At 41.1% G+C, this 57,671-nt stretch carries 43 protein-coding genes and 3 tRNA genes (1 of these 46 only partly in view); 24 read left to right on the top strand and 22 right to left on the bottom strand.

The window, feature by feature from the left end:
• Positions 1–2,591, bottom strand: partial view of a bifunctional acetaldehyde-CoA/alcohol dehydrogenase gene (adhE, locus tag AAEY98_RS14020; protein WP_101088386.1) — the 5' portion only. It extends 7 nt beyond the left edge of the window; only the first 2,591 of its 2,598 coding nucleotides appear in the window; it begins with the start codon at positions 2,589–2,591; the stop codon falls past the left edge of the window.
• Between the two features lie 726 nt (positions 2,592–3,317).
• On the opposite strand from adhE, the gene AAEY98_RS14015 reads away from it, so the two are divergent.
• The 5 genes from AAEY98_RS14015 to AAEY98_RS13995 all read left to right on the top strand — a co-directional run bounded on the left by AAEY98_RS14015 (position 3,318) and on the right by AAEY98_RS13995 (position 9,497).
• Positions 3,318–4,007, top strand: a complete 690-nt coding sequence (locus AAEY98_RS14015; RefSeq protein ID WP_351017678.1) for an HAD family hydrolase — start codon at positions 3,318–3,320, stop codon at positions 4,005–4,007.
• A 14-nt stretch (positions 4,008–4,021) separates the two neighbouring features.
• On the top strand, positions 4,022–4,984 hold the full coding sequence (locus AAEY98_RS14010; protein ID WP_101088384.1) for a sugar-binding transcriptional regulator: 963 nt from the start codon (positions 4,022–4,024) through the stop codon (positions 4,982–4,984).
• Positions 4,985–5,184: 200 nt separating this feature from the next.
• Positions 5,185–6,900, top strand: coding sequence for a purine-cytosine permease family protein (locus AAEY98_RS14005; RefSeq protein WP_162023036.1), 1,716 nt, complete (start codon positions 5,185–5,187; stop codon positions 6,898–6,900).
• Positions 6,901–7,050: 150 nt separating this feature from the next.
• Positions 7,051–8,571, top strand: a complete 1,521-nt coding sequence (locus AAEY98_RS14000) for a mannitol dehydrogenase family protein (RefSeq protein ID WP_351017674.1) — start codon at positions 7,051–7,053, stop codon at positions 8,569–8,571.
• A 5-nt stretch (positions 8,572–8,576) separates the two neighbouring features.
• Entirely contained in the window at positions 8,577–9,497 is a 921-nt protein-coding gene (locus AAEY98_RS13995) for a carbohydrate kinase family protein (protein ID WP_351010942.1), read from the top strand.
• Between the two features lie 131 nt (positions 9,498–9,628).
• Here AAEY98_RS13995 and AAEY98_RS13990 read toward each other — a convergent pair whose 3' ends face one another.
• The 9 genes from AAEY98_RS13990 to AAEY98_RS13950 all read right to left on the bottom strand — a co-directional run bounded on the left by AAEY98_RS13990 (position 9,629) and on the right by AAEY98_RS13950 (position 17,054).
• The gene (locus tag AAEY98_RS13990; protein WP_182744333.1) at positions 9,629–11,005 is read right to left on the bottom strand and encodes an anti-phage deoxyguanosine triphosphatase; all 1,377 of its coding nucleotides are present in this window, start codon (positions 11,003–11,005) and stop codon (positions 9,629–9,631) included.
• Between the two features lie 9 nt (positions 11,006–11,014).
• Positions 11,015–11,602, bottom strand: a complete 588-nt coding sequence (yfbR, locus tag AAEY98_RS13985; protein ID WP_351017671.1) for a 5'-deoxynucleotidase — start codon at positions 11,600–11,602, stop codon at positions 11,015–11,017.
• A 112-nt stretch (positions 11,603–11,714) separates the two neighbouring features.
• Complete coding sequence (locus AAEY98_RS13980; protein ID WP_101088378.1) at positions 11,715–12,929, bottom strand: pyridoxal phosphate-dependent aminotransferase; 1,215 nt, start codon at positions 12,927–12,929, stop codon at positions 11,715–11,717.
• A gap of 280 nt (positions 12,930–13,209) precedes the next feature.
• Positions 13,210–13,770 (bottom strand): elongation factor P, encoded by a 561-nt coding sequence (gene efp / locus AAEY98_RS13975; protein WP_011637369.1) that lies wholly within the window; start codon positions 13,768–13,770, stop codon positions 13,210–13,212.
• A 49-nt stretch (positions 13,771–13,819) separates the two neighbouring features.
• Positions 13,820–15,007: an elongation factor P maturation arginine rhamnosyltransferase EarP gene (gene earP, locus AAEY98_RS13970; protein WP_351017668.1), complete on the bottom strand. Its 1,188-nt coding sequence runs from the start codon at positions 15,005–15,007 to the stop codon at positions 13,820–13,822.
• 93 nt (positions 15,008–15,100) lie between these two features.
• Positions 15,101–15,628 carry a flavodoxin FldA gene (gene fldA, locus AAEY98_RS13965; RefSeq protein ID WP_101088376.1) on the bottom strand — a complete coding sequence of 176 codons (528 nt, stop codon included), beginning with the start codon at positions 15,626–15,628 and terminating at the stop codon, positions 15,101–15,103.
• Positions 15,629–15,679: 51 nt separating this feature from the next.
• Positions 15,680–15,952 carry a LexA regulated protein gene (gene ybfE / locus AAEY98_RS13960; RefSeq protein ID WP_011637372.1) on the bottom strand — a complete coding sequence of 91 codons (273 nt, stop codon included), beginning with the start codon at positions 15,950–15,952 and terminating at the stop codon, positions 15,680–15,682.
• Positions 15,953–15,960: 8 nt separating this feature from the next.
• Complete coding sequence (locus tag AAEY98_RS13955) at positions 15,961–16,182, bottom strand: DUF2788 domain-containing protein (RefSeq protein ID WP_059744892.1); 222 nt, start codon at positions 16,180–16,182, stop codon at positions 15,961–15,963.
• Between the two features lie 98 nt (positions 16,183–16,280).
• Positions 16,281–17,054, bottom strand: a complete 774-nt coding sequence (locus AAEY98_RS13950; RefSeq protein ID WP_335692325.1) for an alpha/beta fold hydrolase — start codon at positions 17,052–17,054, stop codon at positions 16,281–16,283.
• A gap of 299 nt (positions 17,055–17,353) precedes the next feature.
• On the opposite strand from AAEY98_RS13950, the gene seqA reads away from it, so the two are divergent.
• The 3 genes from seqA (at position 17,354) to AAEY98_RS13935 (ending at position 20,237) form a co-directional block, all read left to right on the top strand.
• Complete coding sequence (gene seqA, locus AAEY98_RS13945) at positions 17,354–17,980, top strand: replication initiation negative regulator SeqA (protein ID WP_101088374.1); 627 nt, start codon at positions 17,354–17,356, stop codon at positions 17,978–17,980.
• 53 nt (positions 17,981–18,033) lie between these two features.
• A complete protein-coding gene (gene pgm, locus AAEY98_RS13940) occupies positions 18,034–19,677 on the top strand; it encodes a phosphoglucomutase (alpha-D-glucose-1,6-bisphosphate-dependent) (RefSeq protein WP_101088373.1) in 1,644 nt (547 codons plus the stop codon).
• A gap of 140 nt (positions 19,678–19,817) precedes the next feature.
• Positions 19,818–20,237: a hypothetical protein gene (locus tag AAEY98_RS13935; protein ID WP_351017664.1), complete on the top strand. Its 420-nt coding sequence runs from the start codon at positions 19,818–19,820 to the stop codon at positions 20,235–20,237.
• Between the two features lie 117 nt (positions 20,238–20,354).
• On the opposite strand, the gene katG is transcribed toward AAEY98_RS13935, so the two are convergent.
• The 4 genes from katG to dacB form a co-directional block, all read right to left on the bottom strand.
• Positions 20,355–22,541, bottom strand: a complete 2,187-nt coding sequence (katG, locus tag AAEY98_RS13930; RefSeq protein ID WP_101088371.1) for a catalase/peroxidase HPI — start codon at positions 22,539–22,541, stop codon at positions 20,355–20,357.
• 243 nt (positions 22,542–22,784) lie between these two features.
• The gene (locus AAEY98_RS13925) at positions 22,785–24,332 is read right to left on the bottom strand and encodes a putative bifunctional diguanylate cyclase/phosphodiesterase (protein ID WP_351017660.1); all 1,548 of its coding nucleotides are present in this window, start codon (positions 24,330–24,332) and stop codon (positions 22,785–22,787) included.
• Between the two features lie 390 nt (positions 24,333–24,722).
• Positions 24,723–26,135 (bottom strand): TonB-dependent receptor, encoded by a 1,413-nt coding sequence (locus AAEY98_RS13920; protein ID WP_335692329.1) that lies wholly within the window; start codon positions 26,133–26,135, stop codon positions 24,723–24,725.
• Positions 26,136–26,420: 285 nt separating this feature from the next.
• Positions 26,421–27,992, bottom strand: coding sequence for a D-alanyl-D-alanine carboxypeptidase/D-alanyl-D-alanine endopeptidase (dacB, locus tag AAEY98_RS13915; RefSeq protein WP_351017657.1), 1,572 nt, complete (start codon positions 27,990–27,992; stop codon positions 26,421–26,423).
• Positions 27,993–28,709: 717 nt separating this feature from the next.
• Between dacB and pssA the strand changes: the two genes are divergently transcribed.
• From pssA to AAEY98_RS13890, 5 genes are all read left to right on the top strand, one after another.
• Positions 28,710–30,050 carry a CDP-diacylglycerol--serine O-phosphatidyltransferase gene (gene pssA, locus AAEY98_RS13910; RefSeq protein WP_351017654.1) on the top strand — a complete coding sequence of 447 codons (1,341 nt, stop codon included), beginning with the start codon at positions 28,710–28,712 and terminating at the stop codon, positions 30,048–30,050.
• Between the two features lie 71 nt (positions 30,051–30,121).
• Entirely contained in the window at positions 30,122–30,925 is an 804-nt protein-coding gene (locus tag AAEY98_RS13905) for a tRNA-uridine aminocarboxypropyltransferase (RefSeq protein WP_192114856.1), read from the top strand.
• A gap of 150 nt (positions 30,926–31,075) precedes the next feature.
• Positions 31,076–31,429 (top strand): hypothetical protein, encoded by a 354-nt coding sequence (locus AAEY98_RS13900; protein ID WP_351017651.1) that lies wholly within the window; start codon positions 31,076–31,078, stop codon positions 31,427–31,429.
• Between the two features lie 135 nt (positions 31,430–31,564).
• Positions 31,565–33,574 carry a RecQ family ATP-dependent DNA helicase gene (locus AAEY98_RS13895; protein ID WP_351017648.1) on the top strand — a complete coding sequence of 670 codons (2,010 nt, stop codon included), beginning with the start codon at positions 31,565–31,567 and terminating at the stop codon, positions 33,572–33,574.
• Positions 33,571–33,846, top strand: a complete 276-nt coding sequence (locus AAEY98_RS13890) for a hypothetical protein (RefSeq protein WP_011637386.1) — start codon at positions 33,571–33,573, stop codon at positions 33,844–33,846. Before AAEY98_RS13895 ends, AAEY98_RS13890 begins: the two co-directional genes overlap by 4 nt.
• Positions 33,847–34,171: 325 nt before the next feature.
• Here the strand turns inward: AAEY98_RS13890 and eco are convergent, their stop codons facing one another.
• Entirely contained in the window at positions 34,172–34,738 is a 567-nt protein-coding gene (eco, locus tag AAEY98_RS13885; RefSeq protein ID WP_351017645.1) for a serine protease inhibitor ecotin, read from the bottom strand.
• 398 nt (positions 34,739–35,136) lie between these two features.
• On the opposite strand from eco, the gene AAEY98_RS13880 reads away from it, so the two are divergent.
• Complete coding sequence (locus AAEY98_RS13880; RefSeq protein ID WP_101088363.1) at positions 35,137–36,159, top strand: GGDEF domain-containing protein; 1,023 nt, start codon at positions 35,137–35,139, stop codon at positions 36,157–36,159.
• A gap of 214 nt (positions 36,160–36,373) precedes the next feature.
• Here AAEY98_RS13880 and AAEY98_RS13875 read toward each other — a convergent pair whose 3' ends face one another.
• From AAEY98_RS13875 to AAEY98_RS13865, 3 genes are all read right to left on the bottom strand, one after another.
• Positions 36,374–39,076, bottom strand: coding sequence for a bifunctional acetate--CoA ligase family protein/GNAT family N-acetyltransferase (locus tag AAEY98_RS13875; RefSeq protein WP_101088362.1), 2,703 nt, complete (start codon positions 39,074–39,076; stop codon positions 36,374–36,376).
• Positions 39,077–39,352: 276 nt separating this feature from the next.
• Positions 39,353–42,538 carry an efflux RND transporter permease subunit gene (locus AAEY98_RS13870; protein WP_101088361.1) on the bottom strand — a complete coding sequence of 1,062 codons (3,186 nt, stop codon included), beginning with the start codon at positions 42,536–42,538 and terminating at the stop codon, positions 39,353–39,355.
• A gap of 5 nt (positions 42,539–42,543) precedes the next feature.
• Entirely contained in the window at positions 42,544–43,731 is a 1,188-nt protein-coding gene (locus AAEY98_RS13865) for an efflux RND transporter periplasmic adaptor subunit (RefSeq protein WP_351017642.1), read from the bottom strand.
• Between the two features lie 179 nt (positions 43,732–43,910).
• Between AAEY98_RS13865 and AAEY98_RS13860 the strand changes: the two genes are divergently transcribed.
• Complete coding sequence (locus tag AAEY98_RS13860) at positions 43,911–44,471, top strand: GNAT family N-acetyltransferase (protein ID WP_351017639.1); 561 nt, start codon at positions 43,911–43,913, stop codon at positions 44,469–44,471.
• Between the two features lie 63 nt (positions 44,472–44,534).
• On the opposite strand, the gene trxB is transcribed toward AAEY98_RS13860, so the two are convergent.
• Positions 44,535–45,488, bottom strand: coding sequence for a thioredoxin-disulfide reductase (trxB, locus tag AAEY98_RS13855; protein WP_101088358.1), 954 nt, complete (start codon positions 45,486–45,488; stop codon positions 44,535–44,537).
• 202 nt (positions 45,489–45,690) lie between these two features.
• A complete protein-coding gene (gene msrA, locus AAEY98_RS13850; protein WP_101088353.1) occupies positions 45,691–46,170 on the bottom strand; it encodes a peptide-methionine (S)-S-oxide reductase MsrA in 480 nt (159 codons plus the stop codon).
• A gap of 221 nt (positions 46,171–46,391) precedes the next feature.
• Between msrA and astE the strand changes: the two genes are divergently transcribed.
• From astE to nadA, 5 genes are all read left to right on the top strand, one after another.
• Positions 46,392–47,420 (top strand): succinylglutamate desuccinylase, encoded by a 1,029-nt coding sequence (gene astE, locus AAEY98_RS13845; protein WP_351017636.1) that lies wholly within the window; start codon positions 46,392–46,394, stop codon positions 47,418–47,420.
• Between the two features lie 156 nt (positions 47,421–47,576).
• Positions 47,577–48,755 (top strand): thiamine pyrophosphate-dependent dehydrogenase E1 component subunit alpha, encoded by a 1,179-nt coding sequence (locus AAEY98_RS13840; protein ID WP_162023054.1) that lies wholly within the window; start codon positions 47,577–47,579, stop codon positions 48,753–48,755.
• Between the two features lie 3 nt (positions 48,756–48,758).
• Complete coding sequence (locus AAEY98_RS13835) at positions 48,759–49,736, top strand: alpha-ketoacid dehydrogenase subunit beta (protein ID WP_101088350.1); 978 nt, start codon at positions 48,759–48,761, stop codon at positions 49,734–49,736.
• 9 nt (positions 49,737–49,745) lie between these two features.
• A complete protein-coding gene (locus AAEY98_RS13830; RefSeq protein ID WP_101088349.1) occupies positions 49,746–51,365 on the top strand; it encodes a dihydrolipoyllysine-residue acetyltransferase in 1,620 nt (539 codons plus the stop codon).
• 112 nt (positions 51,366–51,477) lie between these two features.
• On the top strand, positions 51,478–52,545 hold the full coding sequence (gene nadA / locus AAEY98_RS13825) for a quinolinate synthase NadA (RefSeq protein ID WP_162023056.1): 1,068 nt from the start codon (positions 51,478–51,480) through the stop codon (positions 52,543–52,545).
• Between the two features lie 568 nt (positions 52,546–53,113).
• Here nadA and gap read toward each other — a convergent pair.
• On the bottom strand, positions 53,114–54,124 hold the full coding sequence (gene gap, locus AAEY98_RS13820; RefSeq protein WP_101088347.1) for a type I glyceraldehyde-3-phosphate dehydrogenase: 1,011 nt from the start codon (positions 54,122–54,124) through the stop codon (positions 53,114–53,116).
• A gap of 230 nt (positions 54,125–54,354) precedes the next feature.
• Positions 54,355–55,185: a DUF2989 domain-containing protein gene (locus AAEY98_RS13815; RefSeq protein WP_351017633.1), complete on the bottom strand. Its 831-nt coding sequence runs from the start codon at positions 55,183–55,185 to the stop codon at positions 54,355–54,357.
• Positions 55,186–55,385: 200 nt separating this feature from the next.
• On the opposite strand from AAEY98_RS13815, the gene AAEY98_RS13810 reads away from it, so the two are divergent.
• The 4 genes from AAEY98_RS13810 (at position 55,386) to AAEY98_RS13795 (ending at position 57,477) form a co-directional block, all read left to right on the top strand.
• On the top strand, positions 55,386–56,822 hold the full coding sequence (locus AAEY98_RS13810; protein WP_011637403.1) for a glyceraldehyde-3-phosphate dehydrogenase: 1,437 nt from the start codon (positions 55,386–55,388) through the stop codon (positions 56,820–56,822).
• A 328-nt stretch (positions 56,823–57,150) separates the two neighbouring features.
• Positions 57,151–57,226 (top strand) — tRNA-Gly (locus AAEY98_RS13805).
• A gap of 42 nt (positions 57,227–57,268) precedes the next feature.
• Positions 57,269–57,342, top strand: a tRNA-Cys gene (locus AAEY98_RS13800).
• Between the two features lie 49 nt (positions 57,343–57,391).
• Positions 57,392–57,477, top strand: a tRNA-Leu gene (locus AAEY98_RS13795).
• Positions 57,478–57,671 lie beyond the last annotated feature (194 nt).

Raw genomic sequence — 57,671 nt, 5'->3', positions numbered from 1 at the left:
TTATAAGCTCGGCCATAGAAGCTGTCTAATAACACTTGTTTTAGCTCTTTAATCAACGGGTAACGTGGATTGGCGCCAGTACACTGATCATCAAATGCATCTTCAGCCAGTTCATCCAGTTTGGCGATAAAATCTGCTTCATTAACGCCAGCATCTTGAATTGATGCAGGAATACCAATAGTTGTTTTTAGCTGTTCGATTTTCTCAATCAGTTTTTCAACTTTTTGAGCATCCGTTTTACCGCCTAGCTTTAAATAATCTGCAATGGCCGCATAACGACATAAGGCTTTAGGGCGGTCGTATTGACTAAATGCTGCTTGCTTGGTGGGCATATCTGTCGCGTTAAAGCGGATCACGTTAGAGATTAATAATGCATTAGCCAAACCATGAGCTAAGTGAAACTCAGCACCTAATTTGTGCGCCATTGAGTGACAAACGCCTAAGAATGCATTGGCAAAAGCAATACCGGCTATGGTGGCACCATTATGGACTTTTTCACGAGCAACGGGTGCTTTAGCACCAAATTCATAAGAGTCCGGTAGGTACTTAAACAATAGGTCTAATGCCTGCAGTGCTTGGCCATCACTGTATTCGTTTGCCATCACGCTCACATAAGCTTCTAACGCATGTGTGACAGCATCAATACCACCAAAAGCGGTCAGTGATTTTGGCATGTCCATGACTAAGTTAGGATCGACAATCGCCATATTTGGGGTTAATTGATAGTCCGCAATAGGGTATTTCTTTCCGGTTACTTCATCGGTTACCACGGCAAAAGGAGTCACTTCTGATCCAGTACCTGAGGTTGTCGGAATGGCAACCATTTGAGCTTTAACGCCCATCTTAGGAAATTTATAAATACGTTTACGAATGTCCATGAAACGCAGCGCTAGATCGGCAAAATCAACTTCAGGATGTTCGTACATAACCCAAATGATTTTAGCAGCATCCATTGGCGAACCACCGCCTAATGCAATAATCACATCAGGTTGGAAGCTTTGCGCAACTTTAGCGCCTTGGCGCACAATGGCTAAGGTTGGGTCAGCTTCTACTTCATAAAAAATTTCGGTTTCAAGCCCCTGTGCTTTCAGAATTTTTAAGGTTTCATTACAGTAACCGTTATTAAATAAAAACTTGTCAGTAATGATCAGCGCACGTTTTTTATCACTTAACTCTTCAAGTGCTATTGGTAAGCTACCGCGACGGAAATAAATAGATGATGGAAGCTTATGCCACAACATGTTTTCAGCCCTCTTAGCGACCATTTTTTTATTGATTAAGTGACTTGGTCCGACGTTCTCAGAAATTGAATTACCGCCCCATGAACCACAACCTAGTGTTAATGATGGGGCTAACTTGAAGTTATATAAGTCACCAATACCACCTTGAGAAGCAGGAGTGTTAATCAAAATACGGGCTGTTTTCATTCTAAAACCAAAGGCTTTAACGCGCTCATCCTGGGTGTCTTGATTGGTATATAAACCAGATGTATGACCAATACCGCCCAAGGTCACTAAGGCTTCCGCTTTGTCCATTGCCTCATTAAAGTCTTTTGCTTTATACATCCCTAATAACGGAGATAATTTCTCGTGAGCAAAGGCTTCAGCATCATCAATATCAGTCACTTCACCAATAAGCACTTTAGTGGTACTAGGCACTTCAAAACCTGCCATTGCGGCTATCGCAACAGCACTCTGGCCAACGATATCGGCATTAAGGCCACCGTTTTTAAGGATGACACTTTGCATTGCCGCAGTTTCCGCTTTAGACAGAATATGACCACCGTGACTAATAAAACGCTCTTTAACTTGCTTATAAATGCTGTCGACTACAATCACCGCTTGTTCAGAAGCACATACCACACCATTGTCAAAGGTCTTTGACATTAATATAGAGCTTACCGCGCGTTTGATGTCTGCTGTTTCATCGATAACAATAGGTGTATTGCCTGCGCCAACACCAATGGCTGGTTTACCTGATGAATATGCTGCTTTAACCATGCCTGGTCCACCGGTGGCTAAAATCAGGTTAACTTTTGCATGAGTCATTAACTGATTAGACAATGCCACGCTTGGTTGGTCAATCCAGCCAATAATATCTTTAGGTGCACCTGCTGCAACTGCCGCATCTAATACAATTTTAGCCGCTGTAGTCGTTGAGTTTTTAGCTCTTGGGTGTGGTGAGAAAATAATGCCATTACGGGTTTTTAAGCTAATAAGCGCTTTAAAAATAGCAGTAGAAGTAGGGTTAGTTGTGGGGACAATACCGCAAATAATTCCGACCGGCTCTGCAATAGTAATGGTACCGAAGGTTAAGTCCTCAGATAAAATACCGCAGGTTTTTTCATCTTTGTATTTGTTATAAATGTATTCAGATGCGAAGTGGTTTTTAATCACTTTATCTTCTAATACACCCATGCCGGTTTCGGTTACGGCCATTTTTGCCAGAGATATGCGTGCATCTGCTGCAGCTAAAGCAGCCGCCCTAAAGATAGTATCGACTTTTTCTTGGCTAAAGTTTGCAAACTCGGCTTGAGCTTTGGCAACGCGCTCAACTAATAAATCAAGCTCTTGTGTATTGGTAACTGTCATAGTGGTTTCCTTTAAAAATATTCAACAAATCAGTTTTGCAAAATATTCTTTGTAAATAAAATTACAACTTTAATGCTCTATTTGCTGTGATGATGACCACAAATGCATAACGGGATGTAATTTTATTACAGTAATAGCTTGTTTTATGAACGCTATATTTTGTTGAATATTTAACTTCCGTTTGTCTAGGCATGTAAACATCACCCAAATTGGCATTAATTCATAACTAAGACCTGTTTTTAGCACCAAAGTAATGCATATATTGCGTGTTCATTCTTTATCTTGTCGCTTACCTTTAGTACGATTTTCAACTAAAAAAGCGATAATTTACAATTGTTTTACAATAGAAATAGTCTGTTTTTTGAACTTTTACATTGATGAAATAATAAATTGAATCAACTATGTTGAAAATATTCTATTGAATTTAAATAATATTTTATAATTGGGCTGCATGTATAAGCAATCGCTAAAGCTTGTTTTGCTTATTTAATTAGAGAATTGTGATTGACATCAATATTTATAAAAGGGAATATGCTCACTGCTAGGGCATATGCTCACTCGTGGTGCGAATGTTTACTCTAGTTAGTGTAATGTGGTCACTTATCCACGTTATTTGAGTTTTGTAGAACTCTACAGAATGTGATGTTGGATTTATTATTGTGGTTTCAGGTTCAGCACGCTGTAAAATATGGTTAGTTATCTGACTTGATCTGGTAAGGCGAGCATATGAACATAAATACACAATTAATAATATTCGACTGCGATGGGGTTGTGATCGACAGTGAGGTGATTAGCGCTAATGTGTTAATCGAAAAACTTGCTCAATTAGGCGCCTGCATTGATATGGCTTTTGTACAACAGCATTTTCTAGGTTGTCAATTTGCTACCGTCGCCGACAAAGTAAAGCGTTTGCTGGCACTGACATTACCTGAACAATTTGAAGCAGAATATCGTCAGCAACTATTGTCTGAGTTTGAGCGTAATTTAACCGTAACAGACGGTATTAGATCGATATTGGCAGATTTGAAAGTACCGTATTGCATAGCAACCAGCAGCAGTTTACCGCGTACAACTAGCGCATTAGAAGTAGTAGGGTTAACGGATGTGTTTGGTTTGAATGTTTTTACGGCCAGCGAAGTCAAACGAGGTAAGCCGGCACCTGATTTGTTTTTGCATGCGGCTAAACGCATGGGTGTCGAGCCACAGCATTGTTTGGTGATTGAAGATAGCTTTTTTGGCGTTAGTGCAGCTGTCGCGGCCAAAATGAAAGTGATTCATTATATTGGCGGTGGTCATATAGTCGATAACGTTAGCGATGAGTTACACCCAGTGTCACAGGCTTACCCAGAGATTGCTGTACTAAGTCATTGGCAACATTTTAATCGTCTAATGCCAGCGTTAATGCGTGGATACTGAATATAAGGGACAACATGGATAACAAGTCGAATTCAGAACTCGCGCGATTAGAGCAAGCGGCAAGAGCTGCGTGGTTATATTACGTCGCGAAGAATACTCAAGATGAAATTGCCCAAAAATTAGAAGTATCAAGACAGTCAGCGCAACGTTTAGTCGCATTAGCGGTTAGTGAAGGGTTAATTAAAGTCCGTTTAGATCACCCCATTGGTAAATGTATGGAGTTGGGCCAACAGTTAACCCAAGCTTTTAATTTATTGGAATGCGAAATTGTACCCAGCGATCCTGCTGATGACAGTTCCGTGCACGGTTTAGCGCAATGTGGTGCAGGCGTGTTAGAGCGGTACTTAAAGTCTGAACAACCTAAAACTTTAGCCTTTGGTACCGGACGAGCACTCAAAGCTTGTATCGATGAGTTACCTTCGATGCAATGTCCACAGCATAAAATAGTGTCGTTATTAGGCAACATGATGTTAGACGGTTCTGCATCAGCATTTGATATCGTAGTCAGCATGGCTAATCGAGTGCAGGCTAAGCATTACCCTATGCCATTACCCGTTATTGCGACTTCAGTAGCGGAAAAGCAGTTATTGCATGACTTAGCGCCGGTAAAAAGTATTTTTGAATTAGTTAAACAAGCAGATGCCACTTTTGTTGGTATTGGGCATATGGGCGCAGAGTCACCATTATTGCTCGATGGTTTCATTAATCAGTCACAGTTAACCGAGTTAATTAATGACAATGCCACTGGTGAAATCATCAGTTGGGTGTATAACCAGCAAGGGCAGTTACTCGAGCATTCAATGAATCAATTGGTGATGAGCTCACCGTTGAGAATTGATTCAAATAAACCTGTTTATGGCATTGCTGCTGGTCAACATAAAGTTGATGCAATATTTTCAGCATTGCAAGGTCGGTTAATTAATTCATTGATAACCAATGAATATACAGCTGAAAGAATATTAGCAAAGCTAAAGTAAATGATTAAATAAAATGATGTTTAACATTGAAATTAGATCAATAACGCGTGAATAATTTATAAAAATAATGTGAATATGAATGGGGTTATTATTTCAACTCAATAGAAATAATAAATAGTCAGTAAAGGAAATATAGTATCACTTTATCATCGATTTTTGGTGAGGGTTTTACTTATTCCCTAAATAGGAATATAAAAATAATGACAACAAGTCAACATGAGGCTTCATTCAAACAAATGAATGAAGAGCAGCTGCCTGTAGCTAAAAATAAATTACATGGTTGGAAACACTTTGCAGGTTTATATGCTGGGGAGCATGTTGCCGCGACGGAGTTTGTTATTGGTGCCACTTTTGTTGCTCTAGGTGCCTCAACTATTGATATATTACTTGGACTATTAATTGGTAATCTATTAGCGATGTGTTCGTGGTGGTTATTAACGGCACCTATTGCTGTTGAAACTCGACTCAGTTTATATAATTATTTAAATAAGATTGCCGGCGACTCAATGACCAAGCTCTATAACTGGGCAAATGTCGTTATCTTCTCGGTGATATCCGCAGCGATGATCACTGTATCGTCGACAGCCGTTCGTTTCTTATTCGATATTCCGGCACAATTAAATTGGTACCCTAGCAGTCTATGGTTTGTGATGATTGTATTAGCGGTAGGATCTATCGTCGTTGTCGTCGCCATGTATGGTTTCTCTACCGTGGCTGACTTTTCTAAAATTTGTGCGCCGTGGTTATTTGTTATTTTTATTGCCGGTTCATTTACCTTATTTCCAGTGTTATCAAATCATGTGATTGGCAGTACCACATTAACGGGCTGGCAAGACTTCATGACCATAGGTGACAGCTCAATTTGGACTGGATTAAATGACAAAGGTGAACCCGGTATTGGTTTACTTGAAGTGATAGGCTTTGCGTGGGCAGCTAACTCAATTACTCACTTCGGTTTGATAGACATGGCTATTTTCCGCTTCGCAAAGCGTAAAAGTTATGGTTTGATTTCAGGTGTTGGTATGTTCTTCGGCCACTACTTAGCATGGATCTCTGCTGGTATTATGGGGGCAGGTACTGCGGTACTATTAAAAACTACTATTACTCAACTCGATCCAGGTGATGTTGCTTACCATGCTTTAGGTTTTTCAGGCTTTGTGATTATCATTATCGCTGGTTGGACAACGGCTAACGCGAATTTATACCGTGCAGGCCTTGCCGCGCAGTCAATTTTTGTTAATCAATCTCGTGAACGTACTACCGCCATTGTGGGTTTAGTCACTGTAGTGATAGCGTGTTTCCCATTTGTGTTTTCGCAGATGTTACCGTTATTGACGTATGCAGGTCTATTAGTTGTACCAGTGGGGGGGATTGTATTTGCTGAGCACGTGTTGTTCCCTAAGATTGGCTTAACTCGCTATTGGGCTAAGTATCAAAACCTGTCTAAAAGTACACCGGCAATTGCATCTTGGGCATTAGCGTTAGTATTTGGGTTTGGTTTAAATAGTCTTGATATTATTTCATTCTATTACTTATTTATTCCAACATGGATATTCACCATTATTATTTATACCGTATTAGCTAAAAAATATGGTGCCGATTTAGATTATACAGACGCTATATTATTAGATGAGAAAGAACAGCAACAAATTGCCGAATACCAAGATGAAATGGCTAAAGATGATAAGCCTCATGTTGAAGACTGCAGTCAGTTCACCAAGGTGTTAAATAGCTTTGCGGTTGTTTCTTTAGTGGTTATTAGTGTACTGGCCGCGAAAGTGATGTTTTATAGCCCGACAATGACAATCTATGCAGAGAATAAATCTTTATTTGAAACAGTTTGTTTTGTCTGTACGATAATTTATTTTAGTTGTTCATATGTTGCTCTTAAACGTCATAAAAAAATAAACTCGTAATCGCAGTATTAATAACTCAAGGCTAACGGCTGATCTTAATAGCTTAAGGTTAATGATGTTAATAAAACATTAGTCTTGAGTTAGCCGTGTTATTTCATTAGATAACACAACCATCCATATTGTTTAATTATTTTATGAGGCACAATCCACATGGATCAATCTCAAGATTCAAATGTTCAACTGAACACGTTAAACCTACAAAGTTTGTCAACATTACCTGCTAATGTTGATGTGCCGAAATACGATCGTAGCCAGTTAACCGCTGGGATTGTGCATATTGGTGTCGGTGGCTTTCATCGTGCTCATCAAGCAATGTATATCAATGAGTTATTGAAGCAACCTGGTTCTGAGTCTTGGGCGATTTGTGGTGTTGGTTTGTTAGAAGCTAACCGCAGTCTACGTGATGTGTTGGTGAAACAAGACTATCTGTACAGTTTAACGGTACGTCACCCGAATGGTCAGATTGATCATCAAGTGATGGGCTCGATGATTGACTTTTTATTTGCACCAGAAAACAAACAACAGGTCATTGATAAACTGATTCACTCAGACACTAAAATTGTGTCATTGACCATCACAGAAGGCGGTTATAACTTTAATCCTGCAACCGGTGAGTTTGATTTCAACAATCCAGACATAATCCATGATATGGCGAATCCTAATGACCCAATCACCGCGTTTGGTTATTTAACTGCAGCACTTAAACAGCGTAAAGCCAAGGGCATGAAGCCTTTTACCATTCAGTCTTGTGACAACATTCAGCATAACGGTGACATGACTCGTAAAATGCTATTGGCGTTTGTGAATAAAAATGACGCTGATTTAGGCCAATGGATTGAAACGAATGTAGCGTTTCCAAACGCAATGGTTGACCGTATTACCCCAGTGACAACCAAAGCAGACATCGAATATGTGGCTAACACATTACACATTAACGATGAATGGCCAATCACGTGCGAAGCCTTCACTCAATGGGTCATAGAAGACAACTTTAGTGATGGTCGTCCGGCGTTAGATACCGTTGGTGCACAATTTGTCAGTGACGTGACTCCGTTTGAAAAAATGAAGATCCGTTTGTTAAACGCAGGCCATTCAGTATTAGGTTTATTAGGTTCTATACATGGTTTTGCGACGATTGATGAATCGGTATCTGATCCTTTATTTGCAACATATCTGCGTAAATTTATGGACGATGAAGTCACGCCGTTAATTGAGCAACTTGAAGGCATTGATTTAACTCAATACAAAGATACCCTAATTGAACGTTTTTCCAATCCGAACATTAAAGACAGCTTGGCGCGAATTTGTCTCGAAAGCTCAGCCAAGTTACCAAAATTTATCATTGCGTCTATTAATGAAAATATCGAATTAGGCCGTGATACTTCACTGGCCACATTGGTCATTGCTACCTGGTGTTTATACAGTGACAAACGTGTTGATCAGCAAGGGCAAGCGTTAGACATTAACGACCAAATGTCAGCACAGTTACATGAGTTTGCTAGCAGAACAGCACAAGATCCGTTAGCTTTTTTACAGCTAACCGACTTATTTGGTGATCTAAATAATCAAGCAAGCTTTTGTAAAGATTATCGTCAAGCGATTACGGCCTTATATGCACCGGGCAGTGACATTAAATCGATTATGCAAGCAAGATTACAAGCGAAAGGTTAAGCCGTATGAATAGCATATTAATTAATCATAAAGCTAAGGCCGACATTAACATCAGTTGTTTTGGCGAAGTATTGTGGGATTGTTTCCCTGATGGCAAGCGGGTTGGCGGGGCACCTTTAAATGTGTGCGTCAGACTTAATGCCTTGGGCATTAAAGGTTCGATGATCAGTGCCGTTGGCGATGATTTATTAGGTCGCGAGTTACTGAGTTTTATTGACGATCGCGGCGTTAATCGCGACTGTATCGCCATAGATCCCGTTAAAAGCACCAGCACAGTTCAAGTCACTTTAGACAAAAATGGGTCAGCGTCTTATGACATTGTCGCCGATACTGCGTGGGATAATATCGCATTAACGGAAGATATTATTGAGCAAGTTAATCGTGCTGACGTATTGGTTTTTGGCAGTTTAATTGGTCGCAATGATGTGTCTCTCACTACCTTAACCGCCGTAGTTGAATTGGCTTCGTTTTCGGTATTTGACGTTAACTTACGTGCACCGCATTACCAGATTGATAGTGTGGTTAGTTTGATGAAAAAAGCAGATTTTATCAAATTAAATGATGATGAACTGTATGAAATTGCTAAAGCCATGGGCTCGCCATTTAATTCATTAGAACAAAACTTGGATTATATTGCTGAGCAAACCCAAACCAAATACTTGTGTGTCACCAAAGGCAGTCATGGTGCATTACTGAGTGTTGCAGGGCAGAAGTTTTATAATTCAGGTTATTTAGTCAAGGTAGTTGATACCGTCGGCGCCGGAGATTCATTTTTAGGCTCGTTACTGTATCAATTATGCAGTGATAGTAATCCGCAGTATGCGATTGATTTTGCTTGCGCTGTGGGTGCTATGGTTGCTCAGTCTCATGGCGCTACGCCAGTGCTCACGTTAAATGAAATACAAGCGTTTATGCACCCGGTATAAATTGATTGGTGTTTTTGTTAGTGAAGTGTGAAGTGTGAAATTTGGGTTATTTCCCCTTTATATAACCCGTTAGCGCTTGGTTGTTATAACCAAGCGCTTTTTTTATCAAAAATAAACAGAGGCAATAAATGTTATTGCTCGCGACTTAACTCCATAATGCCTGCGGTTTTTGAACCAAATAATTGCTGATGTAAGCGACCGGCAAATTCATCGGTCATCCCAGAAATATAATCAGCAATCACCCGCATTGGATTATTATTGTCATTACGCTCTGCTAACCATCGGTCTCGAGTATTAAGCGGTAACAGACGTTCAGGATCCGAGGCAAACGCTTCAAACAATTCCATCACAATCTGTTGGCCCTTATATTCCAGCATCTGGATTTCAGGTTTACGAATAACATACTTAAATACTAATTGTTTCAGTACGTGTAATGCTGCAGCAAAGTCTGGCTCTAATTCGGCATTATATTTTAGTAAGTCTTCGTCAAATTGTGGGTTGGTACTAATGCCAATCGCGGTGACGAAACCGTTGACTAAGGTACCGATAGCATCTTTGCGTAAATGATGTTCATGAGAGAATAGCTTGTCACCAATGTTAGCGATTTCCGATATCAGCCATTCATCTTTGATTTCAGTTAACTGCCCAACGACATCGCGTTGCCACTGATGTTGGTTGACAATTCCCATTACAATAGCATCCTCGAGATCGTGTACCGCATAGGCAATGTCATCTGCCAATTCCATAATCGAGCAATCAAATGACTTATAGCGCGTTTTTAAATGGGGATAATCTACATGTGTATGGCTTTGTTCACTGCTAATAAACAACTGCCTATCCGATTCTGATAATGCCGCTAATACCCAATCAATAATGGGTATATCATCATCAAATAATCCTTTTACCGGTGGCCATTCTGAGGGTTTTAGTTGGCGATGATTGGCTATGTCTGGCCTATTTTGATTGATATACAATTGCGAATACGTTGCTGGGTATTTCATTACCCCAAGTAAAGTACGCCGGGTAAGGTTCATCCCCCATGAAGGGGTATAGGGTTCTAAACGAGTTAAAATTCGAAAGGTTTGGCCGTTGCCTTCAAAACCACCGTGATGGCGCATCATGTAATTTAATGCGACTTCACCGCCGTGGCCAAAAGGTGGATGACCGATGTCGTGAGCCAAACAAATCGATTCAATGAGGCTCATTGAATTGAGTAAATACCTAAGGTCCGGATATTTTCGACGTAGTTGAGCAGTAATGCCAGTTCCAATTTGTGACACTTCTAATGAATGTGTTAGCCGAGTACGGTAAAAGTCATTCATGCCAACGCCAAGCACTTGCGTTTTGGCTTGAAGCCGACGAAATGCTGCTGAATGCAGAATACGTGCGCGGTCTCGTTGATATGGGCTGCGATGATCATTACGGCGCTGTTTATCTTCACCGAGTAAACGTTGCTGCCAACGACTGTTCTGTTCTGTATTACTGGACTCGATGGTGTTATCAGGCATAAAATTCCTTTACAACATTTGATTAATTTCGTCTAAATTCAATGTAAAACTTGGAATAAAACAATCACGGAAATAAGCTACGGCAGGGTTAGGGTTGTCGTCTAACATTTGTTCTAAACGTTTACGGGCACTATTAAATTCACTGTTACCGGCTTTTTGTTCTTCTAAGCACTTTAAATATGCGCAGAGAGTATCAGCTGTTTTCACAATGGCTTTGTATTGTGGATCCGCTGCTTCACTGATAAACAGGCTGCGGTAATCGTCTTTAAATTCATCTGGTACCATTTCTAACATTCTCTGTTCAGCTATGGCTTCAATCTTTTTATATTCGGCTTCGATTTCTTTATTAAAGTATTTTACAGGTGTGGGTAAATCGCCAGTTAAAATTTCGCTAGCATCATGATAGATGGCAATGATCGCCGCTTTATTGGCGTCTAAGTCGGTAGCGAATTTTTTATTGCTGATAATCACTAAAGCGTGAGCAACCATCGCCACTTGTAGTGAATGCTCTTGAACGTTTTCGCGGCGCACGTTATGCATTAACGGCCAACGTTGGATCAGTTTCATCCGAGATAAATGGGCAAATAAATGACTCATGAGACTCCTTACTGCGCTCAATAGTTTGTCTCAGCTTACAGGAGCTTATCAATAAAAAAAAGCGACTGTTCAGTCGCTTAGTGTTTTATTGAACAGATATCTCGTTAAGGTGCTATTGGCGATAGTCTTCCAAGAAATCACCAAACTCGGTGAGCGCTTTAGCCAAGTCTTCTTTATAGGGTAAAAAAACCACTCTAAGGTGATCTGGCTCAGGCCAGTTAAAGGCAGTTCCTTGTACTAACAGAATTTTTTTGGTTTTTAATAAATCAAGCACCAAACGTTCATCATCACGTAAATTAAACTTCTTCATGTCTAATTTCGGGAATGCGTACAAGGCACCTTTAGGTTTTTTACAGCTGACCCCAGGAATTTGATTAAGCAATTCGTACACCGCATCGCGTTGTATGGTTAAGCGGCCGTTAGGTAATATCAGCTCATTAATTGACTGATAACCGCCTAATGCGGTTTGAATAGCATGTTGATTGGGCACATTGGCACACAGACGCATAGACGCCAGCATTTCTAGGCCTTCAATGTAACTTTTGGCAGCTTTTAAATTACCCGATAACATCATCCAACCCACACGGAAACCTGCGGCGCGATAGGCTTTAGATAAGCCATTAAAGGTGATAGTCAGAATGTCATCAGATAAACCAGCGGCAGGGATGTGCTTGGCCTCGTCGTATAAAATTTTATCGTAAATTTCATCGGCGAATAATATCAAATCGTGTTGACGACATAGCTCAACAACCTCTAGCAGCAATTCTTTACTGTAAACCGCACCGGTAGGGTTGTTTGGGTTGATCATCACAATCGCACGTGTGCGGCTGCTGATTTTACTCTTTATGTCATCTAAATCAGGAAACCAATCGGCTTCTTCATCGCAGCGATAATGTACTGCTTTACCACCAGCGAGGTTTGCCGCTGCAGTCCATAATGGATAATCAGGTGATGGGATCAGTACTTCATCATCGGTGTTAAGCAGCCCTTGCATGGCCATTACGATCAATTCAGATACGCCATTGCCTATGTAGATATCTTCAATATCGACGCCAAAAATACCTTGAGCTTGGTAATGCTGCACAATGGCTTTACGCGCAGAGAATAAGCCTTTTGACTCGCAGTAACCTTGGGCACTGGGTAAGTTTAAAATAACGTCTCGAACGATTTCTTCTGGGGCTTCAAATCCAAAGGGGGCAGGGTTGCCTATATTAAGCTTTAAAATACGATGACCTTCGTCTTCTAACCGACGGGCCTCTTTATGTACTGGTCCGCGGATGTCATAACAAACGGAATCAAGCTTATTGGATTTGATAATGGGTCGCATACTACTACTCTCGATAACTAAATACGGCTTAAGTTAGCGAACCATAACGAATTTATTGGCATTGTGAAAGAGGCAAACAAGCAAAATGAATAATAATATTAGTGTTAAATGCTGATTCTGTCAGTAAATTAGCTATCGCTTCAGTGTTAAATGCTGTTTTTAGGTTGTGAATCAGTATGTGTATAGTGTTTGACAACAAAAAAGCCAGCACTTAGTGCTGGCTTTTGCTGAGTTGACTTGTGTTATTACTATTTTACTAATAACTCAAATTAACTGACGCTTAAACGCGCTTCTTGAACTCGCCTGTACGAGTATCAATTTCAATCTTGTCACCGACTTTAACAAAATCAGCAACGGTAACAGTACCACCACCAGTAATGGTAGCTGGCTTCATTACTTTGCCTGAAGTGTCACCACGAGCAGAAGGCTCGGTGTAGATAACTTCACGGACAATGTGAACTGGTAATTCAACAGAAATAGCCTTGCCTTCATAGAAGGTGACTTGGCAAACGTCTTCCATACCATCAATGATATAGTCAGCAGCATCACCTAAGTTGTCAGCTTCTACATCATACTGGTTGTATTCTTCATCCATGAATACATACATAGGGTCAGCGAAGTATGAGTAAGTACAATCAAGACGTTCTAGAATGATATCGTCTAATTTGTCTTCACCTTTGAAGGTTTGTTCAGTGCCAGAATCTAGCAATACGTTCTTTAATTTTAACTTAACGATTGCAGCGTTACGGCCAGAACGAGTTGTTTCAGTCTTCTGAACAACCCATGGGCTGCCATCTAACATGATCACGTTACCAGGACGGATTTCATGAGCAGTTTTCATTTCACTATTTCCTATATATTTAGACTTTTTTTATTTATAGAGCAGTATCTTAGCTATTTTTAACGAATTGAACTAGTCGACTCGCAAGATCTGCTTCATTTAACGCGTTAATTGGCCATTCAATAGCATGTTGCATTAAAGACAAATTAACAGAATGTAATTGTTGCCAGTGCATTACTACCGCGTTTGTATTCCCCTGGTTGAAGGCCAAATTCACCTCAGACCAAGTGGCAGCAATTTCTGGAGCAAGATTATCGCAGTAAATTTGCATAAAAGCTTGTAATTTTACCAAGTGATAATCATCTTCTTGAGGATAAATGTGCCATATGAAGGGTTTTGCAGCCCATTGAGCACGTAAAAACGAATCTTCACCCCGCACAATATTAAAATCACAGCTCCATAGCAAGCGATCAAAAGCATTTTGATCAGTCATGGGTAATATATGTAGGGTTAAGTTACCTATTGTAAATTGTTGACCGGGCATCAAATCTTTAATGTCACAGGGCAATATGCTCGTTAAGCCATGTAAACTGCGTCCTTTAGGGATTAGTGCATGAATTGGGCTTGGCGATGTTTGCCATAATTCACACAAAGCAGCTAAGGCCGGCGTTTCATAACTAAAGACACTGATAACCGTGTCTTTAGCATCTATTCCCTGTAACCCCAGTTTGTTGAACAATGCTAATTTATGTTTTGAGTCAGCTTGCCATTCGTCACGTTGATTAAATAATTCCCGCTCACAGATAAGCCCGCCTGTCTTAGGGGTAAAACCTGGAAAATAGAACCACTTTTTAACCCCACCAGGCTGTGAAGAGGGCAACCCGTGACAACCCTCTACCCAATCTTCAGCACTGAGATATTCAAGGTTTAACCATGTAGGGGCTCGAGAAAGAGGGTGTTGATGTAATTGATTTATGGTGGATTTTATTTGTGATGGTAATTCACAGGCAAATGCTTCAATAACGACATTACCAGCAATAAACTCTATATCTATTGGGTTATTCCATTGAAATATATTCACACCATTGAATATTTGCTTTGGTTTGTGTGGGTCTAGCATAGGTAAAATATGCGAAAAACTCAGTAAGTCATCGACCCATAAATTGATGGGAATATCATATTCAACCACCAGTTGCTTAGCCAAACGCCAGGTGACACCTATGTCACCATAGTTATCGACCACGACACAAAAAATATCCCAATGAGGGTATAATGGATTGAAATTATTGACTGACATATTGGTGGTTACTTAACCGTTAAACCAAACTATAGACATAAAAAAGCGGCAATAAAGCCGCTTTCAATCACAAAACTAATCTGATGATGTGGGTTAGTCTTCTAACTCAGCTAGACACATTTCTTCATAAACTAGCTTCACCCAGCCGTCAACACGTTCTTCAGTTAGCTCAGGTTGACGATCTTCATCAATCCCTAAACCGACAAAGTGCTTGTCGTCTGCCATGCCCTTAGAGGCTTCGAAATTGTAGCTTTCAGATGGCCAATTACCAATGATAATACCGCCTCGAGCTTCAACGATGTCACGTATCATGCCCATCGCATCAAGGAAATATTCAGCATAATCTTCTTGGTCACCACAACCAAAAATAGCGACTAGCTTATCGGTAAAGTCAATTTGCTCAAGCTCTGGGAAAAAGTCATCCCAATCACACTGTGCTTCGCCGTAATACCATGTTGGAATACCAAACATAAGCAAATCGTATTCAGCAATTTGCTCCTTGGTACTCTTTGCGATGTCTTTAACATCGAGCATGCTTTTACCCAGTTTTTTCTGGATCATTTTGGCTACAGCTTCGGTGTTGCCAGTGTCGCTACCGAAAAAAAGACCTACAGTTGCCATTGTCTATCCTTTAAATATCTAGTTCGCGTTGTGCGATGTTCTAAAAACGTCTCAGTTGTCGAGTTGCTGTTGCAGAATAAATTCGATTAACTGGCTACGGCTGATGTTACTGTTCAAAGCTTGTTGGTTCAAGGCGTCATACAAATCTTGTGACACCTTTAACTCTATTCGCTTTAAACCGTTAGCGCGATCGCGCTGAATTTGGTTACGTTTATTGATCTTTAATTGCTGCTCCCGAGAAAGAGGGTTACTTCTCGGACGCCCACGGCGAGTTTCAGCGGCAAAAAGGTCAATAGTCGTTCTATCTGTTGTTTCTTTTGCCATTGTACTCTTTAACCGATCCCAGAGCCTTCCCAGGTCATCTGAATGATACCTTTTGCAATAAACCCGGCGCAGCCGAGGAATAACACTGCCCAAACAATATATCGACCAAATTTAGGGACTTCACCTTGTTTAAGCACATCATGGATAGCCATGCCGATAAAAAAGAATATCGATGCAAAAAACAAGTTCAAGCCTACTGCTTCAATTTGTTCCATGTATTGGTTTAACATACTTCTACCTTCGCTATTGAGTGTCTGGCGAAAAGAGGGCGCGAATATATCACATCACGATACAATCGGCTATGTTCAAAAAGGTAAATATCAAAAATTTACCCTTGGTTTTGTTCAATAAACTCAGACACGATGCGATTAAAGATCTCAGGCTTTTGTGCATGTAACCAATGGCCTGTACCGTTCAATGTTTTTGCACTGGCATGTGGAAATTGACGCATGATTTCATCACGATGCTCAGCAGTGACATAATTTGACTCACCGCCACGGATAAATAGTGCTGGTTTATCAAAATGATCGTTATCGGTTAAAGGCAAATCCCAACCTATAATACGGTCGTAAGATTCGATTAGCCCAGTTAAATTCATTTTCCACTCAAAGCCGCTGTCTGTGCGTTGTAGATTCTTGAGTAAGAATTGAGATGTCGGCTCATCAATACCGGCGTTGATTAAGTGTGCTATGGCCGACTTTCGAGTGGTATCGCTGTTTAATACTAAACTGGTTAAGCCTGCAAATACGGTTTGATGTCTTGGGCTATATGCTACCGGTGCGATATCTGCAATCACTAAGCTTTTGACACGTTCGGGGTGTAAAAGTGCCATTGCCATCGCAATTTTTCCGCCCATAGAATGGCCGACCACATGGGCTTGTTCAATCTGCAAATCATCGAGTACATCAATCATGGCATCAGCCAGTTGAGAGTAATCCATGTTGTCCCAATGCTCGCTTAAGCCATGATTAGGTACATCAACCCTTATGACTTGATGTTGTTGCTCAAGCACACTGGCGAGGTTTTTTAGATTATCAAGATTACCAAACAGCCCATGAATAAGCAGGACGGCTTCACCTTGACCAGAAGATACATAATGCATAATTCAATAAACTCATTGGACATTTAATGCGGAAGATTCTGCTGCAATGAGCCGGTCAAATCAAGTTTTGCTGACACATGTTGCCATAGTTGCTGATATTTTAAACTGCTTTCAAAAAAATATGAGTAATATAGGCCATTAAATGATTTTGTCACTTTATTAGTAGGTTAAGCATGGCTTACACTGAAGCAATATTTTTTTGATCGCATTATTATTAATTCGATCTGCGATCCCGACTTAATCTGATGCCAATGTAATCTTGGCAACAGTAATAGACTGATAGAAAAAGGATGACTCTGATGAAATACATTGAAATTGACGAAGAACTTTATCGCTTTATTGCCAGTAAAACTGAACGCATCGGCGAAAGCGCTTCCGATATTTTGCGTCGTTTATTGAACTTGTCAGTCGAAAATGTCGATATAAGCTTACCCACAGACATTAGTCATCCAAGTTTAGAGTCGCAATCGCCAGTAAATCGTCATCCGGTTTTTGATCAAGCCAAAGCGGCTGTTGAAAAAGTGATCGCTGAGCAAAAGAGTGCCATTCAGCACGTTCCATTAGACGAAGACATTGCAACGTCAACAACTATTGATTTTGATGCCATTGTAAGCCAACACTTATTAAGTCAGCAGAAAGGTGCCGTTGGGCGTTTTATGCATTTATTATCCAGCCTTGAATCCACTGCTCGTAGTGACTTTGACAAAGTGCTTAATGTGCAAGGCAAAGGACGTTTGTATTTTGCCCGCTCTAAACAGGCGTTATTAACGTCAAGTAAATCTTCTAATCCAAAAGAAATCGCATCAAGTGGATTTTGGGTCACCACCAATAACAATACCGCCAAAAAACAAACTATTCTAACAGAGGTATTGGAACATTTAGGTTGTGACAGTGAAAGAGCGAAGAGCATCGCCGAACACATTTAACCTTTGAGTTTTGTCGAAGATTCATTTTTTATTTACTAACTAGGAGACCACTCGTGGCCATTCATCAACGCGCAGGACAGCAAGCTTTACAAACGGATTTAGTGAATATTCCTAAATTGATGAGTCATTATTATCGCATTATTCCTAATGTGGAAGACGTGCAACAAAAAGTGACATTTGGTACATCGGGTCATCGAGGCAGTGCGTTTTCATCGAGTTTCAATCAAAACCACATTTGGGCTATCACCCAAGCCGTTGTCGATTATCGTCATTCCGCCAATATAAGCGGGCCAATGATTGTGGGTTTTGACACCCATGCATTGTCTTATGCAGCATTTATGTCGGTGGTCGAAGTATTAACTGCAAACCAAGTTAAAATGCTAATTCAACAGCATGATGGTTTTACCCCAACACCAGTGGTGTCTCAAGCGATTGTTCGTGCAAATTCGTCAGCACCTGCTGCGTTAATCGATGGGTTAATTATTACTCCTTCGCACAATCCTCCACAAGATGGTGGCATTAAGTACAATCCACCTCATGGCGGTCCTGCTGAAGGTGAAATTACTAAAATCATCGAAACAAAAGCCAATGAATATCTTGCCAATCAACTCTCAGGCGTTAAAAAAGTTAATTACGGTGTCGCGGTTAAATCGGGTTGGATTGATGAAGTCGATTTTATTGCACCTTATGTTGAATCTCTTGCTGAAGTCATTGATATGGAGGCGATTAAAAAAGCCAACATTCGTATAGGTGTTGATCCTTTAGGTGGGTCGGGTATTTACTACTGGGAGCAAATTGCCGCTCACTATGGTGTAGATATTACCTTAGTCAATGATAAAGTTGATCCCACATTTGGCTTTATGCCATTAGATAAAGACGGCAAAATCCGGATGGATTGCTCGTCTCCTTATGCCATGGCAGGTTTGTTAGCGTACAGCGAAGATTATGATTTGTGCGTCGGTAATGACCCGGATTATGACCGTCACGGTATTGTGTGCCCTGGCTTTGGACTGATGAACCCTAACCATTATTTGGCGGTGGCGATAGACTATTTAATGACTCATCGTCCACAATGGGCTGAGTCACTCGCAGTGGGTAAAACCTTAGTATCAAGTGCAATGATTGATCGTGTTTGTAATGCGTTAGGTCGACAATGCTTAGAAGTGCCTGTGGGCTTTAAATGGTTTGTTGATGGCTTAGCAAATAGCACCATTGCATTTGGTGGCGAAGAAAGTGCTGGTGCAGCGTTTTTAAAACGTGATGGCAGTACCTGGTGTACTGATAAAGACGGCTTTATTTTAGCATTACTAGCGGCTGAGATTTTAGCCGTAACAGGCAAAACACCTGCACAACGCTATAAAGAGTTAACCGATCAATTTGGTGAAAGTTTTTACACTCGTATCGATAGCCCAATTAGTCTTAAGAAAAAAGCTAAGTTTGAACAGTTAAATCGTGACAGCTTTACCGACACAGAATTAGCGGGTGAGGCGATTACAGCAATATTAAGTCATGCGCCTGGTAATAATGCGGCGATTGGCGGGATTAAAGTCACTACCGAAAATGGCTGGTTTGCTGCGCGTCCATCAGGTACTGAAGCCTTGTTTAAAATCTACGCCGAAAGCTTTATTAGTCAGCAGCATTTGGATGACATTATTACTCAAGCACAGACTATGATTGATCAAGCTTTGAAAGGTTAAGTTAACTGTTACTTGTTTAATAAAAAAAAAGCACTGATTTTCAGTGCTTTTTTTGCTTCTATTGATGCGATTTTTTTGTCAGTATGGCTTAACTGTTCGTTGTTAATAATTAATGTTAAGTCATTTCAAGGAAGATATTAATGAATAAATATATGTCACTACTTTCTTTACCTGTGATTATTTTATCGGGTTGCCAAACTCAAACTCAAACTCAAACTCAAACCGTTCAAGTACCTCAAGCCGTGTTTAATACAAAGGTAATCACTATTGAAAATTCTCAACTCAATCAATATTGGTCATTGGAGCAGATTAAACCTGTAATGTTAAACAAACGTCCTGATTGGTTACCAAGAGGTGCAGGTAAGGGCGAATATTATATTACGATTGACTCAAACGGTAACGAAGTCAGCAAAGAGCTTATTAGCTCGCAGCCAGAGGGCTGGATGACGCAAGCATTAGTCAATAAGATGCCAAAACAGCAGTATGTGCCAGCGGCATCGAATATTAAGCGAGTACCAGTGAAAGTGAAAATGGATTTTGAAGTAAAGCGTATGAATTGATCTTGAGGTTACTTAACCTGCATTGAGCGATTTAACCAAATATAATTCGAGGGCAGAATAATACATTCCGCCCTCGATATTATTTTACAAACTATACATTATGACTAACCGTCGTCACTAGGCTAGGTCAAACCTGTCTGCATTCATTACTTTAGTCCACGTTTTAACAAAGTCTTTAACAAACTTCTCTTTTGCGTCGTCTTGTGCATAAATCTCTGCATACGAACGTAAAATAGAGTTTGAGCCAAAGACTAAATCAACTCGAGTTGCAGTCCATTTCACTTTATCAGTGCTGCGCTCCACAATGTGATACAGATTTTTACCTGCAGGCTTCCAGTTGTACGACATATCAGTTAAGTTGACAAAAAAGTCATTTGATAACACGCCAACATTGTCGGTAAATACACCGTGTTGACTGTTGTCGTAGTTGGTTCCTAATACTCGCATACCACCAACCAATACTGTCATTTCATGCGCGGTTAGCCCCATTAATTGAGTACGGTCGAGCATCATTTCTTCTGGCTGAACGATATAGTCTTTCTTTTGCCAGTTTCTAAATGCATCGTGTAGAGGCTCTAACACATCAAAAGACTCAACATCAGTTTGAGCTTGCGTTGCATCGCCACGTCCGGCAACAAAAGGCACCGATATCTTAACGCCAGCAGCATGAGCAGCTTGCTCTACTGCGGCTGATCCTCCGAGCACAATTAAATCTGCAATACTAACCGGCTTAGTTAGGCCTGCTTGAATAGTGGTTAACACCGCTAATACTTTTTGTAACCTTGTCGGCTCGTTACCTTGCCAGTCTTTTTGTGGCGCTAAACGAATACGTGCACCGTTGGCTCCGCCACGAAAATCTGAACCACGGAAAGTGCGGGCACTGTCCCAAGCCGTAGCCACAAGTTCAGCAATACTTAATCCACTGGCCAGAATCTTAGCTTTAGTGTCGGTAACTTCTTGTTCGGTTAAGCTGTAATCAACTTGTGGAACAGGATCTTGCCATATTAACTCTTCAGCAGGTACATCCGTGCCTAAATAACGACTTTTAGGACCCAAATCTCTGTGAGTAAGCTTAAACCAAGCACGAGCAAACACATCCGAGAAATAAGCTGGATCTTGATAAAAACGATCTGAAATTTTTCTATACTCTGGGTCCATTTTCATCGCCATATCAGCGTCGGTCATGATAGGACTTAGGCGAATCGATGGATCTTCAACATCAACAGGCTTATGTTCTTCTTTGATGTCGATAGGCTGCCATTGCCATGCACCAGCAGGGCTCTTTTTAAGTTCCCACTCGTAGTTAAGCAATAACTCAAAGTAGCCATTGTCCCACTGAGTTGGGTTGGTTGTCCAAGCGCCTTCAATACCGCTTGTTACCGTATCGCGGCCAATACCGCGGCTTGTTTTGTTTAACCAGCCTAAACCTTGGTCTTCGAGTTCAGCCCCTTCAGGAGCGGCTTCGAGCTTTTCTGCACGACCATTGCCGTGACATTTACCGACAGTGTGACCACCAGCAGTAAGCGCGACGGTTTCTTCGTCATTCATTGCCATGCGTTCAAAGGTGACACGAATGTCTTGTGCGGTTCTCAGTGGGTCTGGCTTGCCATCAGGACCTTCAGGATTGACATAAATTAATCCCATCATTACGGCGGCTAATGGATTTTCGAGATCTCGTTCGCCTGAATAGCGGCTATTGGGTGTATCGCTTGTTGCCAGCCATTCTTTTTCTGAACCCCAGTATATGTCTTTCTCTGGATGCCAGATGTCAGCACGGCCGCCAGCAAACCCAAAGGTTTTTAGGCCCATAGATTCATAAGCAATGGTACCAGCGAGAATGATCAAATCAGCCCAAGACAACTTATTGCCATATTTCTTTTTAATTGGCCACAGTAATCTACGTGCTTTGTCTAAATTGGCGTTATCTGGCCAGCTGTTGAGTGGCGCAAAACGTTGGTTACCTGTTCCTGCACCGCCGCGACCGTCTGCTATACGATAAGTACCAGCAGAGTGCCAAGCCATACGGATCATCAGTCCACCATAATGGCCCCAGTCGGCTGGCCACCAATCTTTGCTATCAGTCATGAGTGCGTGGAGATCTTGTTTTACCGCAGACAAGTCGAGGCTTTTAAACGCCTCGCGGTAATCGAAGTTAGGATCCATTGGATCGGTTTTATTGTCATGCTGATGAAGAATATCGAGATTAAGTGCATTAGGCCACCACTCCATAACGTCGCTCGCGACTGTGGTATTGCCGCCGTGGTTTACTGGGCATTTGCCTTGGGTTTGTTGTGCTTTGTCCATGATAGGTTCCTTTATCACTAAAAATAGCATAAATTTTATGCATCACTGGATTTCTATAACAGGCTAACTGACTGTGACTACGAATGAAAGCGACTTTTTTCGGTCCGGCTAATCGATTTTATTGATGAATAAGATTAGTCATGCTGACTGTTAAAAATCGTTCGATAATAGAACAGTATGTTGATAGAGATTAGGCCAATAATTTGGTGTAAGTCATGATCCAAGTCATTAAAGACTATGATGCTAGACTGCGGTGCTCATTGATTGTTGTACTTGAATATAGTGGGCAAAAGATGACATGGGCATAGGTTTACTATAGTAGTAACCTTGGGCGAGATCGCAACCGAGTGATGCTAGTAATGTCGCCGTTTCACTGTTCTCTACGCCTTCTGCTACAACATTACAATTTAAGTGTTGGGACAGAAAAATGACTGATTTTACTATTGCCAAGTCTACATCGCTATGATGGATACTGTTGATAAATGAACCATCAATTTTAATTTGGGTAACAGGAAGGTCACGCAGTAGTTCTAGCGAAGAAAACCCCGTTCCAAAATCATCAATACTGAATGCTCCCCCCGCAGCGGTAATCTGTGTCATCGCATCTTTAGCTTGTGCAACATTGGTCATCATTGCACTTTCGGTTATTTCAAACATTATCTTCTGCGATGAGTGATTGCCGTTAACAAGTGACACACTTTTATTGATTAGGGTTGGATCTTGTAAATCTTTAGCGGACAAATTGAGGTGGATACACAAAGACAAACCCAAGGATTCAAAATGCTCAACGTCTTTTGCAACTTGTTGCATTACCCAACCGGTTATTTGGTTTATAAGGGTAGTTTGTTCGGCAATATTAATAAACACACTTGGGGGCGTGTAACTGCCATCTGGACGAGGCCAGCGAATAAGCGCTTCGACGCCGTAAAGGCTGTTGTCGCGAAGATTAATGATAGGTTGATACCAGAGTTCAAACTCCTGTTGTTCAATCGCGCGTTTTAATAAAGCACTGATATTCACTTTTTCGGCGGCATTGGTTTCAAGGCTATGATCATAGGTGGTATATAAGGTGGCTAGTTTTTTACTTGAGTACATAGCAATATCGGCTTGCTGTAACAATTGGCCTATTTCACTTGCGTAGCTGGGATAGTGAGATAATCCTACGCTAGCGCCCACTAATAAATCATAACTCTCAATGCAAAATGCCTTTTCAAGCGCCTGGTGTATAGCGTTAATGGTGTGTTGAACCAGAGCTAATTCTACTTGAGTGACAATGACAGCAAATTCGTCTCCGCCAAGTCTAAATAACGCTGCATCATCGGGTAAGTGTTCAGAAACACTCTTACCGACTTCAATTAAGAGTAAGTCACCATAATAATGGCCTAAAGCATCATTGACTTGTTTAAAACGGTTTAAATCAATCAGCAACAGGCTGAATGGCAGTCCAACATCGACATGATGACTTAACGAGTTCATTAAATATTGTCGATTAGGTAGACCTGTTAAGCTATCGTGCAGCGCATTACTGCGCTCATTGATGACTAATTTTTCGACTTTAAGCAAACTCATTAAACTCAGTCGAGTGACCAACACAACAAATCCGCCACCAGAAAACATGATGATGCAAAAAATGACATCTGATATTGCCAAGTCAGATTGTTTACACAGGTAATAAAAAACCCCTGTATAGCCCAGCACGAAAAAGATGATCAATCCTCTAAGCACTCGCCAGCCAGTATTATTGTCCTTAACACAAATTTTGTTTACTGCTCTTAAACTAAAGACCAGCATACAGAGTCCTAAAATAAGCATTGATAAAGCCAATATCTGCAACAATCGCTATTTCCTGTGGTAAGAGGGGAAGGATAATCGATAAAACGAGCGAGCTGTTGTTAAAGATTGCTGTAAAATGTTGTTGTGAAGGTGTGTTGTTCGTGTAGATTTATTAAGGACAGTGTATTTAAAATAGCGTAAAAAAGGTGCCTGTTAAGTAAATGGCTAACCCAAGATAGGTTAACCATTTAAATACTAGTGTACTAATGTTGTTTTTGCGTACTTAAAGTAGAAAATGAAATCAATTATTTAACGACGATTCTCATAATATTTAGTCATTGCACGTTGAGGTTCAAACATCTAACCGCGCAATGACATCTTGCCTTATACAGAATCAATATGTATTCATTAGCCGCGGTAACCAAATAATTTTTGTTCCATGATGGCTTTACTGACGGCCTCGGGTACGGCGTTAACCCATTCCCCTTGACCGCGACAAATTTGTTGTAAAATTTCTCGAGAAAAAATATTAAACAAATCAAGATTGCTTGATTCAATACTGGTGATAAAGCCGTTATCAAGCACGTGGCGGAATAAATAACGCAAGTTACTAGGCACACTGACATTGGTTAAGTCATTTAGCTCGCCTTTTTCATCCCGTTCTGGGTAGACAAACAAACGCGTATTATCAGGAAATAACTTACCAAAAGCTTCAAGAATGCCGCCTTCCATGCCACGATAATATTCTTCATCAAAAATTTGTTTAATGTTAACAATGCCCACCACAATGCCAATTTGTAATTGGGTGTACTGACGAAAATAAGCACGTAATGAAAAATAGCGGGTGTAATCAGAAATCATTACGTTATAGCCTAATAAGTTAAGCAATTTAACCCGTTCCATAATGTCCTTCTCGGTCATATTGGCATCTTTACCGTGTAAGTCATTCAGTGATATTTCTGCGATTAACACGGTATTTTTATCGGTTACCCCTTCTAATGTCGAAAAGGCTTTGTAGCCTTGCTCAATCATATCGACATTAAGGTTGGTAATGGGTTTAAATGAACCACGAATGGTTAACACGTTCTTTTTGTACAGCATATCGGCAGGTACCGCGACACTGCCATCGGCTTTGAACATAATAGCGCGAGTTTTCCAGCTGCGAATAAGATGAATATTCTTGGCTTGATTGTCGACATCTTCAAAGTAGGGACCTTGAAAGTCGATACAATCAATTTCAATCCGATTGGCTTTTAGGCTGTCGGTTAACGAATCGATAATCATTTTTGGATCTTCAAAATAATAGTAGCTGGCGTAAATAAGGTTAACCCCTAAAATACCCAGCGCTTGTTGTTGTGCTTCAGCGCTGTCATCGAACATGCGTACATGGACAATAATATTAGACGGCTCAGCACCAGGGTACATTTGAATACGCACCCCGCACCATGCATGGCATTCGTTTTTACGATTAAAGCTCTTGGCTGAGACAGTAGCTGCATAGGTAAAATATCGTGAAGACTTAGAGCGAATGGCTCCAACACGATCGACCACTAAATCAAACTCTTGCTCCATCATCGCTAGCACACGAGCTTTACTGACATAACGGCCATCTTCTTGGACACCATAGATGGCATCTGAAAATTTCATATCGTAGGCCGACATGGTTTTCGCTATCGTACCCGCAGCAGCGCCAGCCACAAAAAAGTTACGTGCGACTTCTTGTCCTGCACCAATTTCAACAATGGTGCCGTACTTTTTTTCGTCTAGATTTAAACGAAGGGCTTTTTCTTTTGTGCCACGCGAACTGACTTGCTTATCCATATTATCTCCACACGATAAAATATTCATATCTTAAGGTTACGGCTAACAATGTTATAGCAAGTTGAAATATGCGCTAGTGCTGAAAGGAAAAATGTGTCGATATAATGATGATTTTACGTTAATTGTTACTTTATTGATGTTTATAGTGGCATTTTTACTCAGGTCGTCGATGCAGATGGCCAGAATCATTATTTTTAGATTAAACAGAAGATAGCCGCCACAGTTTTAACAAAATGTGGTGGCTATGGAGATGTTATCTCGAGTCCAGGCTATCTCTCGTACTGGTTATCTTGGGACATCCATCATGGTTTGCAAAAACACCGCCGAAAAAGGCGCTTTTTGTTGTTTTTTAATCTGTGGACTTAACCCATTTTCAAATAAAACAAATAAATAATCATGACCATTACTGACATTCACTCTGCCAGCTAGGTTTGCAATGCCCAACATACTGCCTGTTTTAGCAAACACATGGTTTTTCAACGGTGATTTATTGAAATAGCGTTTATAGCGTAAAGTGCCACTAACACCAGATTCTGGTAACAACTCGAGTAAAAAGTGGTACTCAGGTTGTTGGTATAAGGTGGTGAGTACACTTAATACGTGTTCAGGCGTGAGTAAGTTATAACGCGACAAACCAGAGCCATCAGCGATGTTTGCATTTGATAAATCGATGCCAATAGAATACAGAATGGTTTTTAATGCTTGGCCACTTCGGGCAAAATCACTGGGTGCTTGATAATAAACCTCACCCAATTTTTTTAATAAACTGTCGGCAATTAAATTATCTGATTTAAGCAACATGGTTTCGAGCAATTTAGGCAATGCTGCAGATTGGTGGCTGGCGATCACTTGTCTTTGAGCCATAAACTGCGGTTCTGTATTCATTTTTTGTGCTGTAATGGGTTGCTGATGCACAATGCCTAAAGAAGCCAATTGTTTGGCTACGATCTGTTGCGCGTACAGTTGTGGTTCGGTAATGGCTATTGCCAAAGGCAATGATTTAGCGCCGACATGGCAGCCAGTAAGATGATAGCGATTATTATCGAAACGACTTAACGTTAACTGACACTGTGGTACTGATTCTGTTAGATATGCAGGAAGAACAACCGCATCGGTTAATGTCTTCACTGTGGGCTTAGCAACAGGTCGGTTGATGATTGGGGTGACAAAATAAGCATCATTGGTGATTTCAATGGGCCGATTTCCCATCATGGTGATGTTGGCCACTTTATTGTAGCCGGTTGTTGCTAATCGACCATAGACACAATTTTTATCAATGATGAAAGGCGATATTGGCGCTGCGTAGCAAATCCCTAAATCATCCCATACCCAGCCAGGTGCCTGCAGTTGGTTATCTTGCTCACTGGTTAATACAATATTGCCCGTCAGTTCAGTGATACCTAGCAGACTTAAAGAGGCGAGTAACTGTCGCAAATCTTGATATTTTAAGGTTGGGTCGCCACTAAATTCTATGTAAATGTCGCCAGAATATATGCCATTATCAATTTGGCTTTTATCTAAAGGTTGCTCTGCTAACGTAGTTAAACGGGTTTGATAGGTAAAGTCTTTACCGAGTTGTTTAGTTGCAGCCAATGCGGTTAACAGTTTTTGAACGCTGGCAGGTTGCATTAACGATTGATTGTTGTACTCAAATACTGTTTGTTGAGTCGTCATGTCCCACACTGTGATGCCGAGCTGTGAATGTGTTGGTTTTAGTAACTGGAGCATATTATCAAGATACAATGCTGCAGGTTGCTGGGTAGTACTATCACTATGAACTGTTTGTGGCTGACTGAGTGCTACTTGGTCGGATGTTTCTGCTGCGATTGCAACATTCACCAGGCTTGTGATAATCAATGCTCCTAGCAGACATAAGGCTTGCGTGAACCGCAAAGAGGGTTGTTCATAAAAGAAACGAGGCTGGGGGAGACAAAAAAGAAGGGAATTCATAAAAGCCTATTGTGAGAGTTCAGTAACGATAGGTTATGTTAGCTGATGATATCCTTAGCTGATATGCATTTGATGTTTTTTGGTTATATTTCCTCATTTATGATAATTAGAATTATTGTTTAACTCATTATCATTGACGCTTTAGTTGACTAGTTAGCAAGCAATCTCGCTTTATTACGCAAATTATCAACAAAAAAGCGTACTAAAACCGCAGCTAAGTAAGAAAAATCTTGCTCATCACCTTGTTAGTCGGTAATTTCTATCAGCTTAACAGAACGCCAAGCTCACCAATCTTTAGAATTAGATGCCTCAGAGCTGCAATAGTTCTATTTTGCAGCATATTGTGGTGTGATATAAGTTGATTAGAGCGGATAGACAGACCACGATAGACCATTCAGCAATGATATTTATTATTGTAAAGGTTATCTCGTTAGCTCTATCGATATTGCGTTAAAAGAAACATCATCAATTGAGGTTGACGTTACTTATTCTGAAGTCACTTATTCCCTCAATTTATCTGTAAGCATGGCATGTATTACTTGCTAAACAGTTGAACAGCGTACTTACAATTACAATATATCGCTGTGATGTTTTTTAAATTTGATCCCATTACTGATTATGGTAATGGTCACCCATTTTAAGGAGGATGCCTTGCTGGATAAGCTAGGTGGTATTGCCCTAAATGCAGATGCTGTGTCTTGGTTGCTTAAGCCAAAAGATTTTAAGCAAGCCTTACTAACTAAAATTGCATCGGCAACATCTTCAATTTACATCGCAGCATTATATGTTGAAGATGATGAAGCTGGCCGTGAGGTATTGCAGGCGTTATTAGACGCAAAGAACCAAAACCCACAATTAGATATCAAAGTGTTAGTGGATTATCATCGTGCACGCCGAGGCCTAATAGGTCAAAAGGGCGACAGTGGTAATTATATTTTATATCGCCAATTAATGGACCAAGCAACGCATCCGTTTGATATTGTCGGTGTGCCGGTGAAGTCTCGCGAATTTATGGGTGTACTGCATCTTAAAGGCTTTATCATCGACGACACTGTTATTTACAGTGGCGCGAGCATTAACAACATTTATTTACAACAGCAAGAAAAATACCGTTTCGATAGATACCATGTTATCGATTGTCCTGAGCTGGCTCGCAGTATGCGTGACATGATAAAGCAGAATATCGTTAGCGATCCTGCCGTAAGTGTATTAAGTCAAGCTGCAGACAATGAAGATAACCCTGAAAAGAACGATGTAAAAAGTTTTAAACATCGTCTATCTCAGGCCCGTTATCAGTATACCTCTACCACTGTGGGTAACCGTGTTACGCCATTGATCGGTTTAGGCAGAAAGAACAACGGATTAAATGACACTATTGTTAAGTTAGTCGATGAATCAACTAAAGAGTTGTTTATTTGTACGCCTTATTTCAACCCGCCAACGATTTTAACTCGTGCATTAGCAAGACATCTGCGTGATGGCAAAAAAATAGATATTGTCGTTGGTGACAAAACGGCGAATGACTTCTACATTCCGCCGGATCAAGATTTTTCAACGATTGGTGCGTTGCCGTACATGTACGAGCAATCACTGCGTAAATTTGCCAAAAACCAGCAATGGGCTATTGAGAACGGACAACTGAATATTCATTTATGGAAAGATGGTATTAACAGTTTTCATTTGAAGGGCATCAGTGCCGATAATCGAAAGCATCTGATAACGGGTTCGAACCTAAACCCACGCGCGTGGGCATTGGATTTAGAAAATGGCTTATTATTGCATGATGAGTCAGGATGTTGGAAAGAGTCGTTTATTCAAGAGCAGCAATATATCTTGCTACACACTGAGCGATTATTCCATTACAGCCAAATTGATACTTTGCAGAAATACCCTAAACCGGTGAAGAAAATAATGAATCGAATTCGCCGTTTAAAAGCAGACTTTTTATTACGCCGTATTCTATAATTTCCTCATAATGCGTTTATCAGTTCATCACCAGCATTGGTGATGAACTTTTTTCATCTTAGAGTTGCAGAATGTCAGAATTACCGACTAAACCCACTAAAGCGCCAATTCATGCGGTTCACCGTTTGCATGAGTATCGAAAATCCTTGTCGACAAAGCCCTTTGGCGCGCGAGGAAAGAAACTTATTAGATGTAATTTGTGCCTCTTGGGTGAATTATTTTGCACCTGTAAACATCGTCAATACTTGAATACCAACACCAGCTTTATGTTGATTATGTATAACGATGAAGTATTAAAACCAACCAATAGTGGTAGGCTGATTGCCGACTTAATTCCTGATACCCATGCGTTTTTGTGGACTCGAACCGAGACCGATACTGCAATGTTGGCTTTATTGTCTAATCCAACTTATCAACCATTTTTAGTCTTCCCACAACAATATATTGAGAACGATCAAGCCGTCGTTGAGCAAATAACGGCCACTTCGTTGACGACTGAGCAGGGCATAACCAAAATACCTTTGTTAGTTATGCTTGATGGCAGTTGGCGTGAAGCCATTAAAATGTATCGTAAAAGCCCGTATTTACAACAAATGCCAGTGCTTTCATTTGCACCTGAAACCTTAGCAACCTACGCTCTGCGTAAAGGCAGCCATGATTTTCAACTGGGCACAGCAGAAGTCGCGGCAATGGCATTAACCGCAGCTCAAGAGCCTCAAAATGGGTTAGCATTATCGACTTGGTTTGATTTATTCGTAGAATCTTCCTTGCTTGGGCGTAACCGTCGGGCAAAAGAAACCTTAACGCCAATTTCTGAGTTTATTGATGCTTTTAAACATGCATTACAGGCTAGTCATGAGGGCGGTAAAAAATAGCTTAATCGGCGCCAAACGGTTGCATATTGTGTTAAATTACGTGATGCTAACTGAACGTTAATGGTGTTAGTTATCGCTATTAGGTTATCAATTTTACCTAAGCAACATTCTAATCTGCAGGATTTTATTAAGGATCGTTTCGTACACATTATGGAAGAGTTGATAAACAGTGCTAGAGAGATAAATACTAAAAAATTAGTTGTTTTGTGTCGTCTTGAACCCGGTTGTTTGGGACCCGATGGTGCTGAGCATATCAACACTTTTTGCCAGGTGGCCGAGCGAGCATTACTAAACTTAAATGCTGATGTGTGTCATTGGTTTCTTGCGCCTCGCTTAGACAAAAGCTTAATAGAAATTCAATACAGCCTTGCAGGTAAGGTGTTGTCTCGTGATAAAGCGGTTAAGTTTATTAGCTCGTTTGATCAAGACCTTGATGACATAGAAGAGCGTTTTGAAGATAAATTGACCCAATTAATTAATCAATATATTGCCCGTAAACGGTAAATGTAGCTCATGTGTTTTAGATTCCTTTCATAGCACTTTAGCCTGTACTTTAACTCTCCCCATAGTGCTAAGGCTTACCGTTTTATCAATTATCGTATAATCCTATGTTGTTTGGGGTTAATAACAGGATTTTATATGACTCCCTCAGCATATAGTGACGCAGCAACTTCTGACGTCGCTCCAACATTTTTCGATCAACAGACGCTACACCAATTGTTGCAGCAACAATTTGGTTTTACTGAGTTCAGAGAAGGCCAACAAGCCATTATTGAAACCATTTTGGCCGGTCATTCTGCGTTAGCTATATTTCCTACCGGTTCAGGTAAGTCCTTGTGTTATCAGTTTTGTGCCCAACAGTTACCCAACCTAACCTTAGTTATTTCGCCTTTGCTGGCTTTAATGAAAGATCAGCTGGCATTTTTAGCCAGTAAAAGCATCGCCGCCGCCAGTATTGATTCAAGTTTAACTTATGAACAAACGCAACAAGTGATGCGCGATGTACGAGATCAACGTACACGAATTTTAATGGTGTCAGTTGAGCGTTTTAAAAATGAGCGTTTTAGGCAATTTCTTAAGTCAGTCCCTATTTCGTTGCTGGTGGTTGATGAAGCGCATTGTATTTCAGAATGGGGACACAATTTCAGGCCTGATTACTTAAAAATCCCTCAATATTGCCAAGAATTTTCAATCCCTCAAAGTTTGTTATTAACAGCGACGGCAACTGAGCAAGTAAAATTGGATATGGCTAAACGTTTTGGTTTGATACCAGAGCAGGTGGTGCAAACCGGTTTTTATCGGCCGAATTTAGATTTGTCTGTTGTCGCGGTTAATCAGCAACAAAAGCTCACTCAGCTCGCGTACACCGTTAAAAATTATCAAGGTGCTGGCATAGTATATGTAACCCTACAGAAAACCGCTGAGGACGTTGCTGCGCACTTAATCAGTCAAGGGATCAATGCTGCTGCGTACCATGCAGGTATGGATCAAACTGTTCGACAACATATTCAACAACAATTTATGCAGAACCACATTCAAGTGATAGTGGCGACTATCGCTTTTGGCATGGGCATTGATAAATCCGATATTCGATTTGTTATCCATTTTGATTTACCTAAGTCGATTGAAAATTACAGCCAAGAAATCGGTCGAGCAGGGCGTGATGGTTTGCTAGCCCATTGTGTGACGTTAGCAAATTTAGATGGATTAAATACTGTTGAAAATTTTGTTTACGGTGATACACCTGAAGCAGATAATATAGGTCAATTATTAGGCATTATTGCAGCTGAAACCGAAAGTGGTCGCTGGGAAGTACAAGAAACGCCATTGTCCACAGCATGTAATATTCGTTCATTGCCGTTGAAAACATTATTTGTGCAGTTAGAACTTTTAGGCGTGATCCGCCCAAGCTATGCTTATTTTGCTGAATTTAAATATCGGTTTGTGGAAGACCAGCAAGCCATCCTCAGTCGGTTTAACGATCAGCGCCAGCAATTCTTGAGTCAGGTATTTGCCCATACGCAGTTTAAAAAGGTGTGGGGACAACTGGATTTTGACAGTTTATATCAACAACATGGTTGTGAACGACAACGAGTTGTTGCGGCATTAGACTATTTAGCTGAACAGAATTTGATAATTCTTGAGACAAAAAAAATCACTCAAGTGTATGATGTACAACAGCAGGCATTAGCGACACCGCAGCAATTACAACAATTGACCCAGCAACTCAGTCAATATTTTAGTGAGAATGAACATAAAGAGATTGTGCGGATTGGTAAGCTAGTCGATTTTTTTGAACTTGATCGTTGTTTAAGTGCAAATTTAGCTCACTATTTTGATGACCACTCGGTGCCACAAGTATGTGGTCACTGCAGCGTTTGTCGTGGGCAAATTGCCGTCTTATCCAAACAGGCTGTGGCTCCGTTACCAGACTCGGCCACAGTGACAACATTGCTTGAACCGTTAATTTTAGTGGCTCGAGCAAAATCGTTACCCACTCCAACCATTGCCACGCAGGCTAAATTTCTTGCTGGTATGATAATGCCAATGTTTAGTCGTTTGAAAGTTAAACAACTAGATGGCTTTGGACGTTTTAGTGCTTATCGATATCAAGATATTCTGGATACTGTTAAGAAGGTAAATTCATGAAACCGGTTCCTAAAATACTGTTAGAGCGACACGGTGAGTTAATACAAAGTGAAGGCGTGACGGTGGTGTCCCATATTCAACGGCAAGTTGGAGAATGGGTGGTTCAAACGTTAATGATTAAAGATTGCGATGTGCCATTTAAATACAAGCGACCTCAGCGTTTCAAGAGTTTGTTAGATCATAAAGTCAATTTAATTTACTACCCGGCAAAAGAAGTCGTGGGTGGATTTGAAATTGAAATAATGCAAGTGGTAAGGGTTCGCCGTTACTAAATCTAATCGATTAAGCTCAGCACACGATTGTCTCGGTGTGCTGAGCATTAAGAGTGGATCATTTGAGCTTTTCTCAATGTGATTCAACAATTGATGTGCCATTTTCATATCACGTTTCCAAGCATGGCAATATCGTCGCTTAGCCATTGTACAAGTGTAGTATCATCTCCCGCATCAATCTGCTCGACTAACGTCATTGCGCTTGCCACCGCCAACCACATTGGCCGTTAGGCAGGGTTCAACTAACCCAAATCAAATACCCATAAATCGTCAACAGATTAACAAGGTAGCCCGAGAATAAAGATAAACTCTTTACGTCTAATCATTATTGGCCACTAAACACAAACTCGCTCGCAGTTTTCCACACTCTATATCGTAAGTCGGTGCCTTCGGGTAAATAAAACACTTTAGGTTGACGGCTGTCATAGCGTAATGTCAGTGCTTCATTAAGCACGATAAACTCAGCTGATTTAGCGTTAGTGCACATCATTTTGGTTGTCGGACCTTGCATCACTTTTTCGACTAGGTAATAGACATATCCCCAGCCGGCTAATGATACTTTGTCAATGTCACCGATGAGCTTGGTCTTATTACAATCGACGATTTGATTTTGACCTATTTGCACTTCAAACATGTAATCTTGCTCATTTTTCAGTTCAGGCAAGGTCAGTATATGTTGTACCATGCCCTCAGTGGGGGCCGGATACATTTTACTGGCTCGTTGCGGCTGATATTGACTGACATCCATAACCGTAGTGTTAATTTTCAGGGTGTTCAGATAATGATTGTCAACGGGACTGGTAGCTCGCGATCCAAACGAGATGACACCGGTACAGATGACCGTAACCGTCATCACGAATTTTATGGTATCAGTAACACTGATTCGTTTCATATTCTGTCCTTTTAAAATGCATGTAATACCATCTCGCATAAAACGGCATTGTATTGTTCGTATGCACACACGAACGCTAAGATATAGTGTGTACTTCTCACAATTAATCCCAGAAAAAGAGGCCAAATCGTCTTTTACTTACCAATTACCTTGTGCATATAATTCATAGTAGGTTTGGCATCAAACAATCCAGCTTAACCTTATTTACTCGCTCTTTCGTCAGAGTTGTATGAGTTATTTAGTGTAAACGCTGCTTGGCATGAAAAGGGTTAAAATGATTATTTTTTATTTACGCTTGTTTATTGGACAACATCAATAATTGAGTTTAGTTCATAAGTATGACATAACATACTGATAACCTTTGACACATTGTATTTATTAATAAGGTATCGCCTTCGATGCATAATACCCAAAATCTTGAACAAACCTCGCATATACTGCATTTAGCGTTACCTAAAATGGCCGACTTAGCTATTCCTGTCACGCCAGAAAACTATGCTATTTGGTTTGATTATTTTGCTGAGAGTAACCTTAATCTAAAACGCGCAATTGACGGTTTAATTGCTAATGGTGTTCAATTTACTCCCGAGGTTAATTTAGGTTTATACAATCGATTTATTGAAGAACAATCACCAGAAATTATTGAAAACGTCCAAATCGAAACTCAAATTCTGATTAACAGCTTACTTAATAAGATTGAGCAGTTAAATGTTGGCACGGAATCTTTTTCATCTAACCTCAATCAATTTGGCGAAAAGCTGCAAACAAATCCTAATGCTGATGAGCTCAATCTTATCGTTGGTTCCATTGCCGCCGAAGTTGATCAAGTCATTGCTAATAATCGCCAAATGTCTGCGAGCCTCGAGTCATTATCTGAAGAAGTTGCTAACCTTAAAGACGAAATGGAAAATTTGAGTAAAGTGGCTATGACGGATGAACTTACATCGTTAAAGAACCGCCGCTCTTATGAGTTGTTTGCTGCAGAGCAGGTCACCAAGTTTGTCGACACTCAAACGGTATGCAGTTTGTTGATGATTGATATTGATAATTTTAAGATGTTTAATGATACTTTTGGCCACTTAATTGGCGATAAAGTGTTGGCTTATGTGGCTTTAGCCATGAAAAATACCGTTAAAGGCGATGATTTGGTTGCTCGCTATGGTGGTGAAGAGTTTGTGGTAATGTTACCCAATGCCAAACTTATCGATGCCGTTAACGTGGCGGAAAAAATACGTGAAAGAATTGCATTAAAACAGCTTTCTATCGGTAAAGAAAAGAAACAAAACCTGGGGCATATTAACGTTTCTATTGGAGTGGCCACTATTCAAACGGGTGATGATGTAGATACCTTATTATCGCGGGCTGACGAACAACTTTATATTGCAAAAGCTGCCGGCAAAAATTGCGTCAAATTTGGTTAACATTAATCGGTGGTTTTACGGTGCGATGCTCTTTTAATTAGCTTATTTACAGTAACCAATGTTTGCAGTAACCAATATTTGTGGTAACAAATGTTTGCAGTAACAAATGTTTGATTTAAAAAACGTTAAGCCCACAACGAATCAACTTTTTAGCGGTTGACCCATGTGGGCTTATGTTTATCTGCTGTTGATTACATTTAACACAACCAAAATGTTATTGCGCTTTAGGTTGTAAATCCATGTGCATCTTTATTAAATGTTCTTCCATATCAAATGATACGGTAAACCCAAGTGACTTGGCGAGGTTGGCCATACTGCGGTTTTCAAACATGGTAAAGCCCGTTAAATAAAGTGTATTGTTGGTTTTATAGTAAGCAATCAGTTTTTCCAGTAGTAACTTGCCTAAGCCAATCCCTTGATAATTACTGCGAACCGCCATAGCAAACTCGGCTTCGGTATTATCTGGGTCGATAGACGCTCTCACAGCCCCTAATGTTAGCTCTTCACCATCCTCTGTCATTGTCGTCGCAATAAATGCCATCTCACGCGAATAATCAATTTGCGTTAATACTGCCATTTCTTCATGGGTCATGCGTGATCGCACTCCAAAATAGCGCTTGTATCTGTCTTCATCACTTAACGAATTATCAAAATCTAAGTGTTTAGGCTCATCTTCTGGCAAAATAGGCCGTAACATTATCTCAAGACCATTTTTTAACGTGGTAGTTTGTTCTAATTCTTTTGGATAGGGCAAAATCGCTAAACGGTTAATGTTGTCTTGCGGGGTGGCATGAAGCCGCATATTGACATCTAACAAGGTGATTTTCTCACCCGCGGCCAAAACAGGATTAATGTCTACTTCGGCAATTTCAGGACAATCAATAATTAAGTGAGATATTTGAGTCAGCATCACGCATAAAGCATTCATGTCTAGACCGAGTGGCAAATGACGGTCTCGCAGCTTATGGGTTTTAAGTGCTTGAATCACCATATAACGAGCCAGTGCCATGTTTAACGGTGGCAGTGCAACCGCAGCGTCGCGTGTTGGGTCCCATTCGGATCCACCTTCACCTAAACAAATTGCCGGACCAAATACAGGGTCATTAATTACCGACACCCTAATTTCTTGTGCTCCTGCGGTTAATGCCATTTTTTGAATAATTAATCCGTCAATTTTGGCTGAAGGATTAGTTTGATGCACCCGGTCAATAATAGAGTGGGCGGCGTGACTGACATCTTCATCAGAGGCTAAATTTAGCACTACACCGTGCACATCAGATTTATACAGTAAGTCTGGTGATTGCACTTTTAACGCCACAGGATAACCGACCTGGTTGGCGACATTAACCGCTTCATCAACATCTTTTACAAATCGAGTTTCAATGGTATTGAGTCCGTAAGCACGTAAAATATCAACGGCTTGATGGGTTTCAACCACTGTTTGACCATTATCCAAAGCGCGTTGTAATAATAGTCGTGCCGCTTTGCTGTCAGTCGGAATATTATCAGGTATCGACTGCGGTACTTCTTGGAGTAGCTTTTGGTTACGACGGTATTCGACCATGTGCATAAATGCTCTTACGGCACCTTCAGGGGTTCGATAGGTCGGAATGCCAGCTTTGGTAAACCGTTTACGGGCCAAATAAGCTGAGTCTTCACCGCTCCAATTGGTGAGCATATTGATTCTATTGCGGTTAGGGTGTTGATTGATGGTGTCGATAATACTGTTAGCAATATCAACACTTTCACCTAATACAGATGGTGAATGTAGCACCAAGATAGTGTCAGTATCGTTACTGCTCATAAGTACTTTTAATGTATCTGCATAGCGTTGGCTGTCTGAATCACCAATCATGTCGATAGGATTTTGTTGTGACCAAGTATTGGGTAAAATAGCATTCAGTTCAGCGACGGTTTTTTCTGACAATTGTGCCAGTTTGCCACCTTTAATAATCAACTCATCCGCGGCCAATACAGCAGGGCCGCCGCCATTACTCATAATGACTAATCGTTCACCTTTTAATGGGGTCGAATGAGCAAGGCTTTCTACCGCAGCAAATAATTCAATTAAATCATTTACTCTTAACATACCGGCACGTCTAAAAGCGGCTTCATAAACGGCATCGTTGCCGCCAATACCACCAGTATGGAGCATTGCGGCTTGCACACCTTCACGGCTGCGACCGGATTTAATCACAAAGATGGGTTTATTGCGTGAGGCAGCGCGAGCGGCAGATAAAAAGTGACGTTTTTCGTTAATGGAATCGATATACAGCATGATAGCGCTGGTTTTACTGTCGCGGCCTAAATAATCGAGTAATTCATCAAAGTCGATATCGGTGGCATCACCGAGTGAAATAAACGACGAAAAGCCAATACCTTTGTTGTTGGCCCAATCGAGTACCGTGGTGCAAATGGCTGCTGATTGCGACACAAATGCAATTTTGCCTACGTTGGCTCCTGCGTGCGCTAAACTGGCATTGAGTCCAATAGGCGGTAAAATCATTCCCAAACTATTGGGGCCTAATAAGCGCATTCCGTATCGTTTAGCATATTGTTTGGTGAGTTCAAGTAAATTATTACCTTGCTCGTCAGTTTGCGATGCCATGCCAGAGGCCATAATAATCGCAACTTTACAGCCAAATTGAGCCAAACGTTCAACAATACTGGGCACTCTTAAGGCGTTGGTGCAAATAATGGCTAAATCAGGTTTGATCGGTAATGCTTCAATATTGGGGTACGCCAATACACCCATTACTGCGGTATATTTGGGTGTAACAGGCATTATTGGCCCAGAAAAACCGCCTGATAGCAGGTTTTTCATGATTGCTTTACCTGCACGCTTATTGCCGTTAGATGCGCCAATGACTGCCACCGAAGTGGGTTTAAAGAGTGCATTAATGCTGCGTTGACTCATAAAATGTGACCTTAGCTGGCTGGCAATAAACACGGTTGTTAACACTAGATTAGCATAATATTTTATCGAATAACGATAAAGAGATTATTTTAACAGACGGGCCATTTTATGAATAAAACCAATTACTCACTTAATCATTGGTAATCAATTATCTCATCAAAAAAAACCATCGATAGACTCGATTTCAGAGCATTGTCTGGGCCATAAAAATGCAATAAAAAAGGGCCATTTAGGCCCTTTGTCATTGTCGGTGTTATTGTCGTTATTATTACTGCTTTAATGTTGTTCGGTTACAGATATCGTAGACGAAGGAGCTGGGACGTAAATATTGATGACCTTGCGGATCAATGCTTTACCGTCTTCAATAGCAATATACAAACATGGAATGAGACATAAAGTTACCACAGTCGCAAACAACACCCCAAACGCTAATGAAACAGCCATTGGGATTACCATTTGAGCTTGCATACTGGTCTCAGCCATAATTGGCACTAGACCAATGAATGTTGTCAATGAGGTAAGCATGATAGCTCTAAAGCGTCGGCAACCTGCATTGAGCACGGCTTGTTTCATCGGCACACCCGCTTTGCGGGAGTTATTGACATAATCCACCATCACTAGTGAGTCATTCACCACAACACCAGCAGCGGCAATAATACCAAACATCGATAGCACACTTAAATCGATGCCTAAAATGATGTGTCCCATTACGGAACCGATAACCCCAAACGGAATCACCGACATAATCATAATAGGTTGAATATATGAGCGCAGTGGAATAGCCAACAAGCTATAAATCAGCAACAGCGATAAAATAAAGTCACGCATTTGTGTATCTGCGCTGTCTAATTGCTCTTGAATACTACCAGACACTTCACTGTGGACGCGTGGATACTTAATCAGCAACTCTGGCATAAAGTTATCACGGATATCTTTAGCCAATTTAAACGGTTCAGTTTGATCTGCATCTACATTGGCCCACACGTTAATGGTTCGGTTACCATTTTCGCGGCGGATACTGTTTACGCCTTGCACGACCTTGATTTCCGCAACTTCAGATAAGGGTAACTCTGCACCTTGTGGGGTGTTAATCATCACATCTTGTACCAATGCAATTGAGTTACGCTGCTCTTCAGGGTAGCGCAGCATCACTTTGATTTCTTCGCCATTACGAATGATACGTTGTGCTTCAAGACCGTAAAAACTATTACCCACCTGTGAGGCGATATTGGCTAAGGTTAAGCCCAATGCATTGGCCAATGGCTTTAATTGGAACTGCACTTCTTTGGCACTTGACTGGCGGCTGTCGTTTACGTCGCTGACGCCTTTAAGTGAATTTAGCTTGGCTTTTAGAGCTAATGACGCTGCAACCAACTGACTTTCATCTTTACCTTCAAGCCTAAAGCTAATGTCACCGTCTTCACGACCGCCACCCATTAAACTGTCTTGAACGCTAAACGATTTAACCCCAGGAATTTGTGGCATTGCTTTGCGCCATAAGTCTGCTAAAGCAAAGGTATCCATTGGTCTGAGTGATGGATCGACCAATTTAGTCATCACTTCAGCCGTTGTTTGCCCTTTAAGATCGACCTGCATGTCAGAAATCATTTTCTGGCCATATTGCTGCTCAATCTTTTTATCAACATCATATAATGTCTGCTCTATGGCCAGTGCGGCCGCGAGCGTCGATTTTTCTGATGCATCAACGTTCATTTCAACAGTGACTCTAGGAAAGTCGTGTGGAATTTTTGGTTGACCGATAAAACGAACCAAACCGCCCATATAGAGCCCAACACATACTAAGATCAAGCTAATAAACAACATGATGACCGCGTAACGATACTCAACCGCTAATTCAAGGGAAGGGCGATAGATAGACTTAATAAATTTCGTTAAACCGCGATCAATTTTACCTTGAACAAAATTAACCCCATTACGTAACCAATCTAATGGATTTTTTGAACCAGGTTTAACAATGGTTGGTTTTTTCATGTGCGCCAAATGCGCAGGCAAAATCAACTTTGATTCTATTAATGAAAACAATAAACATAAAATAACGATAAAACCGATTGCTTGCCCAAATGCTGATGATGGGCCATCGTCCATGGTTATCGGTAGGAAAGCGGCAATCGTGGTCAGTACCCCGAATGTAGCTGGCATAGCGACTTTTTTAACGCCACGGATAACGCTGTCAATACTTTGGCCGTGTTCTTCTGATTCACTGTGGGCACTTTCGCCCATCACAATGGCATCGTCGACCACGATCCCCAGCACTAAGATAAAGGCGAACAAGCTGATAACGTTAATGGTCACATCAATAAATGCCATTGGCATAAACAATAGGGTACCGAGGAAACATACAGGCAGTCCCATCATCACCCAAAAAGCCAATCGAACTCGCAAGAACAAAGCCAGCATGATAAACACTAATATCGCACCACTTTTCATGCTGTCGAGCATCAGTTGTAAACGGCCATCCAAGTAGTAAGTCATGTCTACCCAAGGTTCAAGTTTGACACCTTGTGGTAATATTTTTTGCTGTTTATCGACAAAGCTATTAATGGTATCTGCCACATCAGTAATACTTTGATTTTTACCCGCGCCAATGAAAAAGGTAACTGAATTTTTACCATTAAATTTTGAGTATTGAATACCTTCTTCAAAGCCATCATTTACGGTGGCAATATCACCCAATAATATTTTGGTACCATCATCCAGTGTCAATAAAGGCAGCTGTTCAAACTCGTAACCCACATAGGCTTGATTCTGAACGCGTAAATTGATGTAACCATTTTCTGCTTTGATTTGGCCTGCAGACATATTGCGTGAATAGCCACGAACAGCCTCAGCCACATCATTAAACGTTATCCCAAACTCACGTAAACGGTCTTTACTGACTTCAATACCAATTTCATAACTTAAGCCGCTATAATATTCGCTAATGTTGACCCCAGGCAATTGCATGATTTCATCATTAATGCGCTCGCCTAAATCTTTGAGTTGCTTTTGGTTTAAGTCACCATAAAGGCTTAAATACATTACTTCTTGGCGAAACTTAATCCGTTCAACTTTTGGGGGCTCCATGCCGCCTGGAAAGGTTGAGATGGAGTCAATTTCAGACTTAACCTCTTCAAGTACGACTTGTGGATCATATGAGTCTTCAACCTGAAAATATCCCTGCGCTATATTACGGTTTGAATATGTAATAACCCTTTTTAAGCCTTGAACGCTTTCTAAGGCTTGTTCAATCTTAATGGTAATGCCTTCTTCCACTTCTTGTGGTGCAGTACCTGGATACACGGCGCTAAATTGAATCCAGTTAACTTCAACGGCAGGGAAGAACTGTTTACGGATGGTATTAGCGGTCAACAGACCACCGAGTATGATAATGATCATCAACAAGTTTGCCGCAACGCTATTGCGGGCAAACCAGGCGATAATTCCTTTGTTAGTATCGTCCATGATGTTTATTTACCTTCCATCGCAAGTTCAGTTTGTTCTGTTGCTACTGACTCATCTTGTAAGATTTTATCTTCAGGCAGAGCTAGTTGCATACCTTCTAACGGGTAATCAAGCGCTGATGTTATTACTTGCATTCCTGATTCAAGACCTTCGGAAATCACGACATTCGCGCCTTCTTGACGAATAATGTTAACAGGTTTATAGCGTAAGGTTTTGTCGCTATCCATCACAGCAACTAAACCATTTACAATCAAATGACGCGGAATAATGGCCACATTACCGGCATTACTGCCTTCAACATAGGCGGTAACATAGGTGCCAAATCGTAATTCATTTTTATCGCTATTGAGTCCGTATGGATCGTCTATTTCGGCAACCAGGTATGTCATCCGGCTTTTGCTGTCTACCACGCCTTCACTGCGAACAATTTTTCCTATCCACTCTTGTTTGCTTCCGGCAAAGTTTCCCGCTAATCGTACTTCAGCATGAGTGCCTTTTTTATCCAAATATTGCATTTCTTTATCGGCTAGCGGTAAGCGAATTTCTGCTGTATCAGTATTGTAAACATGACCAATTTTGCTGCCAGTGGTGACGTATGCGCCTAAACCGATTTCACGGCTGGATATAAGTGCATCATACGGAGCGCGGATAACAGTCCGCTCTAAATCGCGCTGTGCACGTAATAAACCCGCTTCAGCACTTTTTAGCTTGGCTAATTCTTGTGCTAATTGCGGCTTGCGCAAACTAAGATCAGTTGGCTTACTGCTGGTTATTTCGGCCCATTCACGTAAGGCAACTTCAGCATTGGCTCGTTCTTGTACCATGTTGGCTTTAGACGAGGCTATGTTTGCTTGAGCATCTAATAATCCAGCTTCATAGTCACTGGGATCAATTTTAGCTAAAACATCACCTTTTTTAACAAAGCCACCTTTGACGAATTTATCGGCTAAATAAATAATTTCACCACTGACTTGTGCGACGAGTTCGGTGTCGTATTTTGCCGCGACAACACCGTATGAACTGACAGAAAAAGTCATCGGTTTATATTCAAGTGCTTCAACCGACACTAAAGGGGTGGTATCAACTGCAGGCTTTTCTTCAGGCGGTTTTTTTAGTGCAGCAATGCCAACTAAACCGGCTATTCCAATACCTAATACTATGATGGGTAATATTATTTGTTTTTTAGTAGCCACAATGCTTCCTTTTTATAATCCGATATTTTTGCAGTAAGTTCATTTCATACCGCCAATAGTCTTTTTTCTACTGTATATGTTAATCGATATGTTTAGTGTTTGTTGTTTCATTGTGTAAACTTGTGTGTCAACTACTTGCATGTGATCTCATGACATAAAACCTTTAGGGAACAGATATTGTGCAGATTGAAAACACCTCTAGATTACAACTGTCATTAATGACTCTTAATGACAGCGCACTATTATTTGAACTAGACCAAGATGAACGAGTCATGCACTTTCTTAATGGCGGCAATAAAACCACTCAGCATCAGATAGATACGATCATGTTGCCAAGATTGGCTCAATATTTAAATCCGTCAAAAGGTTGGGGATTATGGAAAGTCCATGCGCTCGATTGTGACGCCAATGACCAACACGGGTTAAGCGGCGAGTATTTAGGCTGGGTATTAGTCAGACCGATGCACTTTTTTACCCAAGCACAACCGCATAACTTAGAGTTAGGTTGGCGGTTTAAGCATATTTGTTGGGGTAAAGGGTATGCTACAGAAGCTGCCAAAGCGGTGATGGATGCTGTCAGTGAGCCTGATGACGTGACTCATGTGAGTGCGATAGCAGTAGAGGAAAATATTGCCTCAATTGCGATTATGAAAAAACTCGGTATGACGTTTCAACATAAAAGTATTCACCGTGATCCTTTAGGCGATACTGAAGCAGTGTTTTATCAAAAAGCGGTGTAATGTTTTTTAAGGCAATAAAAAAAGCAGCCTGAGCTGCTCTTTTGTTGTATTACATACTGTCGATTACTTTTTAGCGTCTAAATAACGCTCAGCATCAAGTGCAGCCATACAACCCGTACCGGCAGAAGTGATGGCTTGACGGTAATGTTGATCCATCACGTCGCCACAAGCATATACGCCTTCAATGCTAGTTTGAGTCGCATTGCCTTGTAAACCACTGTTTACTTGTAAGTAACCGTGATTCATTTCTAATTGACCAGCAAAAATACCAGTATTAGGGCTGTGACCAATCGCAATAAACACACCAGCGACTTCTAAATCGGTCACTGAACCATCTTTAGTGCTTTTCTTCTTAAGCCCGGTTACACCCATCTCGTTACCCGTCACTTCTTCAAGTGTTTGGTCTAGGTGTAAAATGATATTTCCGTTGGCGACTTTGTCCATTAAGCGATTGATCAGAATTTTTTCTGAACGGAAGCTGTCACGACGGTGAATTAAGTGAACTTCAGAAGCTATATTACTTAAGTAAAGTGCTTCTTCAACTGCAGTGTTACCACCACCAACCACCGCAACTTTTTGGTTACGATAGAAGAAACCATCACATGTTGCGCAGGCAGAAACACCACGGCCCATGAATGCTTCTTCAGACGGGAGGCCTAAATATTTAGCCGATGCGCCAGTAGCAATAATGAGTGCATCACACGTAAACTCGCCGTTGTCACCTTTTAAGCGAAAAGGTCGCTCAGTTAGTGTCACTTCGTTGATGTGATCAAAAATAATTTCAGTATCAAACTTCTCAGCGTGCTTTTGCATGCGTTCCATTAATGCTGGACCAGTTAAGTCTTCAGCATCGCCTGGCCAGTTTTCTACTTCAGTCGTAGTGGTTAATTGACCACCTTGCTGCATGCCTGTGATCATCACAGGATTTAAATTTGCACGCGCAGCATAAACAGCAGCGGTATAGCCAGCAGGGCCAGAACCTAAAATTAGTAGGTTAACGTGACGAGCTTCACTCATGATTTTGTTCTCCGATAACATGCCTTAAGCAATTTGCATGGGATTGTATGGAATTTACTACTGCGGGTAAAGTGAAGTTGAGTGCAGGAAATCGATTGAGTTAATCTATTGTGTAAATATTCCGTTTCAGGTGAGGTAATGATACACATTAACTCGCTTGAAACGGTTACTTGTCGTTCAACGAACGATTGTTTGTTTAGGTTTAGTAAACCAAGTGACAGGTTGGTAAATTATTTTTTTCTAAATAATTCTGATGGTATTCCTCGGCAATGTGGAATGTTTGTATCGGTACAATTTCAGTCACAATATGACGCTGTCCCCATTTACCGCTTCGTGCTAATGCCAGCTTTGAGCTTTCAGCTTGGGCTTTTTGCTCTTTATCGTGAAAAAAAATCGTGCTGCGATATTGAGTACCAATGTCACCGCCCTGCATATTCAGCATGGTTGGGTTGTGATTTTTCCAAAAAGTGTCCAACAAGTCGTCGTAACTGACGATTTCTGGATCAAACTCAACTTGAACCACTTCTGCGTGACCAGTTGAACCCGTTTTCACTTCTTTATATGTGGTCGCACTGTCTTTGCCACCCATGTAGCCACACGTTGCGTTACTGACGCCGTTAATTTCACGGAAAAAATATTCAACACCCCAAAAACAGCCTGCACCAAATGTTGCTAACGCCATGACATACCCTTAAAACAAATTATAGAAGTCTAGATGGCTACAATTGTGTTGAATATTGTGTAGTTTTGCAAGCAAACTTTTATTAATAAATAAATCTAACATATGCCACCAATAAAATAGCGTTTGGCTATGATAGAATCCGCGACAATAGGCAGTAATAGTTAACATCGTTTTACGTCAAAGTTAACTACGCCATATAATAATGAGACAAGGAGTTGATAGTGTTATCTGACCTGATGATAAACCATGATTTTTTAGCCTATACCTTAGCCAATCCAAATCAATTACCTGCAGCATCTGATTTTATGTTGGCAGATCATACCCGTGTAGATGTATGGGATACGGGAGTGATTGTATTTACTCCGGCTAATGCAACCAAAGATATCGTGCTGTCTTGTGCTGTGCACGGTAATGAAACTGCGCCGATTGAAATCTGTAATCAACTCATTAAAGATTTGCTCAGCCAACGCATTATTGCCAAGCAGCGTGTGATGTTTTTAATTGGCAATCCGGCCGCGATTATCAATAAAACCCGTTTTATTGATGAAAACATGAATCGCTTATTTAGTGGCGCGCATTCTAAAGGCGAGGGCTTAAGCCATCCGGAGCGTCACCGAGCAAAAGCGTTAGAGCAATATGTGGCAGACTTTTTCAATGCCAATAATGACAATCAACGTATTCATTACGACTTACATACTGCTATTCGTGCTTCTAAGCATGAAAAGTTTGCCATATACCCATACCGTCCTGGCCGTGCTTTTAGCGGTGAACAAATTATGTTTTTGGCGGCATGTGGCGTTGATACTATGTTGTTTCACCACGAACCAACAACGACGTTTAGTTATTATTCGTCAGAGCAATTTCAAGCAGATGCTTTTACTGTGGAATTAGGCAAAGTAATGCCATTTGGCCAAAACGACATGAGTCGTTTTGCACAAACTCATACTATGCTTGAAAAGTTGATTACTGAAACTGAGTTAGCACCTGTTGAGTTCGACCCTAGCAAGGTCAACTTGTATAAGGTATCGCGCTCTATTAACAAGCACTTTGATGATTTTGAATTTAGCTTTGCTGGTGATGCAGAAAACTTCAGTGCCTTTAGTCAGGGCGAGGTGTTAGCGACAGAAGGCGGTAATTCAATCACTGTTGAATACCCACAAGAAGCCATTGTATTTCCCAATGCAAATGTGCCCATTGGGCAACGCACAGTGTTATGTTTAGTACCCGCGTTGAACGAAACTATTATCTAGTCGTAAAGCAATATATACATGTCAATCGCGAGTAAAATGCGTTTACAGTGAGAGTAAGTATTGATAGGTAGTTTACGTTAACGTAATGTCTACTCGCATAGTATAAATAGAGCCATGTTTATGTTGAACATGGCTCAACAATAACAAGAGCATAATATGAGCAACGCACCACTGACCAATGAAACAGTGCACCGTGTCAGCTTCTTAGACAAAGCGTCATTGCACATCCCCATTTTGCGTATTTTGCAAGCTGATGGCACCACTTATGAAAGTGCGGTTCTACCAGTAATCGACAAGGCTCTGGCCGAAAAAATCTTTGATACCTGTGTTTTTACACGCGTATTAGACGAGCGTATGTTGGGTGCCCAGCGTCAAGGACGGATTAGTTTTTACATGACCTGTACCGGTGAAGAAGCCTCAATTATTGGCAGCACAGCCGCGCTTGATAAAGACGACGTCATTTTGGCTCAATATCGTGAGCACGCCTCATTGCGTTATCGCGGCTTTACGACTGAACAATTTATGAATCAAATGTTCAGTAACGAGAAAGATTTAGGTAAAGGTCGCCAAATGCCGATTCATTACGGCAGCCGTGAACTCAACTACCAAACTATTTCATCACCTTTGGCAACTCAAATTCCACAAGCCACAGGTGTTGCTTATGGCATGAAATTACAAGGCAAGCGTAACGTCGCCATTTGTTATTTTGGTGAAGGCGCAGCATCAGAAGGTGACTTCCATGCTGGCTTGAATATGGCCGCAGTGCTTAAATCTCCGACCATCTTTTTCTGTCGTAACAATGGTTATGCTATTTCAACCCCTACAGAAGAGCAATTTGCCGGTAACGGTATAGCCAGTCGGGGTGTTGGTTACGGTATGCATACCATTCGTGTAGACGGTAATGACATGCTAGCGGTGTTAGCCGCCACGCAACAAGCTCGTGCCCACGCACTTGAACATAATGCTCCAGTATTGATTGAAGCGATGACGTATCGTTTGGGCGCGCATTCTTCATCAGACGATCCATCTGGTTACCGTTCAAAAGAAGAAGAAGCCAAATGGCAGCAACACGATCCAGTAAAACGTTTTAAATTATGGATGGTTAACAAAGGCTGGATAACTGAAGCCGATGAAGCCAAGTTATTTGAACGTTATCGCGAAGAAGTATTAGCAGCGGTTAAAGTCGCTGAAAAGTTACCTATTCCGAAACTAGATGAAATTATCGAAGATGTGCTTGATAAACCGACTCCAGCATTGAGAAAACAGCTTAAAGAGCTGAAAGAACACATTGCTAAGTATCCAAAAGCCTATCCAAAAAGCGCAGGGAGACTCTAAACCGTGGCTCAAATGAATATGTTACACGCCATCAACGAGGCGTTATCAATAGCCATGACTGCCGACGAGCGCATGGTGATTTTTGGTGAAGACGTTGGCCACTTCGGTGGTGTTTTTCGCGCGACTTCTGGTTTACAAGAGCAGTTTGGTCGCGACCGTTGTTTTAACACGCCGCTAACTGAACAAGGTATTGCTGGTTTTGCTAATGGTCTAGCATCTTATGGCATGACTGCTGTTGCAGAAATTCAGTTTGCTGATTATATTTTTCCGGCATTCGATCAAATCGTTAATGAATCGGCAAAATTTAGATACCGCAGTGGTAATCAATTTGATGTGGGTGGGTTAACCTTCCGCACACCATACGGTGGTGGTATTGCCGGTGGACATTACCACTCTCAATCACCTGAAGCCTATTTTACCCAAACGCCTGGTTTAAAAGTGGTCATTCCGCGTAATCCAGAACAAGCTAAAGGGTTGTTGCTGGCGTCTATTCGCGATCCAAACCCGGTGATTTTCTTTGAACCTAAACGTTTGTACCGCGCATCTGTTGGCGAGGTTCCAGCCGGTGACTACGTTATCGAATTAGGCAAAGCACAAGTGGTTAAGCAGGGCAGTGATATTACTGTTCTGGCTTGGGGCGCACAGATGGAAATCGTCGAAAAAGCCTGCGAACGTGCCGAGAAAGAAGGTATTTCATGTGAAATAATCGACTTACGCACTATCGCGCCATGGGATGTTGAAACTATCGCAAAATCAGTGACCAAAACAGGTCGTTTACTGATTAACCATGAAGCGCCATTAACCGGTGGTTTTGCTGGTGAAATTGCGGCAACCATTCAGCAAGAATGTTTCTTATCGCTTGAATCACCGATCAATCGTGTGTGCGGATTAGATACGCCTTATCCATTGGTGCATGAAAAAGAATACATGCCAGATGAGTTAAAGACCTTCGAAGCCATCAAGGCCACAGTGTCGTTTTAGGAGTAAGGTATGATTAAAGATTTTATTTTACCCGACATCGGCGAAGGTGTAGTGGAATGTGAATTAGTTGATTGGTTAGTTAGCGAAGGTGACATTGTCACTGAAGATCAACCGATTGCTGATGTAATGACAGATAAAGCCTTAGTGCAAATTCCGGCGCCGCATGCTGGAAAAATTACCAAGCTTTACTACGCCAAAGGTGAAATCGCCATTGTGCATCAACCATTGTACGCAGTAGAAATGGATGGAGATGACAACGATAGCGTCATTGAAGCCCCTGTAGCTGCTATGACACCGGTTAACGATTCAGCTGTTAACAACAGTAATGCTGTTACGGCCACAACCAGCAGTCAGTCAAACATTGAAGAGTTCTTATTGCCTGATATCGGTGAAGGGATTGTTGAATGTGAATTGGTTGATTGGTTAGTCGAAGAAGGCGATATCGTCGTTGAAGATCAACCCATCGCTGATGTGATGACCGATAAAGCGTTAGTGCAAATCCCGGCCATGAAAGCCGGTAAAATTGTCAAACTGCATTATCGTAAAGGTCAGCTTGCTAAAGTGCACTCACCTTTATTTGCCATTGAAGTAGAAGCTGAAGTTAATGCTCCGTCAGCTCCTGTTGAAGTGGTTGAACAAGCACAAGCAGCTGCGCCACAAGTTAACCTTGAACCTGTTGCACAAGGTAAAGCCTTAGCTAGCCCAGCCGTTCGCCGCATGGCACGCGTACTGGACATTAATATCGCTATGGTTGTTGGCACAGGCAAAAATGGCCGAGTTTACAAAGAAGATATTGAACGTCATCAGCAAGGTGGTCATGCCACTCAAGCTGCCGCAAGCACAACGCCAGTGTCGTCAACGAGTCAAGATAATGCTCAAGCTGGCAGTTCTGTGAATAGCGGCATAGTGAGTAATGTAACGGCGAACGATCGAGTTGAACCTATCAAAGGCGTCAAAGCTATTATGGCGAAAATGATGGTTGAGTCAGTATCGACTATCCCTCATTTTACTTACTGTGAAGAGTTTGACCTTACCGAACTCGTTGCCTTACGTGAAAGCATGAAGCAACGCTATTCAACTGACGAAGTGAAGCTGACCATGATGCCATTCTTTATGAAGGCCATGTCATTAGCGATCACAGAATTTCCGATATTAAATAGCCAAGTTAATGCAGATTGCACCGAACTCACTTACAAGTCTCGTCATAACATTGGTATGGCCGTTGACTCAAAAATGGGTTTATTGGTACCGAATGTTAAAGACGTACAAAGTAAGTCTATTTTGGATATTGCTGCTGAAATTTCACGCTTAACCACCGCCGCACGCAGTGGCCGTGTGTCGCCAGCAGATTTGAAAGACGGTACCATTTCGATTTCTAATATCGGCGCATTAGGCGGTACCATAGCAACGCCGATTATTAACAAGCCGGAAGTGGCCATTGTAGCGTTAGGTAAGTTACAAATACTGCCACGCTTTAATGCTAAAGGTGAAGTTGAAGCGCGTAAAATTATGCAAGTAAGTTGGTCTGGCGATCACCGCGTTATTGATGGTGGCACCATTGCTCGCTTCTGTAATTTGTGGAAACACTACCTAGAGCAACCACAAGAAATGTTATTAGCCATGCGCTAATGATGATTAGTGTTAATTGCACTATCTTATCCAAAAGGACGCTAACACGTCCTTTTGTTTTAAGTGGCTTTTTCGTATAATACTCGAACAATGTAAATCGATTGGAACCTGTATGAGTCTGTCGGCACCTAAAATTGAAATGATTGAATATCCGTTTCCGCCAAAACCTGCCGTGTTGTCTGACACTGAAAAAGCACAGTATAAAGCACGTATTAAACAGTTATTGATTGATCAAAATGCAGTACTTGTTGCCCATTATTATACCGATCCTGAAATTCAAGCATTAGCTGAAGAGACGGGCGGTTGTGTGTCTGATTCATTAGAAATGGCCCGCTTTGGTCGTGATCACCCAGCCAAGACATTAATTGTTGCTGGCGTTAAGTTTATGGGCGAAACCGCTAAAATCTTAAGCCCAGAAAAAACCATTTTAATGCCAACTCTTGAAGCAACCTGTTCATTAGATTTAGGTTGCCCGATTGAGCAATTCAGTGAGTTTTGCGATGCCCATCCCGACCATACGGTTGTGGTATATGCTAATACCTCTGCAGCAGTAAAAGCACGTGCGGATTGGGTCGTAACCTCAAGCATCGCACTTGAAATTGTCGAGCATTTAGACAGCCAAGATAAAAAAATTATCTGGGCACCCGATCGTCACCTAGGCGCTTACATCAACAAACAAACTGGCGCCGACATGCTGTTATGGCAAGGCGATTGTATTGTGCATGATGAGTTTCAAGCCAAAGCACTTCGTGAGCTTAAAAAACAGCATCCTACGGCGGCGATTCTAGTACACCCAGAATCACCTGCCAGTGTAGTAGAACTTGCTGATGCTGTAGGCTCTACTAGCCAGCTGATTAAAGCTGCGCAAACCATGCCAAACGACAAGTTTATCGTCGCTACCGATCGCGGCATTTTTTATAAAATGCAGCAAGCGGCTCCTGGTAAAATATTACTTGAAGCCCCAACCGGCGGCAATGGAGCAACCTGTAAAAGCTGCGCCCACTGTCCATGGATGGCCATGAACGGTTTACCCGCTATCGAAGCTTCATTAGTCGATGCCGATAAAACCAATCATGAAATATTTGTGGGTGAAGAACTTCGCATTAAAGCACTCATCCCACTCACCCGCATGCTCGATTTTGCCAAAGAATTGAACATGAAAGTGAAGGGCAACGCTTAAACGTTTAGGTTTAGGTTTAATGTCCATGAAAACAGAAAGCCGACATTTAGTCGGCTTTTTTGTTTTTATAAAAAGTCATTTATTTCTGCAAATACACTTATATAGAGTCCATTGAAACAACGCCGTGAGCATGGCATGGATGTCATATTAGCTTTCGCTGGTCAGAGTCACTCCTTGATATTCCATTACCATGGCATTCGTAAATCCATTGACATCAGATTGCTATCGGAAGCGCTAGGGATTTTTGACAATGGGCGAGGGCGTGACTAGCGAAGTTAAACGCTGAATTAGTCTCGATCTAAATATTCTGCTTATCAAAAGATTTAGTTGGAGCGATGAGGAGATCAATCGCTTTACCCTTTGACTTAGGTGTGAGCGAAACGCCACTAGCTTCTCGACCGAAGGCCGCATAGATCAAAAGAAAGTTAATAAACAGAAATCAACACTGCATCGAAACAATAAGAGAAGGGGATGTTGCTTACCCAGCCGCCAAAACAAAAAGCCCCGCATATATGCGAGGCTCTTAAGCTAACTAGATTTCTATCAAGTATTAAATAATATTTGTAGATTACTTAGCGTTCATTAGTGCAACAGCGTTGTCTAACATGCGGTTACTGAAACCCCATTCGTTATCATACCAAGACATCACTTTCACTAAACGACCATTAACACGAGTTTGTGTTGCGTCGAAATTCGAAGAGAAAGGATTATGGTTAAAGTCGATAGACACCAATGGTTCTACATTAATCGCTAATACTTCAGACATTGGAGACTGTAGTGAAGCACGAGTAATGATGGCATTAACTTCTTCAACAGTAGTGTCGCGAGATGCTAAGAAGGTTAAGTCAACTAAAGATACGTTAATTGTTGGTACACGTACCGCTAAACCGTCAAATTTGCCTTGAAGCTCAGGAACCACTAAACCTACTGCAGCAGCTGCACCGGTTTGGGTTGGGATCATAGACATTGCCGCAGCACGAGCACGACGTAAATCTGTGTGATACACATCAGATAAACGCTGATCGTTAGTGTAAGAGTGGATAGTAGTCATTAAACCAGACTCAATCCCAAGCTCATCATTTAACGGCTTAGCAATAGGCGCTAAACAGTTAGTAGTACAAGAAGCATTTGAAACTACTGTCATATCAGCAGTTAATACTTCGTTGTTTACGCCGTAAACAACAGTGGCATCAACATTCTTACCTGGTGCAGAAATAAGTACTTTCTTAGCGCCAGCAATAAGGTGCGGTTGCACAGATTCTTTAGAAGTGAAAATACCAGTACATTCGAAAACGATGTCAATTTTCAACTCAGCCCAAGGTAACTTTGATGGGTCACGTTCTTGGAAAGTTAAGATCTTGTCGCCATTAACATAGATAGCTTCATCGTCGTGATCAACTTTTGCGTTGAAACGACCATGTACAGTATCGTACTTAGTTAAGTGAGCATTAATTGATGCATCACCTAAATCGTTTAATGCAACGATTTCGATTGGGTAATTTTTTTCGCTTTCGTATAGAGCACGTAAAACATTTCTACCGATACGGCCATAGCCGTTAATTGCTACACGGATAGTCATCTCATATCCCTCAAGTTAAAATAATTTGGTGGCATGTAAATCGCCTGGTTGTAAAATTACCAAATTGGCTGTAATAATCAAGCTAAATCACCTAAATATGCCGAATTAAGCCAATAATTTTGTATTTTTTTTACATTAAGCTCATTTTGAATATAAATTAAGCACAGTTTTGTAAGTTGTACACTAACGTAAGCGAGATAATATTGGCCGATTAGTGAGGTGATTTATGCTTACTTTAGTAACATCTCGCTGCGACTCTGTGCAAATTGTTTACTCATTACCGCAGAGATTAATTCAAGTGCTTGTTTATCGAGTTCTGTCGCTAATGTTTTATTACCTTTAATAATGGCCAATAACTTTTCTTCATCGGCATGGTTGTCACTCATTAACAAATTTGCTCGAGTTAACAGGTATTCTTTTTCAGCATTTTGTTGTTGCCGATATATTGATGCTAACGCTAAAAACCAATCAGCATCGATTTTGGCTGGTTCTGTTGCGGCTAACAAATGCAAATAAAGCGTTTTAGCGTCGTTAGGTGAGACTCGCACATAATAAGCTGCTAGTTGGGTAATAATGTCATTGTCGGTGAGTTCACCTTGCTTATAGGTGCGTTCAACAATGGCGAATGCGTCTTGATCGTTGAAACGCGTCCAACGATAAAATGCCAAATGCACCTCATTATTAGTGCGGGTAAATTCTTGAAGTTCAGATAATGTTTGAGTACTTACCGCAAATGCTCGCTCGCGATCTCGTGTACGGTCGGTATTCAACTTATGTTGAACCCCTGCGGCTAATTCGATGCAGTTACTGTAATTTTCTAGATAAACCAGCTGCTGATAAAGTTGTTTCCCAGTGGGTGTCGAACTCTGTTTTAACGCGTATCGATGACGGATCAAGTCGCCTTTTTCAAATCGGCACCAACTATCTTTGTGTAAATCGCTACAAAGTTCGGGATTATTTTTACAAATGAGGTCGCTATTACGGTCATTATCGCAGCCAAAAAGGCCAAATAATGCCCCAATAATTGTAAATGATGTAATTAATACAAAATTTTTGCTCAAAATCGTCTCCGAGAGGTAAATTGTCTAATAAAATTACACATTTACCGAAAATTTGTTACTAGCGAAATAACCTGTATTTCATTACAATGTCGGCGACCAACAGGGGCCACCCCCATACAATATACTAAATTATTGGTCTTTTCTTTTTGTTACTCAAACCTTTCTGAAAAAACGAGAAAAGTGAGATAAAGGATCCCTACATGAGCGCAGATAAACATTTACAGAGCTGGCAAGAACGTTTCGAAATGGCAGAAGCAATGCAACCGTTGCTTGGCAAGTTGTATCGTAACCAAGGCATTGAAGTAATGGTATATGGTAAACCATTGCTTAATGCATCAACCATCGAAATCATTAAGTCACACCGTTTAGTACGTCGTCATGTCGGTGAAAAATTACGTCTTCGTGAAAGTTTCCCATTTGTTGTAGCACTTAGCAAATTAGCGATTAAACATTGCAGAGTGGATATTGGTAAATTAGCGATTAATTACTGGCGTAATAACAAGGATGCGAGCGGTATTGAAGCTTATATGACACAAGAATTGTCAGAAGCGGTTAATCACGGTGATGATACCCCGGCTCGTGATGTTGTACTTTATGGTTTTGGTCGTATCGGCCGTTTGCTGGCACGTTTATTAATTGAACGTACCGGTAAAAGCAACAAATTGCGTCTGCGTGCCATTGTGTTGCGCGGTGGTAAAAAGGGTGATTTAGAGAAACGTGCTAGCTTATTGCGTCGTGACTCGGTACACGGACCATTTAATGGCTCTGTCGAAGTTGATGAAGAAAACAACGCAATCATCGCTAACGGCACTTATATTCAGATTATTTACGCAAATTCTCCTGATCAAGTTGATTACACTCAGTATGATATTAAAGATGCATTAATTGTCGATAATACTGGTATTTGGAAAGATGAAGAGGGTTTAGGTTTACACCTTAAAAGCCCAGGAGCTTCAAAAGTATTGTTAACGGCACCTGCTAAAGGCGCTATTAAAAATATCGTCTATGGTGTGAATGAAAACGATATTCTTGATGAAGACACAATTGTTTCAGCGGCAAGCTGCACTACAAACGCTATTACGCCAGTGTTGAAAGCGGTTAATGACAAATACGTTATTGAGAATGGCCACGTAGAAACGATTCACTCGTATACGAATGATCAAAATCTAATCGATAATTACCATAGTGCCGACCGTCGTGGTCGCAGTGCACCGTTAAACATGGTGATTACTGAAACGGGTGCCGCTAAAGCTGTTGCTAAAGCATTGCCTGTATTAGCGGGTAAGCTAACCGGTAACGCAATCCGAGTTCCAACACCTAACGTATCAATGGCGATTATTAGTGTTAATTTACAACATGAAACTAATCGTGATGAACTGAATGAATATTTAAAAGATGTCGCATTACAGTCTGGATTACAAAATCAAATTGATTTTACTGAATCGACTGAAATAGTATCTAGCGATTTAGTCGGTTCACGTTATGCCGGAGTTGTTGATTCGCAAGCGACGATAGCAGAGGGTAAACGTGCCATTTTATACGTATGGTATGACAACGAATTTGGCTATAGCTGCCAGGTTGTTGGCGTTATGCAAAAAATGCTTGGTTTAACCACATTATCATTACCAAAAAGCTAATGTGTTATAAAAACTACCCATTCATGGTGGTGAATACTCGAAAGGCGTACAAGCTTAATATCGCTGTTTATTGAGTACTTACCGTCATATTTATGATAAAGCATCTCTTTGGAGGTGCTTTTTTATGCGCGTTGTAATTTATTTAATCATAATGATGATTTATGCATCAAACAGTCATTATGTTGCAATAAATGTGTTTTTATTGATTGACTATCGGGGCTAAAACGGTAGAATGCCATTCCGCAGTCAGGGGAAACTTCTTCAGCTGTTAAGTTTGAAAGGCATTATTGTTCTTACAAATTTAGTAAAGGTTATAGGCGATACAAATGCGACATTAGCTCAGTTGGTAGAGCGATACCTTGCCAAGGTATAGGTCATCGGTTCGAACCCGATATGTCGCTCCAATTTCTTATCTTATCCGATGGATTTGAATTTGGTTAAAGCATGGCGCGATGGCAGAATGGCTATGCTACGGATTGCAAATCCGTCGATCTCGGTTCGACTCCGGGTCGCGCCTCCACGAAATTGCGTTTGATGGTTACTTTTAGTAACGGTTAAAACAACACTTTGCCCGAGTGGTGGAATCGGTAGACACAAGGGATTTAAAATCCCTCGCTGAATAAGCGTGCCGGTTCAAGTCCGGCCTCGGGTACCATTATAATCTCTAGTAATAGAGAGTGGTGTAAAAAAGCCTCAACATTAGTTGGGGCTTTTTACGTCTGAAATTTGTGAATTAGATCGAAAGAATAAAATCCCTCGCGCTCTGGTTGAACATCAGGCGTACAGGCGCAAGTCCGGCCTCGGGTACCATTATAATCTCTAGTAATAGAGAGTGGTGTAAAAAAGCCT

Origin of the sequence: Shewanella sp. AC91-MNA-CIBAN-0169, from assembly GCF_040310165.1 — a bacterium.
Lineage (GTDB): Bacteria > Pseudomonadota > Gammaproteobacteria > Enterobacterales > Shewanellaceae > Shewanella.
The sequence above is the reverse complement of the archived record's forward strand: the minus strand, read 5'-3'. Positions and strand labels throughout refer to the sequence as shown.

Bases quoted from the DNA above. Each gene is read 5' to 3' on its own strand.
- msrA (WP_101088353.1), bottom strand. From the start codon at position 46,170: ATGGCGTTAGCAACATTTGGTGCAGGCTGTTTTTGGGGTGTTGAATAT.
- AAEY98_RS13900 (WP_351017651.1), top strand. From the start codon at position 31,076: ATGGAAGAGTTGATAAACAGTGCTAGAGAGATAAATACTAAAAAATTA.
- AAEY98_RS13995 (WP_351010942.1), top strand. From the start codon at position 8,577: ATGAATAGCATATTAATTAATCATAAAGCTAAGGCCGACATTAACATC.
- seqA (WP_101088374.1), top strand. From the start codon at position 17,354: ATGAAATACATTGAAATTGACGAAGAACTTTATCGCTTTATTGCCAGT.
- AAEY98_RS13920 (WP_335692329.1), bottom strand. From the start codon at position 26,135: ATGGATAAGCAAGTCAGTTCGCGTGGCACAAAAGAAAAAGCCCTTCGT.
- yfbR (WP_351017671.1), bottom strand. From the start codon at position 11,602: ATGAGTCATTTATTTGCCCATTTATCTCGGATGAAACTGATCCAACGT.
- AAEY98_RS13935 (WP_351017664.1), top strand. From the start codon at position 19,818: ATGAATAAATATATGTCACTACTTTCTTTACCTGTGATTATTTTATCG.
- AAEY98_RS13890 (WP_011637386.1), top strand. From the start codon at position 33,571: ATGAAACCGGTTCCTAAAATACTGTTAGAGCGACACGGTGAGTTAATA.
- gap (WP_101088347.1), bottom strand. From the start codon at position 54,124: ATGACTATCCGTGTAGCAATTAACGGCTATGGCCGTATCGGTAGAAAT.
- eco (WP_351017645.1), bottom strand. From the start codon at position 34,738: ATGAAACGAATCAGTGTTACTGATACCATAAAATTCGTGATGACGGTT.
- trxB (WP_101088358.1), bottom strand. From the start codon at position 45,488: ATGAGTGAAGCTCGTCACGTTAACCTACTAATTTTAGGTTCTGGCCCT.
- AAEY98_RS13925 (WP_351017660.1), bottom strand. From the start codon at position 24,332: ATGCTGGTCTTTAGTTTAAGAGCAGTAAACAAAATTTGTGTTAAGGAC.
- earP (WP_351017668.1), bottom strand. From the start codon at position 15,007: ATGTCAGTCAATAATTTCAATCCATTATACCCTCATTGGGATATTTTT.
- nadA (WP_162023056.1), top strand. From the start codon at position 51,478: ATGAGTCTGTCGGCACCTAAAATTGAAATGATTGAATATCCGTTTCCG.
- AAEY98_RS14005 (WP_162023036.1), top strand. From the start codon at position 5,185: ATGACAACAAGTCAACATGAGGCTTCATTCAAACAAATGAATGAAGAG.
- katG (WP_101088371.1), bottom strand. From the start codon at position 22,541: ATGGACAAAGCACAACAAACCCAAGGCAAATGCCCAGTAAACCACGGC.
- AAEY98_RS13840 (WP_162023054.1), top strand. From the start codon at position 47,577: ATGAGCAACGCACCACTGACCAATGAAACAGTGCACCGTGTCAGCTTC.
- AAEY98_RS13955 (WP_059744892.1), bottom strand. From the start codon at position 16,182: ATGTTAAACCAATACATGGAACAAATTGAAGCAGTAGGCTTGAACTTG.
- AAEY98_RS13810 (WP_011637403.1), top strand. From the start codon at position 55,386: ATGAGCGCAGATAAACATTTACAGAGCTGGCAAGAACGTTTCGAAATG.
- AAEY98_RS13990 (WP_182744333.1), bottom strand. From the start codon at position 11,005: ATGCCTGATAACACCATCGAGTCCAGTAATACAGAACAGAACAGTCGT.
- AAEY98_RS13880 (WP_101088363.1), top strand. From the start codon at position 35,137: ATGCATAATACCCAAAATCTTGAACAAACCTCGCATATACTGCATTTA.
- efp (WP_011637369.1), bottom strand. From the start codon at position 13,770: ATGAAAACTGCTCATGAAATCCGTCCTGGTAACGTGATCATGTTAGAT.
- AAEY98_RS13905 (WP_192114856.1), top strand. From the start codon at position 30,122: ATGTCAGAATTACCGACTAAACCCACTAAAGCGCCAATTCATGCGGTT.
- AAEY98_RS13980 (WP_101088378.1), bottom strand. From the start codon at position 12,929: ATGCGACCCATTATCAAATCCAATAAGCTTGATTCCGTTTGTTATGAC.
- AAEY98_RS14010 (WP_101088384.1), top strand. From the start codon at position 4,022: ATGGATAACAAGTCGAATTCAGAACTCGCGCGATTAGAGCAAGCGGCA.
- AAEY98_RS14015 (WP_351017678.1), top strand. From the start codon at position 3,318: ATGAACATAAATACACAATTAATAATATTCGACTGCGATGGGGTTGTG.
- fldA (WP_101088376.1), bottom strand. From the start codon at position 15,628: ATGGCAACTGTAGGTCTTTTTTTCGGTAGCGACACTGGCAACACCGAA.
- pssA (WP_351017654.1), top strand. From the start codon at position 28,710: ATGGTCACCCATTTTAAGGAGGATGCCTTGCTGGATAAGCTAGGTGGT.
- AAEY98_RS13895 (WP_351017648.1), top strand. From the start codon at position 31,565: ATGACTCCCTCAGCATATAGTGACGCAGCAACTTCTGACGTCGCTCCA.
- AAEY98_RS13870 (WP_101088361.1), bottom strand. From the start codon at position 42,538: ATGGACGATACTAACAAAGGAATTATCGCCTGGTTTGCCCGCAATAGC.
- AAEY98_RS14000 (WP_351017674.1), top strand. From the start codon at position 7,051: ATGGATCAATCTCAAGATTCAAATGTTCAACTGAACACGTTAAACCTA.
- ybfE (WP_011637372.1), bottom strand. From the start codon at position 15,952: ATGGCAAAAGAAACAACAGATAGAACGACTATTGACCTTTTTGCCGCT.
- AAEY98_RS13830 (WP_101088349.1), top strand. From the start codon at position 49,746: ATGATTAAAGATTTTATTTTACCCGACATCGGCGAAGGTGTAGTGGAA.
- AAEY98_RS13950 (WP_335692325.1), bottom strand. From the start codon at position 17,054: ATGCATTATGTATCTTCTGGTCAAGGTGAAGCCGTCCTGCTTATTCAT.
- AAEY98_RS13875 (WP_101088362.1), bottom strand. From the start codon at position 39,076: ATGAGTCAACGCAGCATTAATGCACTCTTTAAACCCACTTCGGTGGCA.